Origin of the sequence: Methylobacterium sp. UNCCL125, assembly GCF_900116795.1 — a bacterium.
Lineage (GTDB): Bacteria > Pseudomonadota > Alphaproteobacteria > Rhizobiales > Beijerinckiaceae > Methylobacterium > Methylobacterium fujisawaense.
On the sequence record NZ_FPBW01000039.1, the window covers coordinates 1 to 42,765 of the forward strand.

Here is a 42,765-nt window from a genome sequence, read left to right on the forward strand (position 1 = left end):
CCTGCATCTGCCCTCGTATCCGTGCTCATCATCCTCACCCCTGTCGCGGCGACCGTCCGCTAACGGGGTGTCTCAAGCAACCGGGAGGCGGAGGATCACTGACCTGCTCAGCGGCATCTTGCACAGCGCATGCCCAGTGCGGACAGGTGTGAGTCTTAAGATCAGCGCGGTGCCTGCGCTCCTGAACGTGCTGGCAGCGTCGCACGAACGCGTCTGTCCAGATTGCGGCCGCTGCAAGCCCACCGTCCGCCTGCGGCCCAACCTCGAAGTCCTTGAGCCCGCACACGGGGCATACGATCGATCCCATGAGAGCCTCCGTTCACACCTCCATCTCGGCGCCGACCTCCATCACCTGCTGGGCCGGCACGCACAGGTAGCTCGCCGTCTCCTCGGCGTTACGCTGCATCAGCGCGAAGATCTCCTCGCGCCAACCCGCCATGCCGGGACGTTTCTCCGAGGCCACCACCGTCTCGTGGCTGATGAAGTAGCTCAGGTGGTCGCAGTCGATGCCCTTGAGCCGGCCGTCCTCGACCGCCCGTCGCAGGGCGCGCGGGACATGAACCGTGTCCATGAAGCCGAACCGGAGCAGCACCCGTGTCACGTCCGGAGCGACCGGCACCACCTCGATCCGCTCGGCGTCTGCCGCGTGCGGCACGTCCAGGATCTGCAGCGTCACGAGGAGCACGCGCTCGTGCAGCACCTGCAGGTGGCGCACGAAGTTCATCAGCGGCAACGGCATGCCGTCCTCGGCCGAGGTCAGGAACGCGCCCGTGCCCGGGATGCGCGGCAGGTGCTTGGATTCGACGCGGGTCAGGAACTCCGCCTCGGGCATGCGGATATCGGCCCGGGCCGCCTCCAGGAGCTGTGTGCCGCGCCGCCAGGTCAGCATCAGGAAGGCGACGCCCGCCGCGAGCAGCAGCGGAAACCAGCCGCCCTCGAACAGCTTCAGCGTGTTGGCGCTGAAGAAGGTCAGATCGACGAGCAGGAACGCGCCGTTGACCGCGAGCACGAGGGCGAGGTTGAAGCCCCAGCGAAGCGCGATCAATGCCGCCAGCACGGTCGTGATCACCATCAGCAGTGACACCGCGATGCCGTAAGCGCCCGCCAGCGCGTCCGACGAGCCGAAGGCCAGCACCGCGCCGAGGGTGGCGAAGGCCAGGAGCCAGTTCACGATGGGCACGTAGATCTGCCCGGCCTCCTGCGAAGAGGTATGGACGATGCGCATGCGCGGGAAGAAGCCGAGCTTGATCGCCTGCTCGGTGAGCGAGAACGCACCGGAGATGATGGCCTGGGAGGCGATGACGGTGGCCAGCGTGGCGAACGCCACGAGCGGGTAGTGGATCCAGCTCGGCGCGAGCTGGAAGAACGGGTTGTCGACCGCGGCCGGGTTCGAGAGCAGCAGCGCGCCCTGGCCGAGGTAGTTCAGCACCAGGGCCGGGAGCACGATCGCGAACCACGCGAGCCGGATCGGTGCGCGCCCGAAATGGCCGAGGTCGGCGTACATCGCCTCGCCGCCGGTGACCGCCAGGAAGGCTGCGCCCAGCATGGCGAAGCTGACCGGCAGATGCGCGGTGAGAAGGTAATAGACGGCGCGGAACGGGTTCAGGGCCGCCAAGATCTCCGGCTTCTGCCGGATGCCGGCCGCGCCGACGGCCGCGATGGTGGCAAACCACAGCAGCATGACCGGTCCGAACAGGCGCCCGATGAAGCCGGTACCTTTGCGCTGGACCGAGAACAGACCGATCAGGATGACGACGGTAGCCGGCACCACAAAAGGCGTCACGCCGGGGGCATCGACCTTCAGGCCCTCGACAGCTGAGAGCACCGAGATGGCAGGGGTGATCGCGCCGTCGCCGTAGAGTAGCGCGGCTCCGATCAGCCCGACGACGAGCAGGATGGCGCGCCACGAGCGTGGCGGTGCATGCCGGGCCCCGAGCAGAGCAAGCATGGCCACGATGCCGCCCTCGCCGTGATTGTCCGCGCGCAGGATCAAGACGGCGTACTTGAGCGCGACGATGAGGAACAGCGACCAAAGGATGAGGGAGACGGATCCGACCACCGCGTCGTGCTGGAGGGTGCCACCTGCGGCTGCGACCTTGACGGTCTCCTTGAGCGCGTAGAGCGGACTGGTGCCGATATCGCCGTAGACGATGCCGAGCGCGCCGAGGGACAGGGCGACGGAGGCGGTTCGTGCCGGGAGCTGCGCTTCGCCTGCCTGGATCGCGACGGTCACCAGTTCATCTCCATCCACAGCCAGCCGAGCGCGACGGGCGCTATGCTCGGTAGCTCTCTTGGTCTCAGACGCTTGGCGAGCCGAAACAGATCCGCGTGATCGGTGGCAGATACGCCCCCGATGCCCCCGCAGCTCTCCGGCTGTCACAGAGGAAAGGAGAAGCGGTTTTAGAGGATCTTGGACCGATTATCTTAGAAAAGGACTTTGAGCCTATCGCCTAGTGTGTAGGCAAACCGACCGTTTCCCCGACGATCCGGCGGGGCGGATCGCTAGTCGCTCGAAACAACCCCGGTTGTGTCGGAAAAACGTGTCGGCTTTTCTATTGGCGGGCAAACGCCGGTTTGGCACGATCCCGACATGCGCGTCGGCTTCGCGCGCATCTCCGCCGTCGACCTGGTCCTTCCGCGCAGCCCTCAGCGGATCATCTCGACCACGACACCAGCTGCCTCGGCGATCGTCGACCAGCGCCGCTCCGCCGTAAGCGCTGGCCGACCTTCACGTTTGGCAAGGGCCAAGCAGTAGCGATCCCCGAGCGACAGACCACCCGCAACCGTGAGCGGACGCAGCATGCCGGCCTCGTACGACAGCGCGGCATCGACGGCGGCCCACCGGATCGGCAAGGGGCGCAACAGCGCTTCGATATCAGGGCGTGCAGCCCCGAGCTTGGCGTAGTGGCTGACTACTTCGGCCAGATTGACGATCGTCATGACAGACCCGTCGAGCCCGGCCTTCACCCGATCCGCTCCCGGCTCAGCCAGCAGCAGGGCAAGCAGCGCGGACGCGTCGAGGACGAAGCTCGTCATTCGGCCTCGGCCTCACGGGCCCGGTCGGCGAGGAAGTCCGCCACGGACGCGCCTGCCTTGTCGCCGATCAGCCTGCGGCTCAGAGCCTGTGCCCGGGCGACGACCTGATCGAGCGTCCGCAGCACGATGGCGTCGCCCAAATCCTCGACGATGACCTCGCCTCCGTGAATGAGGCCATGCCGCTTGCGGAGATCGGCCGGCAGGCTCACGCGCCCATCGGGCATCACCTTGGCTCTCATGGGACGCCTCTACTGTCTGCCATGCAAACCAATGTACGCCAAAAATACCAGTTCACGCCAGGGTAAGCGACTGACGTCATGGCGTCGCGATGCTGGATCACTCTGGACGTGTGGTGCCGCTTAGCTATGTCCGCAAGGGGATCGGTCAACGGACGCTCGGAAGATCCGCTCGCAAAGGATCAATCCGTCTGCGCGGACGCTGTCTCAATAGGTTGGTACGATAAAAATTGCGGTGAGGGGACCCTGTACGTTACAGTCCCGCTCATGACGCATGTGCTGATCGGCTATGCCCGCTGCTCGACCGACAAGCAGGACCTCGCTGCCCAGCGCCACGCGCTGTTCCAGCTCGGGGTGGCGACTGACCGCATCTACACTGACAAGGGCTTCACGGGGACGAACCGGGCACGCCCGGGCCTCGACCAAGCGCTGGCCGCGGTCCGGAGTGGCGATACCCTAGTAGTACCCAAGCTCGACCGGCTGGCCCGATCGGTGCCGGACGCGCGCGCGATTGGCGACGCGCTCGCGGAACGGGGTGTGAGGCTCCAGCTCGGCGCCAGCGTGCACGACCCGTCCGACCCGATGGGCAAGCTGTTCTTCAACATCCTGGCGACGTTTGCCGAGTTCGAGGCGGACCTGATCCGGCTGCGCACGCGCGAGGGCATGGCGATGGCACGCGCCAAGGGGAAGCTGCGGGGCAAGAAGCCTAAGCTCTCGGATCGCCAGCAGAAGGAGCTGCGCCGGATGTACGACACAGGCGACTACGCGATCAGCGACTTGGCCGAGCTGTTTTCAGTCTCACGGCCGACCGTCTACCGGACCCTGGAGCGCCAATCTACGATGCCTGCTGTCGTGGCGACCTAAGTGGACGCGGCACGGCGCCCGGCATTGGGTTCACACATCACCGGTTTCCCTCGATACAGAGCGACAGAGACGCCGAGGATCAATGCCAAATAACGATCAAGATAACACCAGAGGACCGCCCGAGGGCCTCCCACTACCTTGATGCGCTCTCAAATGCCGTCAACCTCGCAGGCGGCAGGTTTTCTACATCCTGAGCAATATGTGAGGCGATGGGCGACGCGCATCTGAAGAGGATACCTTGGTTAATACTTATATCTCTTCGAAGCTTATGTGAACTGAGCAAATCGTATCAATTTTACCGATTTACCAGCCGCTTCAGAAACACGATCCTTCTATTGCGACTGTCATCGTTCATATAGATCGGGTGCAAGGATCGTTATGTCTCCCATGGACAAGGACGCGCTGCTGAGAGCGCTTTTCAAGGACTTGCTTATCGTCAATACAGAGATTCACCCCGACGTGCGGCAGGCCGAGGCCCGCTGGGCGTCCGAGCTTGGTCTTGTGCGCCCGAACTATAACGTGGTGTCGGCACGTCCCGGCCAGGATCTGAGCGGCTTTGGGGCCATCTGGACAGAGGCCGACGAAATGCTCTTTCGGACGCGGGGCGTAGTCGTGCTCAAGCCGCAGGTGCAGGGTCATGCCTGAACAGACAATGCCGGCGAGGACCGGGCGCGACATCATCCTCATCGACGACGCACGCCATCCTCAGTGGGTCGCTGCGGCAAACGCTTTCGCCCGGCGGATGGGCTCGACGACCTACACCGTACTCCAGGTTCACCAGCCCGACACGCGCTGGTTCGAGAACAACCGGCTTGCGGTGCCGCAACCTGAGCAACTGGAGGCCTTTGCAAGAGACGGGATCGTGCTGCTGCCCACGTGGCATCAGGTTCAGATGTTGGCCTACAATCCGAATTCTTTCGCCAGCATCGCAGTCACGACATGTATCAACGAGGCGGTGTCACGCTACGCGGGTCGTCAGGTCCGCCTCGCGCAGTTGGGAGGATCCGAGACGGATCTCACCGAGCAGCGCAAGTTGGCCACACGTGTGCTCCACGCGTTCGACGCCCTCGATGCTGATGGTCTTGCCGCACTGTGCGAGGCGGCCTTTCTGAACGATCCGGAGGTCGCATCGATGCATCTAAGATTTGATGATCTCAGGACTCGTCATCGTCCCATGTGGCTAGAACAACTCAATGCTGCCTGGCTGAAAGAAAAAATAAGTCTCGAAAAATTAGCCTCTCTAGATTATAGATAATTTCTTCCAAGCTTTTTTGTCCGCGAGGACATGCCGTCGTCGAACTTCAAGTGAGACAGAGGGGCAAGCTGTGCTTGCAGCGATGCTGCCTACTTTCCTCGTGACTGATCCGCAATGCGCCTGATCTTCTCAGCCTTCCTCGCGACCGTGCTCCTGGCCTACCCAGTCGCCGGTTTGATCCAGAACGGGCTCGACCCAGCGTATTGGCCCGCAGAGGTGACGCGCCCCGGTGCCTGGTTCGGGGCCCTATTCTCCCCGCATGCCGGTGACGCGCTCGCGATGCCGTACCTCATGCTGATCGGTCGCGCGCCCGAATTCGCGAATGGCGGCTGGTCGCTAGCCCCACTCATCGCCTTCTCGCCCCTCCTGATCCTGTTTGGCGCCGCGCTACTACGGCGCGCCAAGCCCGAACAGAAGCGGGACACCTCCGACCTGTTCGGCTCGGCCCGCTTCGCCACCGCGACCGAGCGCGGCCGCCTGCGCGGCGGGCTCGAACTCGGCCGCGACCCGGAGACCGGCCGTGCCGTGCGCCTCGCCGTGCAAGGCACGCTCGTCACCATCGCGCCGCCGCGCAAGGGCAAGACGTCGGGCTTGCTCATCCCCAATCTCGCCTTTCCCGAACCTCAGGGCTGGGGCGGACCCGCGGTCGTGTTCGATCCCAAGGGGGAGGTCTACCGCTCCGTCGCCGCACGGCGCCGGGCGCTCGGGCGCCGCGTCATCTGCCTCGACCCCATGGGTCTGGCCGGCGGCACCGACCACTGGAACCCGCTCCAGGGCCGCGACCCGGACGACGTCCTCTACCTTCAGAGCACCGCCCTGGCCCTTCTGCCCGAGGCCACCGGTGACGGCGAGGCCTCCGCCTACTTCCGCAATCGGGCCGTCGACCTGATCACCGGCGCGCTGTTGGTCGCCCTGCGCCAGCCGGAGGCGTGCACGGTCGTGGAGGTCCAGGATCTGCTCACCGACGAGGCCCGCTTCCATGGCCTCCTGCAACAGTACGTCACCCACTGGCCCGAGCCCGCGGCCTACGCCGCCATGGAGATCCTGCAGGCCGATCCGAAGACCAAGGACCCGATCAAATCCACCGCCCTACAGGCGTTCCAGTGGCTGGCCGACCGGCGCCTGCGCGACCTCGTCGGCGACTCGACCTTCCAGCTATCGGAGCTGTCCACCGGCGCCGTCGACCTGTTCGTGGCGGTGCCGACCGAGTACAAGGCGGTGCTAGCCCCGTTCCTGCGCTGGCTGCTGTCCGACCTTTTCGCTTCGGTGCGTCGCCACCGCCCGGCCGAGCGGTTGATGATCTTCGTCGACGAGGCCGCGGTGCTCGGCCGGTTCGACGCGCTGCTGACCGCGGCGGGCGAGTTGCCGGGCTACGGCGCCAGCCTGTGGACGATGTGGCAGGATCGCGCCCAGCTCGTCGGGCTCTACGGCGAGGCCGGGGCTGACGTGCTGCTCAACACCGCCGAGGTCGTCACCGTCTTCGACGTCCCGGCCGTCGATCCGGACGAGACCGAGCGCTGGTCGCGGGCGATCGGCGACTACACCGCCTTCGTCGAGACCCGGACGGCCCCGACCGGCGACGCCAAGGGCAGCCCGTCCACGACCCGGGCCTCGCAGGGCGCGCGCTTGATGACCAAGGAGGCGCTGATCGCGATGCCGGGCGACGAGCTCCTGGTGTTTCCCAACAGCGGCGGCCAGACCCGCCATCCGCTGCGCCTGAAGAAGACGGTCGCGCACACCGACCCGCGCTTTCGCAAGCTGATCACCGCCGTGCCGCCGGTCGGCCGGGCGCGCTGAGCCGGGGACGCCGCCACGCAGGCGCGAGCGCCAGCCGGACGCGCCTCGGTCGAGGGTGGAAAACGCGGCCGCCGCGGTTGGCAGGGCGGATCCACCCAGCGGCGCCGGACCGCCGGAACGCCACATGCCCGAGGTGAGCCGCAACCGATCGAGGGATACGGACCTCAGCGTGAGGCCGGTCCGGAGCGGGTCCGCAGCCAATCAGATGGCACACGCGTCGCGGCATAGCCCTCACCAGGGCGCCAGTCGCGCAGCTCGGCCATGCCGTCGGCGTCCCGCATCAGCGCGTAGGCGCGGCCCGCCACGAGGCGATCCCCGGCGGGTCGCCCGTCCGGCATGACCCAGGCGATGGCCACATCCCGGTCGCTCCGAACCTCGACCCAGGAGATCGGCGTGCGGCGATAGGCTAGGAGCAGCGCGAGCAGGAGACAGAGCGCGAGCAGGGCGTCACGGGTGAGCCGGCGTACGCGGAACGGCAGGCGCCCGCGCCAGACCGCGATGCGGCTGGCGTGGCCAGGAGCGGGCCGGGCGCCCGGCCCCACAGCGTCGGACCGGTCACGGATGGAGAGCAGGAGCTCGCGCCGATGTTCGGGCAGGAGCTGTACTGCGCCCTCTTCCAACGCCGCAAACCGCTCGTGGATCGGGCGCGTCTTCAGCCGGGTGAGCGCGGCGCGGCTGTCCCGCTCGAACCCGGCCGCAGCCTCGCGCGCGGCGCGATCAGCCCGCGTGAGGCGGGCGTGCACGTCCTCAGGCGTTGCGGGCACGCTTGCTCCCCCCTGCCGGCGTACCGGCCCGAGCCGGAACCGGCGCTTCTTCGACCAGCCAGAGGGCTGCCGGCTTGACCGCCTCCATCACGGCGAGGCGGAACGCGGTCAGATCGCGCAGCATCCGTCCGGCCTGCGCCTGCGAGGTCTGCTTGACCAAGCCCGCCCGGTCGAGCCGACTGACGCCGCGCAGCTGACCTGCCGCCAGCACCTCGCGCGTCCTGTCCTCCAGCTCGAATTGGCGCAGGTGCGTGACCACCGCGTCGCCGGCTACCCGCTTGAGCAGGGCCGGATCGACGGCGCCCCGCACCGCGTTGGCCACGACGAAGCGGGCGCCCGCCCAGTCCTTGGCCGCGTGCAGCAGCGCGCCGCCGTCGGCGAGCGCGCCGGCCTCGGCGGCGACCACCACCACGAGCCCGAGCTCGATCCCGGCCTCGCGCAGCGCCGGTGCCTCGTGCGTCAGGACCCCCAGCAGAGACGCCGAGGTGTTGGCGCCGATGTCCACCAGCGTGGGGGTCGCGACCTCGAAGAGCGCGTTGATCACGTCGTCGAACTCGGCACGCGCCGCCTTGCCGCCGCTGGCGTCGATCGCCTCGCGCGAGGCGCGCATGAGGAAGTGCTGCACGCTGCCCGGCTCATTCGCGGCCGTCGCGGCCTTGAACTCGGTCAGACGGTGCACCGACTCGATCTCCAGGATCGGGGCATCCGGCACCGCCTCGGCGAGGCCGCGGGTCACAGTTGACTTGCCGACGCCGCCGGTTTCCTGGGCGACGAGGAGGACGCGGGGCATGAGGTCAGTCCTTCTTGAACAGGTGGGCGTGCCGCTCGGCCTGCATCTGGCGGATCTCCGCCTCGGTGAGCGGTGCGTCTGTAGGCGCGGGGTCCGGTGTATCGCTGCCCGAGCGCAGCTCCGGGGCGAGCCGTGTCGGCCGTGACCTGGAACCGGTCGAGGCCGCGGGCGACGGTGCGGGATCCGCGCGGTCGGGGCGAGCCGCCCGCGCCGCCGTCCTGGAGGCGCGGGCGGCGGCCTGCCGGCGCACGCTGGAGATGACGCCGGTGAGGTTGCGCCCGGTGATCGGCTCGCCGGCGGCGGTGGTGAAGCCCTGCGCCGTGAGCCCGGCCGCGACCGCGTCCCAGGTCAAGCCGCCGGCCTGGAGGGCGACCAGAGCGTCGAGGTGGTCGCGCACGATGTCCATCAAGCCCGTGGCGGGCCGACCACCCGGCGCACCGGCCTTGCGGCGGCTGTCGGGGGTGGCGGCGGCGTCGCGGGCGAGGCGGCGTAGGTCGAGGCGGGGGCGCTGGGCCATGGCGACGCCCTAGCAAGGCGGGGCTTGCCAGGGCGTGCAGCCGATCGCGCGAATGCCGGGGGCGACGGCAAGCCGACGTTAAGGTCCGGCAGCGGACGGCAGGCTACGGCTGAGGACGGCAGCGATACGGTAGCGTGTACGGCAAGGGGAGGGGTATCACACCACACGCACTGAAGTGGTGAAGCGTTAACCGCGCGGCCATGCGAGCCTCGCCAGGCCGTCGCGACCGTGCCAGGGCTGCCGTCCGGATCCGCACGCAGCAGGTACGCCGATGGCCGATCAGGTCAAGCTCACGATCACGCTGGAGGCATCCCTCGCCGCCCGGTTGAGCGCCGCCGCGGCCGAGCGCGGCTGGGCCTCCGAGAGCCTGGCGGCCGACTGCGTCGCTCAAGCCCTGGAGGTGGCGATCCGCCACCGTGTCCTGATCGAGCGCATGGAACAGGTCGACGCCGCGATCCTCGACATGGCACAGGCCGTCGGTGAGCTCGGGGCCCCGTCGACCGGCATCGACCTGTCCCAGATCTGCCGCTATCGCAAGGGCACTGGCGGCCCGGATCTGGCCTGATGACCGCCTCGCTGCACCGCCTCGGCGCCGGGGCCGAGGCCGGGCTATACTACACCAATGACAGCGAGCGCGAAGCCAGGCCGGACCGGCGCGACGAGTACTACCTCGCGGACGGCGGCGGGGTGTGGTGGAGCAGCGGTGAGAGCGTCGTGCGCCACGGCGCGGCGATCGACGCGAGCTCGTTCCGCGACCTGTGCGCGGGGTTCCATCCCGGAACCGGCAAGCCGCTGGTCCGCGGCGCCGGTCCAGGCCACTGGGCCGGACAGGATTGCACCCTGACCCCCGGGAAATCCGTCTCCGTCCTCTGGATGGCCGGCACGCCCGAGCAGCGCGCCGCGATCGAGGCCGCCCACCGCGCCGCCGTCGAGCGGGCGCTCGCCTTCGTGGCGGCGGAGGGACTGGTCACCGTCCGAACCGGTGCGGGCGGCGTCGAACGGCACCGGCCGAGTGACATCATCGTCGGCCGCTTCGATCATTACACGACCCGAGAAGGCGATCCAAATATCCATACGCACTGTGTCTTCATCAACGCTGCCGGTGCGCCGCCTAAATCTGGATCCGGACGTTACAAATCACAGACACATCTGACCATCGAGGTCGAACAACTCTACGCTTACCAGATTTGCGTGGGTGCCGCGTATCGCGCTGCCTTGGCCGAGGACCTGCATCGCCGTTTCGGCCTGCGCTACCGCGAGGCCGGGCGCGGGCAGTGGGAGATCGCCGGCCCGCCCGAGGCGGTGCTGGCGGCCTTCTCCAAACGCTCGGAGCAGATCCTCAACTACGCCGGGGCCGGCGCCACCAGCGCCCAGCGCGAGATCGCCGCGCTCGCCACGCGCCGCGGCAAGCACGAGCTGCCGACCGGCGCCGAGCTGGAGGCGCGCTGGCGCGAGGAGCTCGCCGTCTGCGCGCTCGATCCGTGGGATGCCGCGCGCCATCCCGAGCGCGACCCCGCCATCGCGATGGCCGCCGCGCGTGAGACGGAACGCGACCCCCCGTTCGATCAGCCCGAGATCCCCGGCGACAGCCCGGTCACGCGCGCCGCCTCGGCGTTGTTTCGGCACGAGAGTGTGGTGACGCGCAAGGACCTGCTCCAGCGCGCTCTGGAGCTCGCTGGCGTGCAGGGACTCGGGGTCGATGCCGTGGAGGCGGAGCTCGCCCGCCTGGAGCGGGACGGCACGCTGCTGCCACTGAGCGCCGCCGAGAGGGTGCCGGGCGCCCACGCGTGCTGGACCAGCCCGGGCATCGCCGCCTGCGAGGCCGCGATGCTGCGCGCCGCCGACCGCCCGCTGGAGCGGATCTGGATCACCCCCGAGGCGGTCGAAGCGGCCCTTGCGCGGGCGGGCCATCTCAGCCCCGAACAGGGCGAGGCCGTGCGCCATGCTGCCGGTCCGGATGGGGTGTCTCTGCTCCAGGCCGGCGCGGGCACAGGTAAGACGACCACGGCCGCAGCCCTGGTGGCCGCGGCCCACGACTCTGGATTGCGCGTCGTCGGCTTGGCACCATCCTGGGTCGCCGCCGACGAGCTCGCGCGCTCCACCGGGATCCTGGCGCAGGCGATCGCGCGCTGGCGCCACGATCGGACTCGGGCGACGGATCCGGACCCCGCGCCTCACCCCGATCCCTCGCCGGCATTCGGCGCCGACACCCTGGTGCTGGTCGACGAGGCCGGGATGGTATCAACCCGTGACCTGGAAGCCGTGCTGAGCGCGGCGCAGGCGGCCGGGGCCAAAGTGGTGCTGATCGGCGACCGGCGTCAGCTCGCCTCGGTCGGGGGCGCCAGCGCGCTGCGGGCGGTCGCCGAGGTGGTCGGACGCTCGGCCGTGCTCGAACACGTCCGCCGGCAGACGGTGGATTGGCAGCGTGCCGCCTCGGTGGTGATGGCGCGCGGCGATGCCGAGGCGGGTCTGCGCGCCTACGCCGCCAACGACCGGGTCGAGCTGATCTCCGGAGCCGAGGCGGCTCACGCCCGGGTGATCGCGCTCTGGTCCGAGCAGCGCGTGGTCCATAAAGGCGACGCGCTGATTGTGACCCGGCGCAATGCCGATGCGGCGGCGCTGAACGCGCGGGCGCGGGCCGTGCTGCGGGCGGAAGGACAGCTCGGACCCGACGTAGTCGCGCTGCCGTCGCGCAACCGCGCCGATGAGGTCGTACCGCTGGCGCTCGCGATCGGCGACGTCCTGCGGTTCGGCGAGAGCCTGCCGCACTTGGGCCTGCGCAACGGCAACCGCGCCCGGGTTGAGGCGATCACCACCGATCCGGACGCGGGACCGCGCCTACGGCTGCGGCTGGAGGACGGGCGCGCGCTCGACACGGCCTGGGAGCAGCTGACGCGGGAGCCACGCTTCGGCCGCCGATCATCACAACCCAAGATCGTACACGCCTACGCAGGTACAACTTACGCGGCGCAGGGCCGAACCTGTTGCGCGGCGGTGGTGTACCTCGGGGCCAGCACGGACGCGCGCGAGGTGTATGTCGGGCTGACCCGCCACCGGCACGATGCGCGGGTGGTGGTCGAGCGCGACCGGCTCGACGCCCTGTGTCGGCAGCGGCAGGCGGATGCGCGCGTGCCGGCGACCGACACGCTGGTGCTGGAACGGCTGTTCCGGGAGGCACGGACCTACCGCGAGAAGGCCAACGTGGTCGACTACACCGCTGACCGGGTGGCGTTCGTGCGCGACGGGCTGCTCGGACTGACAGAGCGGGTCAGCCCGGGCGTCGACGTGCGCCGAGCGATCCGCGCGGCCCGGGCTCTGCGCGAGGCCGTGGCGTGGCTCGGGGTGGATTGCCTGATTGTGCCCGCTTGGCGCTTGGTCGACGCCTGCGGGCGCCGCCTGAGCCGCGCGTCGGCGCCGGTGACGCGCGCCCTGGTCATGCGGTTCGCCCGCCACCTCGGCCGCCCCAGCTCGGTGCCGCCGCGCGATCGCGACGTCGGTATCGAGCGATGAGCTCCATTCCTGTGGTCCGCGACCGATCCGGATCCGTGCCGCACTGATCCAGGCCGCCTGCGCTCAGGCGTAGGGTCCGCGGAACAGGTCGCCGAGCGCCTTGCGGCGAAACAGGGTCGTCCAGCGGCGTCGGCGGTGTTCGGGCCGATCGTGGATGATATGGCAGCGCTGGCAGAAGGCGGCGAGATTGGCATCGGCGTTGTTGGCGGTGTCGTGGTCGCGATGGGCCGCGGCCAGAACCACCCGGGTCCGGCGCACGGTCCTGAGGACGTCCACAGCACCGGGCTGGACGCGCACCCGCCGCCCGCGCCTGTCGCGCCAGGAGGCCGCGTCCGCATCCCACCATCGCCCGTCGCCGAGGTGGACTACCGTCCGCCCGTGCGGTCGCCCGCAGCCCTCGCAGCGTCCCTGAGCGCGCCCGAACCGGATTACGGCCGAGAGCTGGGGCCAGTCGATCGGGTAGAAGAAGCGGTGCTCGGGCCGGATCGGCATGGGGATCGGGATACGGGATCGAAGCGTGACCGTAGAGCGAGACGGGTCGTCCGCACAGGGGTCTGGGCGGGGATGGCATTCGGTCGGTGGGGGCCTGATGGGCTTGAGGCCGAAGAAGCCCTGCCCGTCTCCCGAGGAGAGGGCGGCGTTCGTTAGACCGCACGAGCTCAGACCCTCAGCGCATGGCTCGGCCCGTGCCACGACCCGCGCGGATTCGCGTGTGCCCGCTCCGGTCGAGGTCGACCGCTGCCCCCCGACAGCCCTTCGACGGTTCCGTTTTCCCCGATTCTGACAGGATGAGAACTCCAGTACTCGTGCGCTTCGCGGATTTGCACCCTCCCCCATCGCTCAGCGTGGCCCGGTGATCCTCAGCACCCGAGAGTTCTCTGCCCGGCTTGCGCGCCAGCCGCATCCACGCCTGCCACTCGGGCGAGACGATGCGCACGACGTTGGTGTCGTTCCTGAAGCCCGTCACCCGCCGCTCCTCGACGGTGACGAGCCCGAGTCTCTTGGCCTCGCGCAGGGCGTTGCGGACGGTAGTCTCGGCCACGCCCGCGATCGCCGCGAGCTGCCCCACGGCCAGTCGGCAATCGCCTCGTTTTGAGGTTTCCGTGGCCACCAGGGCCAGCACCGCCTGCTCGGCCAGGGTGAACTGGGCCGCTAACCCCGGCGGCAGCCTTCCCGAAGCCGCCCAGCGGCGGCGGCGCTCCAGCGAGGCCTCCGTGCGCGGGCGTGAGCCGACGGCCCTCCTGGGTGCTCCTGCGCCGTCCTGGAACGTGGGCGCGATTGCAGCCTCAGGGCTGGGTCGTAGACCCGCCGGTAGCCGACGAGCCGCGGGCGCGTCCGTGCGCGCCTCGATCAGCCCGGACAGGGTCTCGGCCTCGGTCTCCGTGACGTGCCCTTCGCCGTAAGCGCGCCAGAGCAGCGCCGTCACGGACGGAAGGGTGATTCGGTCAGCCGCCTCGATCGCGCAGCGGATTTTTTCGGCAAACACGTGTCTTGGCCCTTTTCCATAGGGCCACAGGGGGACGTTTGGCGGCGCAAGCTGTGCGCTCCGTTCAAGACAAGCCGATATCGTTGCCGGAACCGGGGTTCCGACTTGACGCCTGAGGGCGCTTTATGGCTTGTGAGGGATGCTGTTGTGCCTCACAGGCCATCTCGATTTCGAAGGCCTCACCCTTGCCGGGGTGGGGCCTTTGGCTTTTCAGGGTCCTACTGCGGCGATTGCTCTCCTGAATGGCTGGCTCACGACTCGCTTGGGCGAGCACGGCCATGACAGCCCATGTCGACCGGGCGGCACGGCTAAGTCAACGTTGCGGGTGGCTGATGACCTTTTTCCTGCCGTCCTGAACCACCCCATATTCCGGTAGGCACTTCTCCTTATTCGATGAACGTAGCGCGCGTGCCCCTCCGGCGAGGCGAGAGCACGCGGCCAGGCGGTGACCGCCGCGACGGTTTTGGCGGTGGCGCGCACCATCTCGGCCGAAAATTCGGCCCGGTTGAGCCGGGGAATAAGACTCGCTCGCTTTGTAGGACAAAACGGCCAAGGTTTAGTATTTAGTGGAAACCAATCAGCTGTCTGACAGCTGTCTGATACCCTCATACGAATACCGGGGAGGGCGCCTAGCGCCGTTCAGTCAGACATACGCCAGGATCCAGACAGCTTTCCGAAAGAGAATGGCTATCTGACAGCTTTCTGGTTATAAACAGGGTGTCGCCGGGTTAAGGTGGCTTTTACCGCAGAGCTGGAAGCTTCCCGGAACCGGATGGCTTTCCGACAGCTTCCCGGCACCTAACGGCTGCCCGGCAGCTTCCCGGTGCCTGACAGCTTCTAACGAGGTGTCTATGCCTGTCATCACGTTCTCATCGCCTAAGGGCGGTGCCGGCAAAACCACGGCTGCCTGCATCCTCGCCAGCATGCTGGCGGAGCAGGGAGCGACCGTAACCATCATCGACGCCGACCCCAATCAGTTCGTCCAAGAATGGGCGCAGCTGCCGGGCCTGCCCGCCACCCTTCAGGTCGTAGGCGGCGCGACGGAAGAGACGATCATGGACAAGATCGAGGAGGCGGCCAGCATGACCGCCTTCGTGATCGTGGATCTGGAGGGCTTGGCGAGCCTCATGGTCAGCCACGCAATCTCGATGTCCGACCTAGTTGTGATCCCCGTCCAAGGCTCGCAGTTCGACGCCTCGCAGGCTGCCCGTCAGATCGGGCTCATCAAGCGGACGGAGAAGCGCGGGGGGAGGGCCATTCCCTACACGGTGCTGATCACGCGCACGAATCCCGCGATCATGCCCCACACCCTCAAGCACATCTTGCAGAGCTTCGACGAGCGCGCGATCCCGGTCCTGAAAACCCGCTTGTGCGACCGTGAGGCCTACCGTGCCATGTTCTCCTATGGTGGCACGCTGCAGGGCCTAGCAGGGAAGGGGGTCGCCAACACGACCGTGGCGATCAACAACGCGGCCGAGTACGCCGCGGAGATTGTGCAGCGCCTGCGCGACAAGCGCGAGCAGGCCAAGGAGGTTGCGTGATGCCCGGCCAGCCCAAGCCTGAACGCACCGATCCGCTCGGCAAGCTCGACCTCGGTGGACTGGACGACTTCAAGCCCACGCCACGCGCTGCCCAGCAGCCGAAGCCGCCGGTCGAGGCAATTCGTGCCGTCTCCGAAGCGGAAGGTTTCCCCAGCCGCGAGTCCGCCCCACGCGAGAAGGCGAAGCCGGCATTGGCCAAGGTCGAACAGCGCCGCTACCGCACCGGCCGCAACAAACAGCTCAGCCTCAAGGTGACGGAAGAGACCGCCCAGCGCTTCACCCGCCTAGCCGACGAACACCGCTTGGTGCTTGGCGAGCTGCTGGAAAGAGCGCTTGAAGCCTACGAGGCCGCCCACAAAAGGAAATGACCTTCTCAAAAGCCTATCGGGCACCGAATAGGAAGCCAAAAGAAACCAGACAGCTGCCAGGAAGACCCACGGCGCCTCCCACACAGGGCACAATCAAGGTCTGGAAGGCCAAGCCAAGCTGGTTCGTCGTCATGCGCATAAGGGCAGCTTACGGAGCGTTGAGCTCTCAAGCGTGAGATCGTGGTGATGGCCAAACGAGCATGGCCAATTTCGCCACCTGCTGGAGCTTCGCGCGGCTCCCGCCGTCGCGCGCCAGGGTGGACAGTCCCTGGATCGCCGTTATGACGAAAGCTGCCAGCGCCGTCGGATCCGCCGTGCCCGGGACGTCTCCCGCGTCGATGCCGGCGGCGATCTTGTCGCGCAACGCGGCTTCGATCTCCCGACGGATCGCGGCCAATTCCTCTTTGACATCCTCAGCCTCGGCCGAGACCGCGATCGCCGAGCTGGCCAGCAGGCACCCCGCCGGCGTGTCCGTGCGGGTGAACGCCATCGCTGCGCCGTTAATCAGCGTGCGCGCGGCTGCCTCGGCGGTGGGTGCCTCCGCGATCACGTCAATGGGCGACTGCGGCTGCGCCAATTAGCGCCGGACCGCAGATCGGAACAGCCCCTTCTTGTCGCCGTAGGCGACGTAGATGCTCGGCGGTGTAACCCCCATCGCCCGCGTAAGCTCGGCAAGGGAGGTGGCCTCATAGCCGTAGCGCCAGAACAGCAGCATGGCCGGGAGCAGGGCAGCATCTGGGTCGAATGAAAGCGGGCGGCCGGTCTTGCGCCTGGATGTTGGGTCGATTGGTTTCATATCAAACAATACGAAAATTTAAGCAATGTAGCTGACCGACAACCGCACCTTGGGCCGCTCTGACCTCGCCGTGAGCCCCCTCGCGCTGAGCACGATGACCTTCGGCACTGCGCCTTGGGGCTCGAACGAGGCAGACAGCCGGGCGGTGTTCGACGCCTACGTGGACGCGGGTGGCAACTTCGTCGACACTGCCGATGTCTATGTGTGAAAGAGCCTCAAAGGCTGACCGCTCTCTCAGGTCACTTTAAGTCATTGCTCTTAAATTAAAATTTGTACCGAAGGTGGGGCACGATCGTGCCCCACCTTCGGTACAAATTTCTTAGCTTCCATAATGGATTACATCTGCTTTGCGCGGCTTCATCCTTCGACGCCTATCTACACCACAGTCAACTTCAGTTAGATGTCGACTTCCAAAACTCTTGGCGGGGAGCATCTGAACAGTGACGCCAACCTCGTAAGGAAGACCCCGGAGGAGCGCAACCGCGTCCTGACAACTCTCTTAATACATCTCGCTGAGGCAATGATACATGAAATTATTTAATTGATATTGAGTGTTTTTTGAACAACGATGCCTCTTGGAGTTATTATTCAAATTACAAAATACTTACGTCATTTAAGTCAAGTACGAATGAATGATCTCGATCAATTCCTCGCCGGCGTCCTCGCGCGTCTCCTCGGGCAAGTTGGCCTGCGGGATCAGATACTCACGGACATGTTCCTCCAGAACCTCGGCCATCAGACCATTGATCGCACCCCGTGCGGCGGTGATGCGCTGCAGAAGATCGGAGCAGCTCGACTCGCCCTGCAAGGCGCGCTCGATGGCGTCGACCTGACCGCGCAGGCGCCGCACCCGGTTCACCAACCCGCGCTTGTCCCGCAGTACGTGCGTGTCACTCCGAGCCTGTGATCCCGCGTCGACACTGTCATCCCGTCTCGCCATCGAATTCGTCCGACCTGCCAGTTTTAGAACTTTTCCAAAGAACCCGGCTTGACAGCCGTCAGCCTCGTCACCATACCCGGTCAGGTATCCGGCCGTGCGCCGGGTCCGATGTCAACGCCTCGGGACCGATGAACCCTCGATCTAGACCCTCATCCTCCATCGGTGAAGGCCGCGCACCGTCCGGTGCGGGCTCGCGCCGGCGGGGGATGGTCGACCCGCGCGGAGCGGAGCGCCATCATCTGACGGTCTGAGCCGGCAAGACCTCGTCTCGCCAGCTTCGTCAGCTGGCGCTCAAACCTCCTCTCGGGTCGCATCCGCAACCACCCGACGAACAGGAGGTGACCATGGCTTTCGTCCACGCCCTCGCGCCCGCGCTGCCCTACGCGCTGCGGTCCGGGCTCTTCCCTCAGCGGCGCAGCGGCGCCAGCCCGGCCGCTCCCACATCGACGCGTCCCGTCACCGGTGACACGTTGGCACCGGCCAAGTGGGCGGGCGATCACGTCGTCGCCGTCTGGCGACGCGACGAAGCGGATCGTCTCGTCTGCGCCTGGCAACTCGCACCCCGCTGATCCGACAAGCCGCCGATACCCGCTGAGGTATCGGCGGCTCCGCGCTGTGAAAGCACCATGACAGGCCGATCTTCATCCACTGTGGAGCCTCCCAGTCGCGCGCGCGACCGACGGATCTCCCACACCCGCCCCGGCTCGGATCGCGAGCACGGCGTCATCTGGCGCGACAACCTCTCCTCGCGAGCGGCCTGAACCGCACCGGAATGCCTTGCCCGAGCCCAGCCGGTCGCACGCGACCCAAGCTCGGAGTCATCATGCATGGTTTCTCTCGTCCGCGATCCCCTGCCGCCGCGTCGCGGCGTGCCGTCCTTTGCGGCGGCGGATGACGATGCCGACCCGGGAGGCCGGCTTGCTCCGTCCTGTCCCGGCGCGCCCGAGGGTGTCCGCGCGACAGGGCCCGATGAGATCGCCAGGCTCTACGCCGCGCTCGATCTGGTCTCCCCGCAGACCAATCCGCGCACGGCGCGACTGCTCGCGGCCGGCGCCAAGCGCATGGCGCAGAAGCTGATCGAGGAGGCGGGCGAGGTCGCACTCGAGGCGTCGCGCCAGCACGCTCGCGCCACCGTGCGCGAGAGCGCCGATCTGCTCTACCACCTCGTCGTGCTCTGGCGCGAGTGCGGCATCGCCCCGGACGAGATCTGGGCCGAGATGTACCGGCGTGCCGAGCGCTTCGGCATCGCCGAGAAGCTGCCCAAGGGCAGCTCTGAAGCGGGCGGCGTTCGCGCCGCCGACGATTTCACCTGATCCTCGGCGTCGGACGACACCTATGACCGCTCACACCTCGGCGCTCGACGCGTCCAGCCTTCCCGCCACGGCCGTCTTGGACGAGGCCCATCGCGGCGACATTCGCGGCGCGCTCGGCACCATCGCCGAGGGCGATCACGCACCCCGGATCGGCTGGGGGGCGCGCCTCAAGACGCTCCTGGCGATCCTCGGTCCCGGGCTCATCGTCATGGTCGGCGACAACGATGCCGGCGCCTTCGGCACCTACACCCAGGCCGGCCAGAACTACGGCACGGCGCTGCTGTGGACGCTGGCGCTGCTGATCCCGGTCCTGTTCGTAAACCAGGAGATGGTGCTGCGCCTCGGCGCGGTCACGGGCGTCGGGCACGCCCGCCTCATCCTAGAGCGGTTCGGCGGGTTCTGGGGCGCGTTCAGCGTCATCGACCTGTTCCTCCTCAACGCCCTGACGCTCGTCACCGAGTTCATCGGCATCAGCCTCGGCCTCGATTATCTCGGTGTGCCAAAGCTCTGGGGCGTGCTCGCAGCTGCAATCCTCGTGATCGCGGCCGCGAGCACCGGCGACTTCCGCCGCTTCGAACGCTTCGCGCTGGCGCTCGTCGCCGGCAGCCTCCTGCTCGTGCCCGTGGTGCTGATCGTGCACCCGCCGGTAGGCCAGATCGCCCGGGACTTCCTCGTGCCGCGGCTCCCCGCGGGCGCCAAGCTCTCGGAGGTGATGCTGCTGATCATCGCCATCGTCGGCACCACGGTGGCGCCCTGGCAGCTGTTCTTCCAGCAGAGCTACGTCATCGACAAGCGGATCACGCCGCGCTTCATGCGCTACGAGAAGGTCGATCTCTGCCTCGGCATCGTGCTCGTCATCGTCGGCGCGGTAGCGATGATGGCCTTCTGCGCCGCGACCTTCGCCGGAAGGCCCGAGTTCGGCAATTTCGGTGACGCGGGCGGGGTCGCAGCCGGGCTGGAGCGGTATGTCGGCCCGGTGCCGGCGGTGCTGTTCGCGCTCGCGCTCATCGACGCCAGCATCATCGGTGCGGCCGCCGTGTCGCTGGCTACCGCCTACGCCATCGGCGACGTCCTCGCCCTGCGGCACTCGCTGCATCGCAAACCCGGCGAGGCCAAGGGCTTCTTCCTGGTCTACTCCGGACTGATTGCACTGGCCGCAGGGTTGGTGCTGACGCCCGGCACGCCGCTCGGCCTGCTCACCAACGCCGTGCAGACGCTGGCCGGCGTGCTCCTGCCCAGCGCCAGCGTGTTCCTGCTCCTGCTGTGCAACGACAGGGCCGTGCTCGGGCCGTGGGTGAACGGGCGCGCGATGAACCTGTTCACCGGCGCGGTGATCTCCGTGCTTGTGATGCTCTCGCTGATCCTGACCGCGTCCGTCCTGTTCCCGGACGCCACGAACGAGACCGTCATCGTCGGCGTGCTCGTCGGCGGCAGCCTCGTCGCGCTGGTCACCGCGGGCGCGCTCGCGCTCCTGCGTCGGCGCACGTGCGCCGACGGGTTGGCCGTCGATCCCGCGGCCGGCGACCGGGCAACCTTGCCGCGCGAGCGCTGGCGGATGCCGCCGCTGGATCAGCTCCCGCTCGCCAAGCTGTCGCTGCCGGCGCGCGTGTGGATGGTGGTGCTGCGCGCCTACCTCGTCGTCGCTGGCGGCCTCGTCCTGATGCGCATCGTCGGCCTCGCCCTCGGCGGCGAGGGCTAGACCGGTGCGGCGGCGCTTCATCCCGGCCGCCGTCCGAGCCGGCCTGCTCCGGTGGCTCAGGTCGGACCTGGCCGCGCTCCACCTCGGCCTGCACGACCCGGCTGTGTGGCGGCGCGCGGCGATCCTCGCGTGCCTGCGCGATCGCCGGCCGGATCTGCTGACGGCCGACTCGCAGGGTTCGGCTGCCCTCGCGGACCGGATCCTGAGTGACGCCCTGGGCGACTTCACTGCGGCCTCGAGCCGATGCGGACGGGCGCCATGACCGGCACGCTCACCCTCTTGCACATTGCGGGCGCCGTCGCGCTGCTCCTGTGGGGCACGCACATGGTCACGACCGGCCTCGCCCGCGGCTTCGGGCCGGAGCTGCGCGACCTGATCGGGCGCGGGCTCAAGGGCCGAGCACGCGCCTGTTTCGCGGGTCTGCTCGTCACGGCGGTGCTCCAGAGCAGCACCGCCACCGCGCTCATGGCGACCGCCTTCGCCGCGAGCGGCACCCTCGACCTCTCGGCCGGCCTCGCCCTCATGCTCGGCGCCAACGTCGGTACGGCGTTGATCGTGCAGGTGCTGTCCTTCGACGTGGCCGCGGCCGCCCCCATCCTGATCCTGTTCGGGTTCCTGTTGTTCCGCGCGCGCGCGGATCGGTCCAAACCGCGCAATCTCGGCCGGGCACTGATCGGCCTCGGCTTGATGCTGACGGCGCTCGCGTTGCTCGGACAGTGCCTCACCGCCGTCGAGGCCACGCCGATCCTACGCAGCCTCGTGGGGGCGCTTGCGGCCGAGCCGGTCCTGGCCGTCCTGGCGGCGGCGATGCTCGCCTGGGCGGCTCATTCCAGCGTGGCGGCGATCCTGTTCATCGTCTCGCTCGGGGGTGCAGGCGTGATCACCCTTGAGGGTGCCCTCGCCCTCGTGCTCGGCGCCAACCTCGGCGCGGCACTGCCGCCCTATCTTGAAGCAGCCGGTGCGCCGGCAGCGCGCCGGCTTCCCCTGGGCAACCTGCTCGTGCGAGCGGCCGGCTGCGCCGCCGCGCTGCCGCTCCTCGACCCGATCACCGCAGGTCTCGCCGAGTTCGGCGTCGCTGACCCCGCGCGCGGAGCCATGGCGTTCCACCTCGCGCTCAACCTCGCGCTCGCCATCCTCGTCCTACCCTGGACGGCCGCGCTTGGCCGCCTCACCACGCGTCTCTTGCCCGCGCCGATCATGCCTGAGAGCGCACGGCAAGACGCGCCGATCGCGGAACTCCCGCACCACCTCGACCTCACCGCCCTGGCGACCCCGAGCCTGGCCCTCGCCAACGCCGCCCTTGAAGCCCTGCACATGGCGGATCTGGCCGGCGCAGCCCTGCGCGATGCCCTTCAGGCGTTCCGCACCGGAGATCGGACCTTGGCCGGTGCAGCCGGGCGGCGGGACGCGGCCATCGACCGGATCGGGCTCGCGATCCGGCGTTACCTGGCCGACCTCGGCGGCGAGGAGGTCGGCACCGTCTCGGCGGATGCGCAGGCGCGAGCCCAGGAGATCCTGACCTTCGTGCTCAACCTCGAGCACGTCGGTGACATCATAGCCCATAACCTGGTCGCGTTCGCCAGCCGGCGGCTGAAACGGACCGGCGAGCCGTTCTCCGTCGAGGAACTCGCCGACATCGAACGGCTCCACGCCGAGGCGCTCACCAGCCTGCAGCTCGCGCTCGCTGCGTTCCTACGCGACGACCTCGACGCCGCGCGGTCGGTGGCCCGGCGCAAGGGTCTCCTGCGCGCGCTGGAGCGCGCGGCCATCGACCGGCACGTCGCGCGCCTGCGCGATGCGCCGCACGACGCCGATCCGGCCGCGATGGCGGAGGCGAATGCGCTGTTCCTGCGGACGCTGCGCGATCTGCGCCGGGTGCACTCGCACGTCGCCGCGCTGTGCGCGCCCCTGCTCGAACGGCGGCACGAGGCGGTGCTCGGCGGCGAGGACGAGACCATCTCGGCCGGCGGTCCGGGCGGCGACGGCGAGGATCCGGTTCAGGAGGCGTCGAGCCTCCGGCCGGCAGCTTGAGCGGGAGACGACCATGCGGCTTGTCATTGGGGGCAGCGGTCATCTGGAATACCGGGATCTCGTGAGCTTCGAGTTGGCGAAGCTGCACCGCCGCTGCCGAGTCATGGTCCTGATCCACGGCGGTCTGGGCGGCGTCTGCGCGGCGGCCGAGGACTGGGCGCGGCGGGCCGGTGTGCACGTGGTGCGCTACCCGCCGAACTGGGTTCGCTACGGTAAGACGGCGGAGGCGGTGCGCAACCGATTCATGCTGAAGGACGCCCGACCCGATCTAGTGGCGGCCTTCCCCGGCGGCCCGCACACGCTGGATCTCGTGCGATGCGCCCTTCGGGCACGGCTCGCCGTCTACGAGGTGCCCGAGCGCGACGTGCCGGCCCAGACGATCCTCGACCGTGCGGACGGGCCGCCGGGTCGAGATCGCTCGAACGGGCTTCGAAGCCAGCGCGCTATCGTGCTGCACATCTGAACATCGACCGACACAGGGAGATCATCGTGGTTCGGCATCCCAACCTCGCGAGGCTGCTCTCAGGCCTCGGTCGATCGGCGTTCGGGCTGACGATGCGGGCCTACCGCGCCGGCCTGATCGGGCGGCGCGGCGCCCTGATCGGGACGCAGGTCGCGCATCAGCTGAGCCGAATGGGCTTGCAGGTCGCGCTCGACCACCGGCCGCTCGCGCGGCCACCCCGCGCAGGGCCGGGGACGGAGCGAGGCTCGACCGCGGGGCCAGCCGAGCTTCCGGTGCTGGTGCATATCCTCGAACACGCACTGCACGTCCTCTCGATCCTGCCGCGGATCATGCGCTCACGCCGTTTCGGGACGGCTCTGCTGATCCGCCTCGCCGTTGCCGGTCTGGGCGACGTGGGTTTTGCCATGCTCCGTCATGAACATATCGCGTGATCCAAGCTCCCGAATGGATCCGAGATCTCATCAAACATTCGTTTTATCGTAGATGCACAAAAAGATGAAATTCATACAGTAAAAATTGAGGCTATGCCATGAGATATCTGCAAATTCAGATCTTATCGCCGATCGAGAAGCTTTTATCGCTTCTGGGTGGCGCCGTCGCGATCCTATGCTTGGACCAAGCGCGGGCCGCCGAATGGAGAGGTTCATCGTCGGATCGCCCGACCGTCGCAGACTGGTCCGGCGGATATCTGGGCGTCGAGGGCAGCGCCGGAGACGCCTACGGCAGCTTCAACTTCGACGCGGGCTCGGTCGAGCGTCGCTCCGTGCCGGCGTTTCGAAGCGGGGATAGCACTGGCCGCAGCGATCAGGGACGCAATGCCACGACGGTGCTGGGCGGTGTCGTCAGCGGCTACAACTGGCAGACCGGTCCGTACGTCTACGGCCTGGAGGCGGACCTCTACGGCGCAAACCTGAAGCGGCCCGTGTCGTCGACCGTGCCGGGGTTCGGCTTCGAGAACGGCGACGCCTCCTTCAGTCTCATCCGCGCTCAGGCAGATCTGTTCGGCGCTGCCCGCGCCCGTATCGGCTACGCGTTCGAACGCAACCTCGTCTACGCCACCTTCGGCCTCGCGGGCGCCGAGACACGCTTCCGCTCCACGTTTCCCGACCTGGATACCGGCTTCGCCGGGATCGCAAGGCGTGACCACTCCTATCTCGGCTTCACACTCGGGGCCGGCGTGCAGTTCGCAATCGCTGAGAACCTCGCCCTGGGCATCGACTATCGCTATGCCGATTACGGCAGGAGCGCTCGCTTCGGTCTCGGCAGCGTTGCGGGTCCGGACGGCGGGGCGTTCTCGACCCAGGCCTCGTTCACCTCAAACCAAGTGATGGCGCGGCTCCTCTGGGTTCCCGGAGGACTGCGCCTGCCCCCCGAACCCGACGAGCTCGCCCCCCACGATCCGGACAACGGCGACACCGGCCGCTTCTCGCTGCACGGCCAGACGACGTTCATCGACCAGGGGGTGACGGGCTTCCATTCGCCTTACCGCGGCGACAACAGCCTCGTGCCGCATCAGGCGCGCGGCACGCTCACCGCCACCGCCTTCCTCGGGTTCAAGCTGACCGACAACACCGAGCTGTATTACAATCCTGAGTTCGACCAAGGCTTCGGTCTGAGCCGCACGCTCGGCGTGGCCGGCTTTCCCAACGGCGAGGCGCAGAAGGCCGGCTCGTCCTCTCCGAAGCTGCGCTCGCAGCGCTACTTCGTGCGTCAGACCTTCGGGCTCGGCGGCGAGACCGAGACCGTGCCGGACGGGCCGAACCAAGTCGCGATCACACGGGATATCGAGCGGATCACCGTCGCGGCGGGCAAATTCGCGCTGGGCGACTTCTTCGACGGCAACATTTATGCCCACGATCCGCGCGTCGACTTCATGAACTGGTCGCTCTGGGAGTCGGCGGCCTACGATTTCCCGGCCAACCTGCCCGGCTACACCCAGGGCATCGTGGTCGAGTACAACCGTCGCGAGTTCGCGCTGCGCGCAGCCTATACCCAGGTCCCCAAGCTCCCGAGTACGGATCCGCTCGATCCGCGCTTCCCGCGCCGGGGCGGGGCCGTGGTCGAGTTCGAGGAACGCCACGTGCTCCCGATCCTCGACCAGCCGGGAAGGCTGAGGATCGGCGCGTTCTCGCACGAGGGACGTACCGCCAACTACCGGCAGGTGGTCGCGCTCGCGGACTCGATCGACATCCCCGACGTCAACACGGCCGTGAACCTCAGCCGGAGAACCCGCAACAAACGGGGCGCCTACATCAATCTCGAACAGGCGCTCACGCCGGAGATCGGCCTGTTCGCCCGGGTCAGCGCCGCCGATGGCCGCAATGAGAACCTCTCCTTCACCGATGTCGATCGGAGCGCCTCCGGTGGGTTCTCGTTCAAGGGCTCCCTGTGGGAGCGACCGAGCGACACGATTGGCATCGGCGCGATGATCAACGGCCTGTCGCGCGCGCATCGGGACTACTTTGCCGCAGGCGGCCTCGGCCTCGTGATCGGTGACGGGCAGTTGCGTTACGGGCCAGAGCGCGGCATCGAGACCTACTATGCGCTGGGTTTGACAAACACGGTGACAGTGTCGTTCGACTATCAGTTCATCGACAATCCTGGTTACAATAAGGATCGCGGCCCAGCCAATTTTTTCAGTAGTCGTCTACACATCGATTTTTAGTTTCTATTTTTGAAATTCACAACCAGTCCAGATGTATATGCCTCACATACTCTGAATCATTATTTCTATCATGTATATCTCGATCTAACCGATCCGTGGGATCCGCGCGTTCAGGCAGACATCAGCCCGAGGCGTACGCAAGTAATCGCGGCCTGCGTGCGCGTCGTCACGTTCAGCTTGCGCATCACGCGGTCTACGTGGAAGTTCACCGTCCGCTCGCTGATACCGAGGAGGGCGGCGATGGCGACAGAGGATTTGCCTTCCACCACCCGGGCGAGGACCTCCCGTTCGCGTTCGGTCAGCGTCGGGCGCTCGGTGTCCCCCACGGCCGGCGCTGTCCGCTGCAGGACGTTGTGCAGGACGGCCAGCAGCAGCTCGAAGTCGATGGGCTTGGCGACGAAGTCGTCGCAGCCCAGCTGGCGCGCCTCGATCTGGTTCTCCCGGCCGGCGAAAGCCGTCAGCAGCACGAACGGGGTCCGCGAGCCGGTCTTGCGCAATGCGCGCAGCAGTTCGAGCCCGCTCAGGCCCGGAAGGTCGATGTCGCAGAGGATCGCGTCGTGCGCCTCGCCCAACCGCGCCAAACCTTGCATGCCGGTGATCGCAAGATCGACACGGAAGCCCGCCTCTGCGAGCACCTCGTTGGTGAGTTCGGCGATGTCGGGATCGTCCTCGATGCACAGGATGCGCCGCGTCACGGCTTCGCTCCGGGCAGATGCAGGTGTACCGTCGTGCCCCGGTCGACCTGGCTCTCGATGCGAACCTGGCCGCCATGCGCCTCGACGAAATGGCGCACGAGATGCAGGCCGATGCCGAGGCCAGGAACACCGCCGCTGTTGGCGGCGCGATAGTAAGGCTCGAAGACCCGATCGAGTTCCTCCAGGGCGATCCCGACGCCGTGGTCGGCCACCGTGATCTCGCTTCCGTCGAGTAGGGCCGAGCGGCCGGCGTGGATGCTGATCGCGCAAGGCTGCGGCGAGTACTTGATCGCGTTCGAAACGAGGTTCGACACCGCCTGATGGATCAGGACGCGGTCGCCGTGCAGGGTTGGCTCGGCCACGCACACGGCGATGTGAACATGCGCGGCCTCATATTCGGCCACGAGCGCCTCGAGGAAAGGGACTGCCTCGATCGCCTCGCGGTTCAGCAAGATCTCTCCACGGCCGACTTCGGCAGCGAGGCGGACGCGCTCGACCAGACCCTTGAGGCGCGTCGCGGCGTGTCGGATCTTCTCGCTGCGAGCGATGATGTCCATCGGCTCGATCGTCTGCGCCAGCTTGCCGAGGCGATAGCCTTGACCGTCGATCGCAGTCAGCGCCGTCGCGATCTCGTGAGTCAGGATCTGCACGAACCGCCGTCCGGTCTCGGCCACCAGCCGTTCTTCGGTCAGACGTGCGTCGACCAGGGCGTGGTTGCGCCGTCGTTGCTCGACCAGGAAGGCGACGAGCCACTGCGCGGCGACCGCGATCACGCGGTTGACGACGAAGCTGAGGACGATCCCGCCCTCCGGCGGTCGAATGAACGAGCCGACCAACGAGGCGGCGGTGGCGAGGGCGGCGAGACGGAACGTGCTGCCGGGACCCATGTAGACGCCGAGGAGGATCGGCAGCGTGTAGGCGAAGCAGATCGAGACGTTGTCGGCGGGCTCGAAGAGATCAGCCGTGAACACGCCGACCACGAGGAGGAGCGCGAGGGCGAGCCTCGGCTTGAGACTAAGCATCGGCAACGTGGTAATTTGGAAGAGCGCTCGTCGCGCCGCGCGACTCGGCTCGATGAGCAGAGGGCGCGCGCGCATGAGACCGACAGGGCTAGCGGCGCGCTTGGGTAACGCTCGGGTTCCCGTATGGTGCGCGCTCGCCAACGCTTTACCCTCCTTACCGACGTAACCCAACACCGATTGAAAGCTCGGGACGGATCGCCGCTACCAATCTTTCACAGAACCTGAGCTGCGACATTCTCGCCGGAACTTAGGGTAGTAGAGCGAGGATCGCGCCGACCTGCAACCTGTCAAACCTGACAGTTAGACGACCCGCGCACGCCGCCCACCGCTTGTAAAAATCATCATACACTTGCCACGGTCCGATATAAAAACCCTAACACTAGGTTGCTAAGCTCAACTTCCGAGGGTGTGCGCCTGTCAGAACTGACAGTTGCCGAAGGAGGAGCAACGCTCTACCGCGAAGCTGCGCCTGTGTGAGCCGGCCGCTCGGGCGTCGGTGCCCGCGACAAGCCAGCGCGATACACGCTGATGCTTCCTGTTCGCAATGTTTAGTTCTGTATGCATCGAGCTGCAAAAGTATGCGCGGCAGTCGTTTAGAAAGGTCGCGGCATGGATGTGCGTAATCAGCTCCGGCCTGATCTTCTCGATGCTGAAGCCGGGACACCGCTGAGGCCATTCGGCTCGCCGACGCTGAAGATCGCCGCCGCGTCTATGCTTCTGATCGGCACCGTCGCGGCGGTTGCCATCTGGCCCGACGCCGCACGCGACGTCGCTGGCAGGACGGCAGCACTCGTCACCGGCCTGTCCGGCCGCCGCGCGGACAGAGCCGATGCTTCCGAACCGGCGACGACAATCGCGGTCGAGCGCAGCTTTCGGCCGACGCCGATGCAGCTCGCGTCGTTCGGGATCACGAGCGTTCAGGCGACCGAGTTCCGACCGCAAGGACTGGCCGAAGGGCGCATCGCGCTCAACGATGACGACAACGTGCCGGTCTACTCTCCCTATGCTGGGCGTGTCACCAAGATCACCGCCAAGGCAGGTGACGACGTGAGGGCGGGCCAGCCCCTGTTCACCGTCGAGGTGACCGACATGGTCCAGGCGCAGAACGATTTCCAGAGCGCGATCAACGCCCTCAACAAAGCCCAGGAGCAGCTCAAGCTCAACCAGATCATCGCCGCGCGCCAGCAGGTGCTATTCCAGGCCAAAGCCGCCGCGCTCAAGGATTATCAGAGCGCCGAGAACGACGTCATCTCGGCCCAGAGCGACAAACAGACCGCGGAGGCGGCCCTGGAGGCGGTCAAGAACCGCCTGCGGATCCTGGGCAAGACCGACGCGGAGATCGCCGCGTTCCAGAAGAACAGCAGCATGAGTCCGGAGACGGTGATCCGAGCGCCGATCGCCGGGACAGTCGTGCAGCGCAAGGTCGGCCTCGGCCAGTACCTCGGCACCGGCAGCGATCCGGTCTTCACCATCGGCGATCTCGCGACCGTGTGGCTGATCGCCAACGTGCGCGAGAGCGACATCCCCCGCATCCGGCTCGGTCAGCCGGCCGTGGCGACCGTCAACGGCTTCGGCGACCGCACCTTCCGCGCGCGTGTCACCTACATGGCCGCGAGCCTCGATCCGGCGACGCGCCGGCTCGCGGTCCGGTGCGAGGTCGAGAACCCCGATCAAGAACTCAAGCCTGAGATGTTCGCGCGGTTCGCGATCATCACCGGCGACGCCGTGAGCGGCCCGGCGGTCCCAGAGAGCGCGGTCGTTCAGGAGGGGGACCGCGCGCATGTCTGGGTGCTGCGCCCGGACGGCGCGGTCGAGGCCCGCGAGATCAAGCTCGGGCTGCGTGACGGTGATCTTCTGCAGGTCACCGAGGGCTTGCAGACCGGCGAACGGATCGTCTCGCGCGGCGCCCTCTTCATCGATCGGGCCGCGAGCGGAGAGAAGGCTTCATGATCACCGATCGACGAGCTTCGGCTTGCACCGCAACCGACCGCGGGAAGTTGTCATGACCGGCGTCATCACCTTCGTCCTGCGCCAGCGCGTCCTCGTCCTCCTGCTGTTTCTCGCGACGCTGGTAGTCGGCGCGGCCAGCTATGCCCAACTGAACATCGAGGCTTATCCCGACCCCGTGCCGCCGCTCGTGGACGTGATTACCCAGAACCCCGGCCAATCGGCCGAGGAGATCGAGCGCTACATCACCATCCCGCTGGAGGTGCAGCTCGCCGGCATCCCGAATGCCACCGTCGTGCGGACGATCTCGCTGTTTGGCCTCTCCGACGTGAAGGTCCAGTTCAACTACAATTTCACCTATGAGGAGGCCGAGCAGCGGGTCCTCAACCGCTTGTCGCAGCTCAGCCCCCTGCCGAACGGCGCCCAGCCCTCAATCTCGCCGGTGAGCCCGATCGGCGAGATCATGCGCTATCAGCTGGTCGGACCGAAGGGGTTCTCGCCCACCGACCTCAAGACGCTCCAGGACTGGATCCTGCAGCGGCGGTTCAAGGCGATCCCCGGGGTCATCGACGTCACCGGCTTCGGCGGCAAGACCAAGGAATATGAGATCGCCGTCGACCTCGCCCGGCTTCAAGGGCAGGGCCTGACCTTGGTGCAACTCGTCACGTCCCTGAACAACTCCAGCATCAACGTCGGCGGTCAGACGCTGAACATCGGCGAGCAAGCGGCCGTGGTGCGCGGCATCGGTTTGATCCGCGATCCGGACGACATCCGCAACACCATGCTCACGCAGGTGAACGGAACGCCCGTGCTCGTGCGCGACGTCGCCGAGGTGCGGGTCTCGAACGCACCCCGGCTCGGCATCGTCGGCCACGACGATCAGGACGACATCGTGCTCGGCATCGTGCTGCTGCGCCGCGGCAGCCCGAGCCTGCCGACGATCCAGCGCGTGGAAGCCGAGATCGAGAAGATCAACGCGAGCGGCATTCTCCCGCCCGACGTGCGCATCGTGCCGCTCTACGACCGGTCGGGGCTGATCGGCAAAACCACGCACACGGTGATGCACAACCTCGTCTTCGGCGTGGCGCTCGTGTTCGTGGTTCAGTGGCTGTTCCTGGGCTCGCTGCGAAGCGCCATCATCGTGGCGGCGACGATCCCGTTCGCCCTCGCCTTCGCGGTGGCGATCTTGGTGATCCGCGGCGAGTCGGCCAACCTGCTGTCGCTCGGTGCCATCGACTTCGGCCTGATCGTCGATGCGACCGTGATCATGGTCGAGAACGTCTTCCGACACTTGTCGGAGCATCCCGGCGGTCCGATCACGCACGCCGATGACGCTGGCGATGAGGGGTCGGCCCTGACGGGCAAGCTCGGCACCATCAGTTTCGCCGCGTCCGAGGTGAACCGGGCGATTTTCTTCTCGGCGACGATCATCATCGTCGGCTTCCTGCCACTGTTCACGCTGAGCGGCGTTGAAGGGCACATCTTCGGGCCGATGGCCAAGACCTACGCGTACGCGCTGATCGGCGGCCTGCTCGCGACCTTCACGGTCTCGCCGGCCCTGTCGGCCCTGATCCTGCCGAACGAGATGGAGGAGCGCGACACGCTCATCGTGCGCCTCCTGCACTTCGGGCACACGCGCTTCCTGCGCTTCGCCTTGGGCAACAAGATCCTGACGCTCGGCGCCATGCTCGTCGTCCTGCTCGTCGCCGGCACGATGGTCCGCTCGCTCGGCCTGGAGTTCCTGCCCAAGCTCGAGGAGGGCAATCTCTGGATCCGCGGGACGATGCCACCCTCGATCTCGCTCGAGGCCGCGAACACCTACGTCAACCGGATACGCGCCGTGCTCAAGGCGTATCCGGAGGTGGAGACCACGATCACGCAGCATGGCCGGCCCGACGACGGCACGGACGCGACCGGCTTCTTCAACGTCGAGATCTTCGCACCGCTGACCGACGAGGAGACTTGGCCATCGGGGCTGACCAAGGAGCGGCTCGTCGAGGATATGTCAAAGACGCTGGAGGAGCACTTCCCCGGCGTCGAGTTCAACTTCTCCCAGTACATCCAGGACAATGTCGAGGAAGCGGCTTCCGGCGTGAAGGGCGAGAACTCCGTCAAGGTGTACGGCAACGATCTCAGCGCGATCTCGCAGGCGGCCGAGCAGATCAAGGCGGCCCTGGCCGAGGTGAAGGGCATCACCGACTTGGCGATCTTCACCTCACTGGGTCAGCCGACGGTCCGCATCACCGTCGATCGCGAGAAGGCGGCCCGGTACGGGCTGGCGCCCGGGGATGTGAACACCACGGTTCAGGCCGCGATCGGCGGTCAGACCGCGGGTGACGTGTACGAGTATGGCTCGGATCGGCACTTCGCGATGCGCGTGCGCCTGGCCTCGGCGTACCGCCGCGACCTCGCCACGATCCGCAACATCACGGTGGGCGCCCAGAATCCGAGCGGCGGCGTGATTCCCGTGCCGCTTTCTGAGATCGCCACGGTCGAGCTCGTCTCGGGCGCCTCGTTCATCTATCGCGAGGGTCAGCAGCGCTACATCCCGGTCAAGTTCTCGGTGCGGGGACGCGACCTCGGCGGCGCCGTGATCGAGGCGCAGAACCGGGTCGCCCAGCAGGTCCAGTTGCCGCCGGGCTCTCACCTCGAATGGGTCGGCGAGTTCGGGAACCTGCAGGACGCGATCGCCCGACTGAAGGTCGTCGTCCCGATCACGCTCGCGCTGATCGCCCTGCTCCTTTACATCAACTTCTCATCGGCCACCGACATGCTGCTGACGCTGTCGGTGATCCCGATGGCGATGATCGGCGGCATCTTCGCCCTCGTGCTGACGGGGACGCCGTTCTCGGTCTCGGCGGCGATCGGCTTCATCGCGCTGTTCGGCATCTCGACCATGGAGGGCGTGATCCTGCTCGCCTACTACAACCAGCTCGTCGAAGACGGCTGGCAGCGCCGCAACGCGGTGTTCCAGGCCGCGACGGTGCGGATGCGCCCGGTGATGATGACCTGCGTCGCGGCCTGCGTCGGCCTGCTGCCGGCCGCCTTGTCGACCGGCATCGGCTCGCAGGTCCAGAAGCCGCTGGCGCTGGTTGTGGTTGGCGGCATCCTCCTGGCGCCGGCCCTGATCCTGGTCGTTATGCCGATCCTGATCTCGCTGTTCTCGCGGCGGCGACCGGCCAGGAGCACGCAGGTTCGACCCAAAGTACAGGCCGTGTCCGCCCCTTAAACGTCCCGCAATCGCCATAGAGAACGGTCAAGCTCAGATGCTTGCCGTCGCTCGACGGACCACGCCTGCAGAAGTGCCTCGATGCGTCCCGATCTCGATCATCATGCCGCGCGATATCCGGTGCGGGACGGGATGTTCGTCCGCGTGTCGGAAGGATGGGTAATCCCGCTGACGATGGCCCTCGGTCGTCTCTCTCGGTATGGCGGCGTCATACTGCTGGCTTGGAGCGTCGCCGCCTGCGCGGTGGGGCCGAACTTCATGCCGCCGGAGGATCCGCCGGTCAGCCGCTACACCAGGGAGCCGCTGAAGAACCCGTCGGCCGCCGACAAGATTCGCACCCGGCAAGGCGGCTCGGCCGACCAGAGCTTCGCCTCGGGCGCCGACATCCCCGGCCAGTGGTGGACGCTGTTCCATTCCAAGGCACTCAACCGCCTCGTCGAGCAGGCGCTGGCCAACAACCCGACGCTGGAGGCCGCGCAGGCCTCCCTGCGGGTAGCGCAGCAGAACGCGCTCGCCCAGAAGGGCACGCTCTATCCGAGCCTGACCGCGACGCCTCAGGCCGAAGGCATCCAGGCCCCGGGCCTCGACCTGCAATCGCCGCTGCAGAACCAGACCCAGTACCTCTACAGCCTGTTTACCCCGCAGGCGGTGGTCTCGTACAATCCAGACGTGTTCGGCGGGAACCGGCGGCAGATCGAGTCGCTGGAGGCCGCCACCGAGAACCAGCGCTTTCAGCTGGAGGCGGCCTATCTAAGTCTGACCGCCAACGTCGTCGCCGCCGCCATCCAGGAGGCATCCCTGCGCGCGCAGATCGATGCGACGCAGAAAGTGATCCAGGCGCAGATCGAGGTGCTGCAGCTGTACAACAAGCAGCTGTCGCTCGGGCAGATCGCCGGGGCCGACGTGGTGCAGCAGCAGGCGGCGCTCGCCCTGTCGCAGCAGCTGCTGCCACCGCTGGAGAAGGCGCTCGCGCAGCAGCGCAACCTGCTCACCGCACTCGCCGGGCGTCTGCCCTCCGACGAGGTCCCGGAGACCTTCCGTCTCTCGGCATTGAGGCTGCCGACCCGGCTTCCGGTGAGCCTGCCCTCGCGGCTCGTGCAGCAGCGCCCCGACGTCAAGGCGGCGGAAGCCATGGTGCAGCAGGCGAGCGCCAGCGTCGGCGTCGCGGTCGCCAACCGCCTGCCCCAGTTCACGCTGACGGCCACGGGCGGATCGAGCGCGACGCAAATAACCCAGATTACCAACCCGGCCGCCTCGTTCTTCACGATCGTCGGCCAGGCGACGGCACCGATCTTCGATGCCGGCACCCTGTTCCGACGCCAGCGGGCCGCCGAGGAAGGCTTGACCCAGGCGCAGGCGCAGTACCGCGCCACGGTGATCACCGCCTTCCAGAACGTCGCCGACGCGCTGCGAGCGCTGCAGGCCGACGCCAGGGCGGTGGCCGCCGCCGACGCAGCGGTCAATGCGACGAACCAGAGCCTGGAGCTGGTCCGCAAGCAGTTCACGGCCGGCTCGGTGACCTCGACGCAAGTGCTGATCGCCCAGCAGGGTTACCTGTCGGCGCTGGTCACCGCGGCGGGTGCTCGCGCGACCCAGTACGCCGACACCGCGGCGCTGTTCGTGGCGCTGGGCGGCGGCTGGTGGAACCGCGCCGACGTGGCGCCGCCGCCCCCGGAGAAGGATCCGCTGAAGTTCCTGTGATCCAGCATCTCTCCGTAACCCGAGGCGATGGCAGTGTTGGTTCGTCGAACCCGTCCGCTGTTCTCGGAACGACCCGATCCAGTGAATACAAGGGCACAGAGCACATGCGGCATCGACGACCTCGCATCGATCGGATCGGTCCCTCCCATGATGGCGAGGGACTACTGTACGACCAGTCCGGCAGGCTCTCTGAAGCGCTGGATCAGGTCGGTCTCGCCTGCCGGGACTTTACGCCCACCTCCGCCGACGATCATCGGCGAGCCGCGAGGGTTGCGAGAATGGTCTGCGCGACGGCACTCGGCCTTCTCGTTGGAATGGCCGGCCTCAAGACCGCGTCGGCCGCCGACCTGATCGTCTCAGAGCCCGTCGGTCGGTTCCTGGCGACCTGCGAGACTCTCGCGCGGTCCTGCTACGCCGACGCCTGCGGTCGAGATCAGATCGATGCGGCTTCGGGCTGCCGAGGCCAGTGCCCAAGCTCGGTCGTGATCAGCGTCGTGCCCGCTGCCTGTCCGCTAACCGATCCGCGCGCGAGCATCGACGCCGCCGCGCGATCATCGTTCGTCCACGATGAACCTCGCCTATCCTCCGCGCGAGGTGCGGTCGAACTGGTGCTGAGCCGGCGCACGGAAGCGCTGACGACGGTGGCTCAGACCCTGCGCTACGCCGAGCGCGCGAGCAACGGAGCCTTCGCGGTCGAGCGGGTGCACGCCGAGCACCGGCTCGGTGAGCCGTATACCCGGGTTCACATCTGCTACCGCCTCGGCGACCGATCGACGGCGCCGATCTGCAACATCGATTATCTCGTGACTCGCGATCCGCCGCACGTCGAGCCGGCCGACCGGTTCGACGGCATCGGTCGCGACCTCGAGCAGGGTCCCCAGGCCTTCCTACGGGCCCTCGCCCGCGAAGCGGAGCACCAACAGCAGCCGGCCCCGCTGCAGGCGTTGCGTCGGGTCCTCGAGCCGCTCAATCCCTACGACTGGCGCTGACGGCAAACCCATCGCGCTCGCCGCCTCCGGTCCGGTGTGGGGTTCGAACGGCTTCGGACGTCGCGCGACGCCGGCGCTTTACCGACCTGTACCAGATGTCGAACCGGTACCGGGCGTGACCGACTTGCCCCCCTGCGAGATGTTGGAGTTGCCGGTGCTGCCCGCAGGCAGCCCAGAACTCGTGCTTGAGGTACCCGGTGATGTCGCCCCGTTGACGGCGCCCGTGCCACTGACGCCGCTGGAGCCCGTACCACCGGTTCCAGAAGCAGAGCCGCCGGCACTGCCGCCCGCCCCAGCTCCGCCCGCGCCACCGCCGGCTCCGCCACCCGCGGCGGCTACACCGGCTACCATGCCGATGACCATCAAGGCCGCGATCAGCGGCGTGCGGATATCGACTCTCATTTTGCCTCCGGTCATGGCGTGGACGGCGCGTTCGAGACGCGCTGCAATCGAGCCAACCGGACCGGGGATGGCGCTGTTCCGAGATCGGGGATTCTCACGATGTCGGTAGCCGCATCCCATATCTCATCGAAGCCTTTGTCAGCGCCGTGACGGCCACCGCCAGCATGCCGATGCCGAAAGCGAGGCGTGCGACGACACGATGGGGCGCACGATCGCGGCAAACGCTGCGCACGGTGCAGGATCGTACGATCAGAAGCCGGGCCACGCACCGGGGATCGTCTCGCCATAACCCCAACCTGTGAACGGCGGAGCGGATACCCGCTGCTTGGTCACAGGCGGGAGGTAGCTGGACAGCGGCCTGTGCACCTCCCAGTCCATCCAACCTCGCGCACGATCGGCGGCGGCCCTGCGTCTGAGCGTGAGGTCCATGTCACTTGCGCGTGAAGCCCTGTGATCATGGTGAGCCTTGACGCCGCGCACACGTGCCTCGGCAGACACGTCTGTCAGAAACATGACGAGCGGGAGGACCATCACCGAAATTAGCCGCATCGGAGTTCCCTGCGCATGATATGAGGGGTAATCATCGCAGCACGGGCACGAACGGCATCGAGCCGACGGTCGCCTCATCCTCGCCGAGGCTGTGCCCGGTCGAGCGACTATCCCCTCTCAACGGTTCGCCGTGGTGACGGGCGAGGTGACCCCGCCCAGCGACACCCAGGCGATGGCGTCCTGGCTCTCGCGCTTGACGAAGACATAGCCGGTCCGGTGCCAGGGTAAGATGTCGTTGGTCTTGTTGTCCAGGACGAGGTCGCCGCGATCGGTCAGCAGGGTGAGTACGGCGTGACCCTCGCCGTTGGCGTCCACGACCACGGTCATCCGCATCGCCCGGCGCGGCAGACCCGCCTCGGCGAGCAGATGGCGCTTCAGGAGCTGATAGTCCTCGCAGTCGCCGAAGCCGTCCTCGGCCAGGTTCCATTGATCGGCTACGTGCCAGTGGTCCATGTCGGTCATCGGCTGCACCGCCTTATTCACCCGGCGGTTGATCGAAACGATGGTCGACCAGGTCGCGGGCGTGAGGGTGATGCGGGCAGGCTCCGTGCGGTCGAGTACGCATTCGGCCGGATAGTTCTCGCAGAACGTCACCCATGCCGCGATCGGTCGGGCCGTTCCCAGAGGCTGCGCCACGCTCGGGGCGCTCGGCAGCGACGCGAGGGTTTGAGCCTGCACGGCGCCGATCCCGAGGCCGATGGAGAAGGCTGCCGCGAGGGCAGGCCTGAGGCGACGCGCGGCGTGGACCGAGACCGCATTCCGCCTCGTGAAAGCCGCAAACCGCATCGCCGAGACCCAACCGTTAAGCTTTCGTTAACGGAAGTTCTCACGCCGACGCGCCGGCGGCAATCCAGCGCTCAACGAAAAATTAACCCTGTGCGTAGCGCGGATAATATCGGTCGGCGCTAATCGTCCTGTCAGATCTGACAGTATGCATAGCCTTTCCCGGGGACTATGAGAAACAGCTTGGATTTTATTGCAGGGACAAGGTAGAGCTTGAGTCCGGGCGTGTCGAAAGTCTGACATCCCAAACGCTTGCGCATTCCCAGCTCGTTTCGAGGATCTACGGTGCGTCCGACACGATGGAAGCGCCGTGTGAGGCGAGGCCCGATCGGCGAACGCCCAGGCTCGGCAGCCCAAGCCGACGTGAGTGCAAGAGGATGAAGACGAAATGCGTCGCGCTTCAACGTGTCGATAAGGTCGAGGTCAGAGTGTGACGTTCGTCCAGCTCCGACTGGTCGCATTCGGCCAGGCAGCTTTCATGGTCGGCTGCGCACGAACGCTGACGGAGCTGGGCATCGATCACTCAGTGTCTGTCCGGCGACATATTGAGTGATGTAAGGGGTTTGTGATTCAAGGCGGCCTGTGTGGAGGCTGCTGATGTGGACGACCGAGAACCGGGCCCGCTACGATCGAAGCGAGCTTCGGTATCCGAGCGATCTGACGGATGACGAGTGGGCGCTGATTGAGCCCCTGATCCCTCCAGCCAAGCGTGGCGGCGGCAAGCGCAGTGTCGACATGCGGGCGGTGGTGAACGGCCTGATGTACGTGCTGAGCACCGGCTGCCAATGGCGGGCGATCCCAAAGGATCTGGCGGCGCGCTCGACGGTTCACGATTACTTTGACCTCTGGGACTATGACGGCACGCTGGAGCGGATCCATCACACGCTCTACGTCGCCTGCCGGGAACGGATGGATCGGGAGGCCAGCCCGACGGTGGCCATCATCGACAGCCAGAGCGTGAAGGGCGCGGAAAAGGGGGGCGCTCGATCGACCCGCCCGGCTACGATGCGGGCAAGAAGATCAGGGGCAAGAAGCGCCACATCCTCGTCGACACGCAGGGCCTGCTGATGCACGCGCTCGTCCATCCCGCCGACATTCAGGATCGGGATGGCGGCGTGCTGGTGATGGCCACGCTGTTTGGCCTCTACCCGTTCCTGCTCAAGCTCTTCGCCGACGGCGGCTACCAGGGACCGGCCTTCCAAGATGGCCTTCGCAAGGTCTGCCGCACCCTCACGGTCGAGATCGTCAGGCGCTCCGATCAGGCCAAAGGCTTCGCTGTGCTGCCCAAGCGTTGGATCGTCGAGCGAACGATCGGCTGGCTCAACCGCTGCCGCCGTCTCGCAAAGGATTGGGAATGCAAAAGCCGGAAAGCACGAGCGTTCGTCCTCTTGGCCTCCATCCGCCTCATGACCCGAAAGCTCTGTCAGAAAACATCATGATGCCGGACAGACTCTCAGAGGCGGACACAGGTTGGCAGCCTGCGTTCAGTCTCGTTGATGCATAAGGGCGGTTCACGCCGTCAGCTACAGGCCTTACATATTTTTGCATGAAATATTATTTACTCGATTCTGATGAGGACAATGAATAAATCGTGCTGAAAAATCATGCGCGGTATCGGATCCATGTATTATCGAGGGCTAACTCTGTTATTTTTGATATCAGGGATTGCTTTTCACACTGAGTCATGCGCTGCGCAGTACAACTCGGGGCAGCTGCGGAAATCGATCGAACCGGTCTATATCAGGCCCACCTACGGTACCTATCACCAGTGCGGCGGCGCATGCCTGAAGAGCGGGTTGCTGACGTGGTTCTGCGAGGAGAACACCGGCTGCGCCCTGAACTGCGCGATCGGTCCGCCGGTGAGGCGGTGTGTTACGTCAGGTAGCGTCATCGAGGATTTTCGCATTCTAAATTAGTTTTCGCAAAGTGTAGCTGAACTCGGCACGATTCAGTTCAGCGATGGATCGACGGTCCTGCGCGGATGCACAGGGCCGTCCGAGTTTTGTATCTAGTATGGCCTTAACCCGTTACAGCGGTTGCCGGCGGAGCCACGGCAGACGGCTTCAAGTGGTCTTCCGGCCGCGCTTCTTAGGAGCTTCAGCGCCGACCGTAATTGTTGCCTTAGCCGTGGTCTCTCGGCGCTGACTGCCGAGACCGAAACTCTTGGCGAGAGTCGAGCGTTGCTGAGAATAGCTAATTGCTACTGTGGGATAGTCGCGGGGCAGACCGTAGCGCTCGCGGTATTGCGCGACGGTCATACCATTGCCGGTGAGATGCCGCTTCAGTGTCTTGTACGGCTTGCCGTCGATGAAGGAGATTAGCGCGTCGTGCGTAATCGATTTGTGGATCTGAGCTGGGGTTGGTTTCTCGACCATCGGAGCTTCTGATGCGCCACCCTGGCGGAGGCCGGACAGAGCGGAGTAGATCCCGAAGATCAAGCTTGGCAGCTCAGCCGCCGGCAGGCTGTTGTTCGAGATGTATGCTGCAACGACCTTGACTGTCTGCCGAATATGATCATTCCGCAGTGTGACCGCTTTCTCGTTCATGAAGTAATCCTTTTTGGAGATCAAGTGCACAAATGACGCAATCTTCCTCCGAATTCAAGTAGAAATCTCATAATACAGATTTGAAACTTACCTCCGACCATCTGCATAATCAAATTAGATATTTGCCGCAACATCTCGCTCACAATCATCTATCTCACCGGACTCTGTTAAATTCATGAAGGTGAGCCATATCAACGATAAACATTAGGCTGGGCAATAATTTCATCGTATTCAGTTTTCCGCTAGACACTGCGCTTCGAACGCCCGAGGTCTGCTCAGTCAGATCAAGCGCAATCGTAGATAAACTATCAAACCGGCTTCGGGACACAGCCCGTCACCGTCTGGTCACTGCCGCGGCCTGAGGCATCGTTGCAGCTAGACATCAGTCTCGTTCAGCACATGTTAGTGGGCGCGATGAGTGTCAGGGAGGATGACATGCTAGGCGAAAGACGCCGACTGCCAGCTACTATCGCAGCTGGGGCAATTTTGTGGGCTGGAACGGCGCTGGCGCAAACCACCCCACCGTCTCAGCCGTCGACTGTCACTCAGCGCGGCCAACAGCTGCCGCCGGGCGACCCTCTGATCGGGCAGCCGGATAATCCAGATGCGATGAAGCTGGCTCCGGTATCTGGCCCAGTTCTGCCCACCCGTGCCGACAAGCTGCCAACGGCGATGCTGCACGTACCCGAGGGATTCAAGGTCGAGGTGTTCGCCAGCGGGCTGCCGGACGCCCGATCCATGCGCCTGGGCGACAAGGGAACGCTGTTCGTCGGCTCGCGCGTGCGCGACAAGGTGTACGCCGTCGTGCCAGGCCCGAACGGCAACGTGGTCAAGGTGATCGCCAGCGGTCTGCATCGGCCGAACGGCCTCGCGTTCCACGACGGCGCGCTCTACGTCGCGGAGCTGTCCAAGATCTGGCGATATGACAACATCGAGGCGAACCTCGACAGCCCGCCCAAACCCGTGCTGGTCTACGAAGATCTGCCAACGGACGAGCCGCATGGCTGGAAGTTCATCGCCATCGGCCCCGACAACAAGCTCTACGTCCCGGTCGGCGCGCCCGGCAACATCGTCATGCCGTCATCGCGCCACGCGCAGATCCGGCGCATGGACCTGGACGGCAAGAACGTGGAACTGGTCGCGACCGGCGTGCGCAACTCAGTTGGATTTGATTGGAACCCTGTTACCAAAGACTTCTACTTCAGCAACAACGGCCGCGACTGGATGTCGGAGGATCTGCCGAACGACACGCTGCACGTGGTCAAGGCGGGAACGACGACGGCGCCCAACTTCGGCTATCCCTATTGCCATCAGGGCAACTTCACCGACCCTGAATTTGGATGGGGTCACTCGTGCGACGAGTTTGCCAAGCCAGCCGGCTTGATGGGCCCGCACGTGGCGACGCTGGGGATGCGGTTTTACACGGGCGATATGTTCCCGAGCAGCTACAAGAATGCGATCTTCCTGGCCCGTCATGGCTCGTGGGATCGTACGAAGAAGCTCGGCGGAGATGTCGTGGTCGTCAAGCTCAAGGACGACGGCACTATCGCATCGTACGAGCCGTTCCTGACAGGCTTTCTCCAGAACAATGCCTACGTGGGCCGGCCCGTCGATGTGCAGCCAATGCCGGACGGATCGCTACTGGTATCCGACGATTGGAACGGCGCTATCTGGCGCATCACCTACAAAGAGCCCTAAGTGACTTGGCCGAGGTGAGACCTCCTCGCCCCGGCTTAATCACCCTCGCCCGCCATCGGACCCGCCGTGCGCCTGCTTGTTGGTCTATCAGCCTTGATCTTGCTCGATAGCATCGGCGTGCCGGTGTGTGCGCAGCCGGCCACGGAGCAGTTGAGTATCTGCCTCAGCTGCCACGGCGAAAACGGCACGTCCCAAGCGGAGCACGTGCCGTCGCTCGGCGCCCAGAAGAGCGACTACGTAGTCGCGCAGCTGCTGATGTTCCGCGAGAAGCAGCGAATTGCTCCGCCGATGAACGATATGGCGGCAAACCTGTCGGATGATGATCTACAGTCGCTCGCCGAGGCAATCTCCAAATTGCCCGCGCCGGAAACTTCTGCTCCGATCGAAGCTAAAGCGGCCGAAGAGGCGCGCGCACTCATCGCGCGCTATCGCTGCGGCTCGTGCCACGGTGCCGACCTCGCGGGGCAGGGACAGATCCCAAGGGTCGCTGGGCAGCGCGAGGACTATCTGACGGCCGCGCTTGAGGGCTACAAGAGCAACGCACGCCCTGGCTACGAGCCGGCGATGAACGAGGTCTCACGAGACATCAAAGATGAGCACATTCCAGTGCTTGCACGCTACCTCGCCCAATACCGCTCGGAGCAGAGTACGGCGGGGCAGGTTCCAAAACCTTGAACGGGGTCGCGGGCGGTCAAGTTGAGCTCTGATAAGCCTCATGTCTAAGAGCATATCAACGAGTTAGAATGATAGGATTATCTATGGATTTATTTTGTCGATAAAACGATCAGTTTTGCGTTGCTACGGATCGTTTGCGTAGCTTGTGTGATCGCCTGATGTTCACAGTCTCGGGACCACGGCGTCGAAGTCGCAAAGATGGTCTTGCCCGCATCGCATGTCTTCAGGGTATACGCTTCAACGGCCCTCTCCTCATGAAGCCTGATCACCTCGAGGACGTCCGCGAATTCCTCGGCTGGCGCGGCCTCGTCGAGTAGTTCTGCAGCATCCCATCCTGAATAGAATCAAGCGGATACCTCCTCACTGTACCGCCCGCGGATTGTGAGACACCGATCTGAAGCCTACGCGGCCAAGGCCGCGGGTGGAAGCTGCGCGGCACGAACGGCGGCTGGGGGTCG

The 42,765-nt window shown here is 66.3% G+C and carries 37 protein-coding genes and 1 pseudogene; 23 read left to right on the forward strand and 15 right to left on the reverse strand.

Annotated features, from left to right (window positions below):
* Positions 1–319: 319 nt before the first annotated feature.
* The 3 genes from BM396_RS27980 to BM396_RS27990 form a co-directional block, all read right to left on the reverse strand.
* Positions 320–2,173 carry a potassium transporter Kup gene (locus BM396_RS27980; protein WP_053609008.1) on the reverse strand — a complete coding sequence of 618 codons (1,854 nt, stop codon included), beginning with the start codon at positions 2,171–2,173 and terminating at the stop codon, positions 320–322.
* Between the two features lie 473 nt (positions 2,174–2,646).
* Positions 2,647–3,036 (reverse strand): PIN domain-containing protein, encoded by a 390-nt coding sequence (locus BM396_RS27985; protein ID WP_043388473.1) that lies wholly within the window; start codon positions 3,034–3,036, stop codon positions 2,647–2,649.
* Positions 3,033–3,275 carry an AbrB/MazE/SpoVT family DNA-binding domain-containing protein gene (locus tag BM396_RS27990; RefSeq protein ID WP_043388476.1) on the reverse strand — a complete coding sequence of 81 codons (243 nt, stop codon included), beginning with the start codon at positions 3,273–3,275 and terminating at the stop codon, positions 3,033–3,035. The genes BM396_RS27985 and BM396_RS27990 overlap by 4 nt, the downstream gene beginning before the upstream one ends.
* Before the next feature lie 264 nt (positions 3,276–3,539).
* Here BM396_RS27990 and BM396_RS27995 point away from each other — a divergent pair, with 264 nt between their 5' ends.
* The 4 genes from BM396_RS27995 (at position 3,540) to BM396_RS28010 (ending at position 7,188) form a co-directional block, all read left to right on the forward strand.
* Positions 3,540–4,136 (forward strand): recombinase family protein, encoded by a 597-nt coding sequence (locus tag BM396_RS27995; RefSeq protein ID WP_059409752.1) that lies wholly within the window; start codon positions 3,540–3,542, stop codon positions 4,134–4,136.
* A gap of 387 nt (positions 4,137–4,523) precedes the next feature.
* Positions 4,524–4,781, forward strand: coding sequence for a hypothetical protein (locus BM396_RS28000; protein ID WP_043388532.1), 258 nt, complete (start codon positions 4,524–4,526; stop codon positions 4,779–4,781).
* Complete coding sequence (locus tag BM396_RS32390; protein ID WP_133250946.1) at positions 4,774–5,391, forward strand: hypothetical protein; 618 nt, start codon at positions 4,774–4,776, stop codon at positions 5,389–5,391. The genes BM396_RS28000 and BM396_RS32390 overlap by 8 nt, the downstream gene beginning before the upstream one ends.
* A 114-nt stretch (positions 5,392–5,505) precedes the next feature.
* The gene (locus BM396_RS28010) at positions 5,506–7,188 is read left to right on the forward strand and encodes a type IV secretory system conjugative DNA transfer family protein (RefSeq protein WP_059409751.1); all 1,683 of its coding nucleotides are present in this window, start codon (positions 5,506–5,508) and stop codon (positions 7,186–7,188) included.
* Positions 7,189–7,352: 164 nt separating this feature from the next.
* On the opposite strand, the gene BM396_RS28015 is transcribed toward BM396_RS28010, so the two are convergent.
* The 3 genes from BM396_RS28015 to BM396_RS28025 are packed head-to-tail and all read right to left on the reverse strand — an operon-like array spanning position 7,353 to position 9,259.
* A complete protein-coding gene (locus BM396_RS28015) occupies positions 7,353–7,952 on the reverse strand; it encodes a hypothetical protein (protein ID WP_043388345.1) in 600 nt (199 codons plus the stop codon).
* Positions 7,936–8,742: a P-loop NTPase family protein gene (locus tag BM396_RS28020; RefSeq protein WP_043388347.1), complete on the reverse strand. Its 807-nt coding sequence runs from the start codon at positions 8,740–8,742 to the stop codon at positions 7,936–7,938. The genes BM396_RS28015 and BM396_RS28020 overlap by 17 nt, the downstream gene beginning before the upstream one ends.
* 4 nt (positions 8,743–8,746) lie before the next feature.
* Positions 8,747–9,259 (reverse strand): hypothetical protein, encoded by a 513-nt coding sequence (locus tag BM396_RS28025; protein WP_043388350.1) that lies wholly within the window; start codon positions 9,257–9,259, stop codon positions 8,747–8,749.
* A 271-nt stretch (positions 9,260–9,530) separates the two neighbouring features.
* Here BM396_RS28025 and BM396_RS28030 point away from each other — a divergent pair, with 271 nt between their 5' ends.
* Together BM396_RS28030 and mobF are read left to right on the forward strand one after the other, a co-directional pair.
* A complete protein-coding gene (locus tag BM396_RS28030; protein WP_043388352.1) occupies positions 9,531–9,824 on the forward strand; it encodes a hypothetical protein in 294 nt (97 codons plus the stop codon).
* On the forward strand, positions 9,824–12,769 hold the full coding sequence (gene mobF, locus BM396_RS28035; RefSeq protein ID WP_043388356.1) for a MobF family relaxase: 2,946 nt from the start codon (positions 9,824–9,826) through the stop codon (positions 12,767–12,769). Before BM396_RS28030 ends, mobF begins: the two co-directional genes overlap by 1 nt.
* Before the next feature lie 63 nt (positions 12,770–12,832).
* On the opposite strand, the gene BM396_RS28040 is transcribed toward mobF, so the two are convergent.
* Together BM396_RS28040 and BM396_RS28045 are read right to left on the reverse strand one after the other, a co-directional pair.
* Positions 12,833–13,261, reverse strand: a complete 429-nt coding sequence (locus tag BM396_RS28040; RefSeq protein WP_053608552.1) for a hypothetical protein — start codon at positions 13,259–13,261, stop codon at positions 12,833–12,835.
* 175 nt (positions 13,262–13,436) lie between these two features.
* Positions 13,437–14,255 carry a GntR family transcriptional regulator gene (locus BM396_RS28045; protein WP_053622403.1) on the reverse strand — a complete coding sequence of 273 codons (819 nt, stop codon included), beginning with the start codon at positions 14,253–14,255 and terminating at the stop codon, positions 13,437–13,439.
* An 851-nt stretch (positions 14,256–15,106) separates the two neighbouring features.
* Here BM396_RS28045 and BM396_RS28050 point away from each other — a divergent pair.
* Entirely contained in the window at positions 15,107–15,796 is a 690-nt protein-coding gene (locus BM396_RS28050) for a ParA family protein (RefSeq protein ID WP_043388460.1), read from the forward strand.
* Positions 15,796–16,164: a hypothetical protein gene (locus BM396_RS28055; protein ID WP_051976340.1), complete on the forward strand. Its 369-nt coding sequence runs from the start codon at positions 15,796–15,798 to the stop codon at positions 16,162–16,164. The genes BM396_RS28050 and BM396_RS28055 overlap by 1 nt, the downstream gene beginning before the upstream one ends.
* Positions 16,165–16,330: 166 nt before the next feature.
* Here BM396_RS28055 and BM396_RS28060 read toward each other — a convergent pair whose 3' ends face one another.
* Both BM396_RS28060 and BM396_RS33830 read right to left on the reverse strand, forming a co-directional pair.
* The gene (locus tag BM396_RS28060; protein ID WP_238247135.1) at positions 16,331–16,741 is read right to left on the reverse strand and encodes a TetR family transcriptional regulator C-terminal domain-containing protein; all 411 of its coding nucleotides are present in this window, start codon (positions 16,739–16,741) and stop codon (positions 16,331–16,333) included.
* Positions 16,742–16,960: a TetR/AcrR family transcriptional regulator gene (locus BM396_RS33830; protein ID WP_306423994.1), complete on the reverse strand. Its 219-nt coding sequence runs from the start codon at positions 16,958–16,960 to the stop codon at positions 16,742–16,744. It lies immediately after the preceding gene.
* 31 nt (positions 16,961–16,991) lie between these two features.
* On the opposite strand from BM396_RS33830, the pseudogene BM396_RS33540 reads away from it, so the two are divergent.
* Positions 16,992–17,162: pseudogene (locus BM396_RS33540) on the forward strand (aldo/keto reductase); the annotation flags it as partial.
* A 411-nt stretch (positions 17,163–17,573) separates the two neighbouring features.
* Here BM396_RS33540 and BM396_RS28070 read toward each other — a convergent pair.
* A complete protein-coding gene (locus tag BM396_RS28070) occupies positions 17,574–17,819 on the reverse strand; it encodes a metal/formaldehyde-sensitive transcriptional repressor (protein ID WP_244538984.1) in 246 nt (81 codons plus the stop codon).
* Between the two features lie 425 nt (positions 17,820–18,244).
* Between BM396_RS28070 and BM396_RS28075 the strand changes: the two genes are divergently transcribed.
* From BM396_RS28075 to BM396_RS28110, 7 genes are all read left to right on the forward strand, one after another.
* Entirely contained in the window at positions 18,245–18,469 is a 225-nt protein-coding gene (locus tag BM396_RS28075) for a hypothetical protein (RefSeq protein ID WP_043388285.1), read from the forward strand.
* Positions 18,470–18,727: 258 nt separating this feature from the next.
* Positions 18,728–19,213, forward strand: coding sequence for a phosphoribosyl-ATP diphosphatase (gene hisE, locus BM396_RS28080; RefSeq protein WP_051976331.1), 486 nt, complete (start codon positions 18,728–18,730; stop codon positions 19,211–19,213).
* Positions 19,214–19,235: 22 nt separating this feature from the next.
* Positions 19,236–20,912, forward strand: coding sequence for an NRAMP family divalent metal transporter (locus BM396_RS28085; RefSeq protein ID WP_043388287.1), 1,677 nt, complete (start codon positions 19,236–19,238; stop codon positions 20,910–20,912).
* Positions 20,913–21,170: 258 nt separating this feature from the next.
* Positions 21,171–22,943 (forward strand): Na/Pi cotransporter family protein, encoded by a 1,773-nt coding sequence (locus tag BM396_RS28095; protein ID WP_043388296.1) that lies wholly within the window; start codon positions 21,171–21,173, stop codon positions 22,941–22,943.
* A 13-nt stretch (positions 22,944–22,956) separates the two neighbouring features.
* The gene (locus BM396_RS28100; protein ID WP_081948878.1) at positions 22,957–23,406 is read left to right on the forward strand and encodes an SLOG family protein; all 450 of its coding nucleotides are present in this window, start codon (positions 22,957–22,959) and stop codon (positions 23,404–23,406) included.
* 92 nt (positions 23,407–23,498) lie between these two features.
* Positions 23,499–23,837 (forward strand): hypothetical protein, encoded by a 339-nt coding sequence (locus BM396_RS28105; RefSeq protein WP_053622405.1) that lies wholly within the window; start codon positions 23,499–23,501, stop codon positions 23,835–23,837.
* Positions 23,838–23,935: 98 nt separating this feature from the next.
* Positions 23,936–26,071 carry a carbohydrate porin gene (locus BM396_RS28110; RefSeq protein WP_051976342.1) on the forward strand — a complete coding sequence of 712 codons (2,136 nt, stop codon included), beginning with the start codon at positions 23,936–23,938 and terminating at the stop codon, positions 26,069–26,071.
* Between the two features lie 110 nt (positions 26,072–26,181).
* On the opposite strand, the gene BM396_RS28115 is transcribed toward BM396_RS28110, so the two are convergent.
* Both BM396_RS28115 and BM396_RS28120 read right to left on the reverse strand, forming a co-directional pair.
* A complete protein-coding gene (locus BM396_RS28115) occupies positions 26,182–26,766 on the reverse strand; it encodes a response regulator transcription factor (RefSeq protein WP_053608462.1) in 585 nt (194 codons plus the stop codon).
* A complete protein-coding gene (locus BM396_RS28120) occupies positions 26,763–27,788 on the reverse strand; it encodes a sensor histidine kinase (RefSeq protein WP_043388487.1) in 1,026 nt (341 codons plus the stop codon). The genes BM396_RS28115 and BM396_RS28120 overlap by 4 nt, the downstream gene beginning before the upstream one ends.
* 885 nt (positions 27,789–28,673) lie before the next feature.
* Between BM396_RS28120 and BM396_RS28125 the strand changes: the two genes are divergently transcribed.
* The 4 genes from BM396_RS28125 to BM396_RS33545 all read left to right on the forward strand — a co-directional run bounded on the left by BM396_RS28125 (position 28,674) and on the right by BM396_RS33545 (position 35,654).
* Positions 28,674–29,738, forward strand: a complete 1,065-nt coding sequence (locus BM396_RS28125) for an efflux RND transporter periplasmic adaptor subunit (protein ID WP_244538983.1) — start codon at positions 28,674–28,676, stop codon at positions 29,736–29,738.
* Positions 29,739–29,790: 52 nt separating this feature from the next.
* Positions 29,791–32,964, forward strand: a complete 3,174-nt coding sequence (locus BM396_RS28130) for an efflux RND transporter permease subunit (RefSeq protein ID WP_053608460.1) — start codon at positions 29,791–29,793, stop codon at positions 32,962–32,964.
* A gap of 81 nt (positions 32,965–33,045) precedes the next feature.
* A complete protein-coding gene (locus BM396_RS28135) occupies positions 33,046–34,665 on the forward strand; it encodes an efflux transporter outer membrane subunit (protein ID WP_238247139.1) in 1,620 nt (539 codons plus the stop codon).
* Positions 34,662–35,654 carry a hypothetical protein gene (locus BM396_RS33545; protein WP_210254069.1) on the forward strand — a complete coding sequence of 331 codons (993 nt, stop codon included), beginning with the start codon at positions 34,662–34,664 and terminating at the stop codon, positions 35,652–35,654. The genes BM396_RS28135 and BM396_RS33545 overlap by 4 nt, the downstream gene beginning before the upstream one ends.
* 1,068 nt (positions 35,655–36,722) lie before the next feature.
* Here the strand turns inward: BM396_RS33545 and BM396_RS28160 are convergent.
* Entirely contained in the window at positions 36,723–37,391 is a 669-nt protein-coding gene (locus BM396_RS28160; protein ID WP_053608458.1) for a transglutaminase-like cysteine peptidase, read from the reverse strand.
* Positions 37,392–37,985: 594 nt separating this feature from the next.
* Between BM396_RS28160 and BM396_RS28165 the strand changes: the two genes are divergently transcribed.
* Positions 37,986–38,827, forward strand: a protein-coding gene (locus BM396_RS28165; RefSeq protein WP_091995207.1) for an IS5 family transposase whose coding sequence is annotated in 2 segments (ribosomal slippage) — positions 37,986–38,376 and positions 38,376–38,827 — 843 coding nt in all. Because the reading frame shifts where the segments join, the coding sequence is not laid out codon by codon here.
* 624 nt (positions 38,828–39,451) lie between these two features.
* Here the strand turns inward: BM396_RS28165 and BM396_RS28170 are convergent.
* The gene (locus BM396_RS28170; protein WP_078947056.1) at positions 39,452–39,934 is read right to left on the reverse strand and encodes a Ros/MucR family transcriptional regulator; all 483 of its coding nucleotides are present in this window, start codon (positions 39,932–39,934) and stop codon (positions 39,452–39,454) included.
* 609 nt (positions 39,935–40,543) lie between these two features.
* On the opposite strand from BM396_RS28170, the gene BM396_RS28175 reads away from it, so the two are divergent.
* Both BM396_RS28175 and BM396_RS28180 read left to right on the forward strand, forming a co-directional pair.
* A complete protein-coding gene (locus BM396_RS28175; protein ID WP_238247141.1) occupies positions 40,544–41,632 on the forward strand; it encodes a PQQ-dependent sugar dehydrogenase in 1,089 nt (362 codons plus the stop codon).
* A gap of 66 nt (positions 41,633–41,698) precedes the next feature.
* A complete protein-coding gene (locus tag BM396_RS28180) occupies positions 41,699–42,307 on the forward strand; it encodes a c-type cytochrome (protein WP_238247143.1) in 609 nt (202 codons plus the stop codon).
* Positions 42,308–42,765: the final 458 nt, after the last annotated feature.

What these genes read in the sequence shown, in the direction of transcription:
- BM396_RS27985 (WP_043388473.1), bottom strand. Translation starts at nt 3,036, where the DNA reads ATGACGAGCTTCGTCCTCGACGCGTCCGCGCTGCTTGCCCTGCTGCTG.
- BM396_RS27990 (WP_043388476.1), bottom strand. Translation starts at nt 3,275, where the DNA reads ATGAGAGCCAAGGTGATGCCCGATGGGCGCGTGAGCCTGCCGGCCGAT.
- BM396_RS27995 (WP_059409752.1), top strand. Translation starts at nt 3,540, where the DNA reads ATGACGCATGTGCTGATCGGCTATGCCCGCTGCTCGACCGACAAGCAG.
- BM396_RS28000 (WP_043388532.1), top strand. Translation starts at nt 4,524, where the DNA reads ATGGACAAGGACGCGCTGCTGAGAGCGCTTTTCAAGGACTTGCTTATC.
- BM396_RS32390 (WP_133250946.1), top strand. Translation starts at nt 4,774, where the DNA reads ATGCCTGAACAGACAATGCCGGCGAGGACCGGGCGCGACATCATCCTC.
- BM396_RS28010 (WP_059409751.1), top strand. Translation starts at nt 5,506, where the DNA reads ATGCGCCTGATCTTCTCAGCCTTCCTCGCGACCGTGCTCCTGGCCTAC.
- BM396_RS28020 (WP_043388347.1), bottom strand. Translation starts at nt 8,742, where the DNA reads ATGCCCCGCGTCCTCCTCGTCGCCCAGGAAACCGGCGGCGTCGGCAAG.
- BM396_RS28025 (WP_043388350.1), bottom strand. Translation starts at nt 9,259, where the DNA reads ATGGCCCAGCGCCCCCGCCTCGACCTACGCCGCCTCGCCCGCGACGCC.
- BM396_RS28030 (WP_043388352.1), top strand. Translation starts at nt 9,531, where the DNA reads ATGGCCGATCAGGTCAAGCTCACGATCACGCTGGAGGCATCCCTCGCC.
- mobF (WP_043388356.1), top strand. Translation starts at nt 9,824, where the DNA reads ATGACCGCCTCGCTGCACCGCCTCGGCGCCGGGGCCGAGGCCGGGCTA.
- BM396_RS28040 (WP_053608552.1), bottom strand. Translation starts at nt 13,261, where the DNA reads ATGCCGATCCGGCCCGAGCACCGCTTCTTCTACCCGATCGACTGGCCC.
- BM396_RS28050 (WP_043388460.1), top strand. Translation starts at nt 15,107, where the DNA reads ATGCCTGTCATCACGTTCTCATCGCCTAAGGGCGGTGCCGGCAAAACC.
- BM396_RS28055 (WP_051976340.1), top strand. Translation starts at nt 15,796, where the DNA reads ATGCCCGGCCAGCCCAAGCCTGAACGCACCGATCCGCTCGGCAAGCTC.
- BM396_RS33830 (WP_306423994.1), bottom strand. Translation starts at nt 16,960, where the DNA reads ATGAAACCAATCGACCCAACATCCAGGCGCAAGACCGGCCGCCCGCTT.
- BM396_RS28075 (WP_043388285.1), top strand. Translation starts at nt 18,245, where the DNA reads ATGGCTTTCGTCCACGCCCTCGCGCCCGCGCTGCCCTACGCGCTGCGG.
- hisE (WP_051976331.1), top strand. Translation starts at nt 18,728, where the DNA reads ATGGTTTCTCTCGTCCGCGATCCCCTGCCGCCGCGTCGCGGCGTGCCG.
- BM396_RS28085 (WP_043388287.1), top strand. Translation starts at nt 19,236, where the DNA reads ATGACCGCTCACACCTCGGCGCTCGACGCGTCCAGCCTTCCCGCCACG.
- BM396_RS28095 (WP_043388296.1), top strand. Translation starts at nt 21,171, where the DNA reads ATGACCGGCACGCTCACCCTCTTGCACATTGCGGGCGCCGTCGCGCTG.
- BM396_RS28100 (WP_081948878.1), top strand. Translation starts at nt 22,957, where the DNA reads ATGCGGCTTGTCATTGGGGGCAGCGGTCATCTGGAATACCGGGATCTC.
- BM396_RS28105 (WP_053622405.1), top strand. Translation starts at nt 23,499, where the DNA reads ATGCGGGCCTACCGCGCCGGCCTGATCGGGCGGCGCGGCGCCCTGATC.
- BM396_RS28110 (WP_051976342.1), top strand. Translation starts at nt 23,936, where the DNA reads ATGAGATATCTGCAAATTCAGATCTTATCGCCGATCGAGAAGCTTTTA.
- BM396_RS28120 (WP_043388487.1), bottom strand. Translation starts at nt 27,788, where the DNA reads ATGCTTAGTCTCAAGCCGAGGCTCGCCCTCGCGCTCCTCCTCGTGGTC.
- BM396_RS28125 (WP_244538983.1), top strand. Translation starts at nt 28,674, where the DNA reads ATGCAGCTCGCGTCGTTCGGGATCACGAGCGTTCAGGCGACCGAGTTC.
- BM396_RS28130 (WP_053608460.1), top strand. Translation starts at nt 29,791, where the DNA reads ATGACCGGCGTCATCACCTTCGTCCTGCGCCAGCGCGTCCTCGTCCTC.
- BM396_RS28135 (WP_238247139.1), top strand. Translation starts at nt 33,046, where the DNA reads ATGCGTCCCGATCTCGATCATCATGCCGCGCGATATCCGGTGCGGGAC.
- BM396_RS28160 (WP_053608458.1), bottom strand. Translation starts at nt 37,391, where the DNA reads ATGCGGTTTGCGGCTTTCACGAGGCGGAATGCGGTCTCGGTCCACGCC.
- BM396_RS28170 (WP_078947056.1), bottom strand. Translation starts at nt 39,934, where the DNA reads ATGAACGAGAAAGCGGTCACACTGCGGAATGATCATATTCGGCAGACA.
- BM396_RS28175 (WP_238247141.1), top strand. Translation starts at nt 40,544, where the DNA reads ATGAAGCTGGCTCCGGTATCTGGCCCAGTTCTGCCCACCCGTGCCGAC.